Raw genomic sequence first — 54,933 nt, 5'->3', positions numbered from 1 at the left:
GGCTGCGATCTTTTGATTTGCAAGTTCAAGATCAAAAGATCGCAGCCTTCGGCAGCTCCTACAAAAACATCATTGATCGACAGTCATGCCCGGGATGCTGTTGTCGCAGTTCAAGTACGTTCCGCCACGCTTGGCCAGTTCGCCCTGCAAACGCTGGCAACGCTCCCGATCCTGTTGCGCCATACGGTCAATACTCAGGTTGCCGGTGGTTTGTGGCTGCTTGCCGTCACCCAGACGAATCGTCACGAACGGTTGTTCGGGCTGGATCTGAAAGCGGCTTTTCTCTTCAACCGGTTCAACCACCTCGGTTTTCGCCGGGCTCGGCAACTGATCGGTGGTGACGCCATAACGGCTCAGAATCGAGCTTTGAGGCAGATCGGCCCAGGCATTGGCCGCTAACAGCGCCAGCCCCACTACACCAACATACCCCTTGAAACCTTTCACGATTGAATCTCCTGTGCTCAATGGCGGCTAGCTATAGAACGTGTGTGCACGTGCTGGCTTTAGGCCGCATTTCCTGTATTGCACAGGGTTTGAGTCGGAGAGTAGCCGACGAGTCACTTTTGATACCGAGTTATCGTTCAATCGCGGGCAAGCCCGCTCCCACAGGTTTTGCGGCGTACACAAAGCTTGCGAACGACAGATATCCTGTGGGAGCGAGCTTGCCCGCGATGGCGCCCTTACAGACGCCCCATCTACATCAGGCGATCACAATGCCATCGCCACTCAAACTATTGAGCCCAACCCCAACCAATGTCACAGAATCGCCGCCAAACTTCAGCACCGTATCCTGCCCTACAGCCGTGGCATGAGCGCGGAAGTCGTCATTCGGCAACACACCCTGCACACCTAAAAACACCAGTTTGTCATTAGCGGTAAAGCCGACCACCCGATCCTGCCCGAACGCGCCGTTGAACAGGAACGTATCCGCCCCGCCACCCGACTCCATCAGATCATTGCCGGCGCCACCGACAAACACATCGTTGCCCGCGCCGCCAATCAAGTGATCGTTGCCATCGAGTCCAAACAACCAGTCGCCGCTGGCATTAGCCTTGAGCGTGTCAGCGCCGTTGCTGCCCTTCACGCTCGACTCATAGGCCGTGACATTGTTGCCAACCTTCAAGCCGCTGGCCGTGACGCTGTGGGTCACATCATCCTTGAACAACCCCCAGAGAAAACCCGGTTCCTTGGTGACAATGGCGCCGATGTCGCGGGTGATGCTGATCCCGCCACTGGCATCACGGATATATAGATTGCCCGCGCCGTCATTGGCAAAGTCGAAGGTGTTCACCGACTTCTGCAAGTCCAGCGTATTGCTGCCCTGCCCGCCAAGGATCATGTTGTAGCCGCCGCCATCACGGAAGGTGTCGTTGCCGGCGCGGCCTTCCAGATAGTCGTTGCCGCTGCCGCCCTGGATCAGGTCATTGCCGTCGCTGCCGATGACGAAAGTGCTGCCCTTGTGGGTCTCGGCGTTGCGGTTCAGATCCTGCACCCAGGTGTTGGCCCGCGCCGGGTCTGACAGGTTGGCGACGATGATCGTCGAGTCCTTGCTGGTCAGGTCATAGAACTTTGACTCGACGATCCGGTTCATGCCGTCGCCATAAGCCGTCGGCAAGTGCGAGATCCACGTCGGAATATTCAGGATCGAAAACGGCAGCACATTCCATGCGTTCGAAGCGTAGTGATCGTTGAAGCTGACGATGTTGTCGGTGGCCGATTCCTTCGGTGCATCGTGAACGCCGACCGAGGCGCCGGTGAAGGTCGAGCCGTCGAGGGCGCGGAATACCGGATCGTTTTCGTAGCCGACGTTGAGCACCTTGTCGGTGCTGCTCTGGGTTGGCGAGGCGTAGGCGATGTAGTTGGAGTCGGCAAAGAACCCGCCCCACTTGCCGCCGCTCAAGTCCGCCATGCTGTTGACCGCCAACCCGCCGAGGCTGTGGCCGCTGACCAGCACATCTTTACCGGTGAGGCCGTTGGCCTTGGCAAACGCCATCACGTCATTGAGCAGGTTGCCGAACGCTTCACCAACGTAATTCTTGGCGTAGTCCTTGGGGCCGAATGCCGCAAGCAGGTCGTTGATCACGTCGCCAATCGAATCGCCGATGAGGATTTCTCGCGGGCCGCTGGTGCCGCGAAAGGCAATGCCCAGTTCGGTGAGATGGCCCTGGGCGTCGTATTTGCCGAGGATTTCCACCTGAGCGCTGGTGTATCCGGCCTTCTCGCCGAAGAAGGTTCCGCGCGCGTCGGTCTTGCCGTCGTAACCCAATTGCGAGGCAGTGATCGGCGTCCAGCCAGCCTTTTTCACGGCCTCAAGGGCGAGTTTTTCGGAATCGGGATTCCACGGAATGCCGGGGATAACGCCTTGTGAATCGGTGCCACCAATCAGCGCGGTAACCAGCGTGGCCGGCAGGCCCAGGCCGAAGCCGTTGTGCTGATAACCGGCAGCAAAGCCGTTATCGAGGTTGTGGTAGGAATACAGCGTGATGGCCATGGCGTCACTGAACAACGCCTTGGAATCGGCTGTACCGAAGTTTTTGTAGTCATACACACCCATTGCCATTGCCTCTCTTTTGTTGGAATTGTCAGAGATAGCTCACAGCCAGGGCGCCCCTCGCGGGACGCCCCGGAGCATTTCGATACAACACTTCTTAACGCGGACACTGTAGGAGCTGCCGAAGGCTGCGATTTTTTGACTTTGCTCTTTAAAGCAAGATCAAAAGATCGCAGCCTCGTTTCACTCGACAGCTCCTACAGGATTACTGTTCAGGCGAACACAAAACTCGAGTCCGACAGGTTAGCCACTCCAACCCCCACAAGGGTCACGGCAAACTCGCCAATCTTCAGCACTGTATCGCCGCCCGACTGCGAAGCATGCTGCTTGTAGTCGTAGCCCTGCCCCGCGCCTTCGACGCCCATGAACACCAGTTTGTCGCTGCCCTGATAGCCGTTGATGGCATCAAAGCCGAACGCACCGCTGAACAGGAAGGTGTTGTTGCCACCCACCGACGTCATCACATCATTGCCGGCGCCGCCGACGAAGGTCACATGGCCCTTGTCGCTGATCAGCTTGTCGTCGCCGCCCAGCCCGAACAACCAGTCGCCGTCATTGGTGGCGTGCAGCGCATTGCCGTAGCCATCGCCGCTAAGCGAATGGTTGTACTGGGTCAGCTCGCTGCCATTGGTCAAACCCTTGGCCGTGACGCCCCAAGTGATCTCCTTGCTGCCCCACCACGACCCCGACTCCTTGCTCACCAGCGCGCCGATGTCGCGGGTCATGCTGATGCCGCCATAGGCATCTCGCACGTACAGCGTGCCGTCACCGTCGTTGGCGAAGCTGAAGTTCTGCAACGGCTTCTGCAGTTCGAAGGTGTTGTGGCCCTGGCCGCCAAGCAGGATGTTGAAGCCGCCGTCATCACGGAAACGATCATCACCGCCCAAGCCTTCAAGGAAGTCGTTACCCGCACCGCCCTTGAGCCAGTCGTTGCTTTGCGTGCCGATGATGAAAGTGCTGCCGGTGTGCGCCTCGCCGCTGCGCCCCAAGTCTTCGACCCAGGTTTTACCCCGGGACGCTTCCTCAAGGTTGGAAACGATGATGGTCGAGTCCTTGTGGGTCAGGCCGTAGAACCTGGAGTCGATGACTCGGTTCAAGCCGTCGGCATAGCCCAGCGAACTGTGGGCCGACCAGTTCAGCGGATTGACGATGCTGAACGGCACCAGGTTCTGCGCGGTAGACGCGTAGTTGTCGTTGAAGTTGACGATGTTGTCGGTGGTCGAATCATGCGGCTTGTCGTGCTTGCCCATCGACGCAGTGCTGAACGTGGTGCCGTCGAGCACGCGGAACACCGGATCGTTCTCGTAACCGATGTTCAGCACGTTGTTGCCGGTGCTGCTCTGGGTCGGCGAGGCAAAAGACACATAGTTGGCGTCTTTGAAGAAACCACCCCAGTTGCTCGCGCTCAACTCCGCAACGCTGTTAACCCCGAGCCCGCCGAGGCTGTGGCCACTGATCAGCAAGTCTTTGGCGGCGATGCCATGGGCGATGGAAAACGCTGCAACAACCTTGAGCAGATTATCGAAGGCGTTTTTCGCATAGTCAGTCGCGTAGTCAGAAGGCCCGACGGCGGCCAGCAGATTGTTTTTCAAGTCGCCGAAGGTGTCGCTGTAACCCAGCCCGCCGGTGCCACGAAAGGCAATGCCAATACCGATCAACTTGCCGGCAGCGTCGTACTTGCCGAGCACTTCGGCTTCGGCGCTGGTGAAACCGTCCTTCTCGCCGAAGAACGTGCCCTGCGCACCGACCTTGCCTTGGTATCCCAGCGCTGTCGCGCTGACCGGCTTCCAGGCAGTCCCCGGCAAGGCTTGCCCGGTCGGCGTGTAGGCATACAGCGTCAGGGCGATGGCATCACTGTACAACGCTTTGCCATCGGCATTTTTGTAATCAAACAGTCCCATGTCGTGCTCTCTCTTCCATCAAACAAGTGCTGGCAGTCCCCTCTGGAACGGCCAGCACTCCTTTAGAATTGCCAGTCAAGGGTCAGACCCACACCGTGGTCTTTCTCGTTGCTACCGATCAACCCGTTGTAATCAAGGTTCACCCGCACATCGCGATTGAGCGCCAGCCCGGCGCGCACGCCGACCACCGCCGCATCACGATCCAGCGACACGCTCTGCACGTTGAACGCGCTGTTGCCGTTGGCGAATGCCAGATGGTTTTCAGAGTCGACGCTGCTCAGGTTGTGCTGCCAGCCCAGCGTCGCGCCCAGTTCCAGTTGATGCTTGTCCGACAGGGCAAACGTGCGCTTGGCGCGGACACCGAGGGTCGACAACACCGCATCGCGATTGTCTTCACCGCCCTTCAGTGCGGCTGCATCACCCTTCTCGGTGAAACTGTCGCTGTTCAGGTGCACGTAAGCCAGATTGGCGAACGGCTCCAGGTTCATCGGTTGCAGCCCCAGGTCATAGGCCGCTTCGGTGAACAGTTGCGCCGTGGTCGCATCGCGTTTGACCTTCTGCTTGCCGCTGACGTCGCCGAATTGCAGATCACGCTTCACGTCGATGCGATGCCAGCTATAGGCGCCGCCAACGGTCAGACGCAGTGCATCGATTTCATGACCCAGATAGGCACCCAAGTGGTAGCTGTCGACGGATGCCGACGAATGCGTGCCACTGCCCATGCTCAACGAGCTGTCGCTATAACCGGTAACGAAACCGAGGCGAGTATCTTCAGCGATCAAGCCGTCGACACCGGCCAGCAAGCCACCGATGGAACTGTTGGAATCGGCATAGTCATGCCCGCCATCGCTTTTGCCCCAGGCACCGAGCACCTTGACCCAGGCGTTGCTGCGATCGTCAGTCGGCGCATTGGCGTCGAACAGATCACGCTCACGCAAGCGCTCGCCCACAGCATCGCGCAGGTAACGGCTGTCGTTAATCAGCATCGTGCCAATGGCCGGATGAATCTCGCCGGACAACTGCTGGAAGGCTTGCTGCGCCGAAGCGGCATTTGGCGACAACAGCAGGGTTTCGAACAGCGCATTGCCCGCGCCCAAGCGCTCGGCAGCGGCACCGACAGCACGCTGGTTAGGCGTCAGGCCGACGCTGGCGAACGAGGCGTCGTTACGCCCCACCGCCAGCTGGATGCCGCTCGCCGAGTAAGCGAGCGTGCCGCCGAGGAACGCATAATCCGGCAGTACCTGGCCGAAGCGTCCTTCAATGCCGCCGGCCGCTTGCAGGATGTTGTATTGCGTGCCGAGCAAGCTTTTGACTTCGCCGGTGGTCAGCAAGGTCGGGCTGTTTTCCAGCGACATGGTCACTGTGGCGCCTTCGATTACTGCTTTGCCAGTGGCGACGATCTGGTCGCTGCTGGTCGGCGACAGCTCTACCGCGTAGGTCGAACCCGGCGCGAAAGTCACGTCACCCGCCACGTTCAGGGTGCCGATAGAGTTGCCCGGCGCCACGGTGCCGCCGCTGTTGACCGACAACGTACCGATGCGGCCATTGCCGCCAAGAATGCCGCCGTCATTGACGGTGACCGCCGATTGCAGCGAACCGTTGATGGCCAGTCGGCCCTGATTGACCAGGGTCGGGCCGCTGTAGGTGTTGTTGCCAGTCAGCACCAGAGTGCCGATACCTTGTTTGGTCAAACCGCCGTGGCCGGAAATGTCGTTGCGCCAGGTGTCGAGGCCGCAAGTGATGTCGGTGCACACACGCTCGGTGGGTTTGCCCTGATCGATGATCGCGCCGATGCCCGGCAGATCCGCAACGAACTGGCCGGAACCGTACGCCCCCTGAATACGAAACTCTTCAGGAATGTCCTGCTCGGTGACGAACATCGACGGGCCATCAATGCCCTTGCGCAGGTTGATCATGCCCCAGCCGTACAAGGCGTCGATACCCGGTGCGCCGAGGTCGGTCGCGGTGGTACGCAATACTGTGGCGACCTGGTCGCCGGTCATGTACGGGAAGCGCTCCATCAGCACCGCCATGGAGCCGGCCACGTGTGGCGCAGCCATCGAGGTGCCGTTGTAATTTTTGTAGCCGGTGGTCAGGTTGTCGGCGTTGGTGCCTTCGATGATCGCGCTGTAGATTTTCGTACCCGGCGCCGAGACGCAGAAGCTCGCGGTATAACCGCAGCGCGAAGAGAACGTACTCATGATGTACGGATTGGCGCTGGCCAGATCCGGATTCTGTTGTAACGCGGCGACGGTGATCCAGTTCGGTGCGATGTCCGGGACGAAATAGCCGAGGCCGGCGATGGCGTCCGGGTTATTGAGGTTGTAGTCGTTGCCGGCGGCGAAAATCGTCACGATCCCGCTGCGCGCGGCGGCGATGGCGCCGTCATAGGCGCCGCCGGGTTTGGTGCCGAGCAACGTGCGGATCTCGTTGAACTGCACCTGCGCGTCGTTGACGGTGAAGTGCGGGTACGCAGGGTCGCGGCCACCGAGGTCGAAACGGTCGGTGATGCCGATGCCCCAACTGTTGTTGATGATCCGCGCGCCGCTGGCGATCAGCGCGTCCCAACCGGCCTTGTACACCGCGCCATCGTTACCGCGAACGATGCCATCTTCCGGGCCCGGGTCGCCGTTGTCAGCGCTGATGATCTGCGCGCCGAACGCCACGCCGTGCATCGGCCCGCCGTCACGGCTCCCCGCCGCAATGCCGCCGACGTGAGTGCCGTGGGCGCCGAGCTTGCCGTCAGAGCCAACCGAGGGCGAACCGTCATAGCGGAACGCATCCCCGGCTTTCACCGGAATGTACGGGTCGGTGTATTCGCGAATGCCGCTGGTGACCAGGGTGATGACTTTGTTACTGCCGGAAAACTCCGGGTGCGCGGCGTAAACCGGCTGGTCGAAAATGCCCAGTTTTACGCCTTTGCCGGTGTAGCCAGCAGCGTAGGCATGATCGGCACCGATGGCACCCAAACCCCAGTCAGCCTGGAATTCGGCGCTGCGCCAACTCGACGGATCGCCCGTGCGACCACTTTCCACATAGGACGCAGCGTGCGCGGAGCCCATGGTGGTGAGTGCGTACAACACGGCGCAAGTCAGCGTTTTCAGGGCAAAGCGGCCACCCGTTTGCGCGGGGGTATTGTTGTTGTTCATCCAGCGACCTTCCTTAGTGATGTTGCGAAAAATCCGTTTATTCAGAACTGCCAGTTCAGACTCAAGCCAACACCGTGGCTCTTCTCGCGATTGGCCAGTTGCCCGTCGTAATTGAGGTTGACCCGCACGTCCTTGCTCAATGCCAGACTGGCTTGCACGCCGACCAGCGCGGCATCGCGGACCAGCGCCGAACTCTCCACCGAGTACGGCGTGCCACCGCTGGCAAAGCGCAGATGCTGCTCAGAATCGATATCGCTCAGGCTGTGCTGCCAGCCGAGATGGCCGCTGACATCCAGTGTCTGCTGCGCCGACAGGTTGAAGGTCTTGATCGCCCGCACACCGAGGGTGCTGAGCACCGCATCACGCTGATCGCCGGAGCTTTTCAGCGCGGCTGCGTCGCCCTTCTCAGTGAAGCCTTCGGTGTCCAGATGCACGTAAGCGAGATTGGCGAACGGTTCCAGCGCCAACGGTTGCAGGTGCAATCGATAAGCCGCCTCGCCGAACACTTGAGTGGTCGCCGCATCAACCTTGGCTTTCTGTTTGGCGCTGACGTTGCCGTATTGCAGATCGCGCTTCACATCGGCGCGATGCCAGCTGTAGGCCGCGCCAGTGCTCAGACGCCAGGCGCCGATCTCGCGTCCGGCGTAAGCGCCGAGGTGGTAGCTGTCGACTTTGGCTGACGAGTGCGTGCCCGAGCCCATGCTCAACGAACTATCGCTGTAACCGGTGACCAGACCGATGCGGGTCTGTTCGTCCAGTGCGCCGTCAACACCGGCCAACAACCCACCCAGTGAGGTGCTGTAACCCGCCGTGTCATGGTTTGAATCAGTCGAGCCCCACGCCCCAAGTGCCTTGATCCAGCCGTTGTTTTGTTTGGCCGAGGCATCATGCAGGCGTTCGCCCACGGCATCGCGCAGCTGACGGCTGTCGTTGATCAGCATCGTGCCCATCGCTGGGTAGATTTCGCCGCTCAGTTGCTGGAAGGCTTGTTGTGCGGAAGCTGCGTCCGCCGACAGCAGCAGGCTTTCGTAGACTGAGTTGCCCGCGCCCAAACCTTCGACGGCAGCGGCCACCGAACGCTGGTTCGGGGTTTGGCCGACGCTGGCGAAGGACGTCGCGTTGCGTTCGATATCGAGTTGAATGCCGTTGGCCGCGTAATCGAGGCTGCCGCCGATGAACAGGTAATCCGGCAGCACCGCACCGAACTGCCCCTGTATGCCACCGGCTGCTTGCAAGATGTCGTACTGACGGCCGAGCAGGCTTTGCGCCTCGGCGGTGCTGAGCAAGGTAGGGCTGTTTTCCAGTGACAGGCTGACCGTGGCGCCGCTGATATTTGCTGTGCCACCGGCGACGATGCGATCGCTGCTGGTCGGCGACAATTCAACGGCGTAGGTAGAGCCCGGCGCGAAGGTGACGTCACCGGCGACGTTCAAGGTACCGATGGAGTTGCCCGGCGCAACACGGCCGCCGCTGTTGGCGGTCAGCGAGCCGATCTGTCCGGAGCCACCCAGGGTGCCGCCGTCATTGACGGTAACCGCCGAAACCAGCGAGCCATTGACGCTTAACAGGCCGCCGTTGATCGTGGTCGGGCCGCGATAGGTGTTTTCCCCGGTAAGCAGCAAACGCCCTGCTCCGGACTTGATCAGGCTGCCCTGATAAACCCGGGTTGCCGCAGCAGCATCGCGGGCCATACCGACGGCATAATCCGTCTGATCCTGCTGACTGGCACCGGCGGCAACACCGTTCTGCCAACCTTTATCTTGCAAGGTCTGCTGCCAGGCGCTGTGTTCGGCGAGGTCTTCGCTCTGACGCTGGATCAGCGCCTTGTCGGAGATGTCATTGCTCCAGACATCGCTTTGCCCGGCCGCGAGATTGGCGTCAAACGCCCCGAGCAATTGCCCCGGCCCGCGCATCGCCCGGTTCAGGTTGGCCACGCCCCAGCCGACCCGCTCGGTGGGTGCATCGGTCACTGAGCCATCGAGTTGCGTGGCGGTGGTCAGCAGCACTTCGAGTGCCTGCTGATTGCTCATGTACGGGTAACGTTCCATCACCAACGCCAGTGCGCCAGTGGCGTGCGGCGCCGACATCGAGGTGCCGGACTTGATCGCATAACCGCCATCAGGAATCGTGCTGTCGATCTTCGCCCCGGGGGTGGTGATGCACCAGTACTTGGCGATGCCGCACTGGTTGTATTTCTGCTGATTACTCTGATCCAACCCGGAGACCGCCAGCCAGTGGCCTTCAAGATCCGGCTGAAAGTACGGCAGCGCCGAGCGCACGCTGGCGTTCGGATAACCACTGTTGCCGGCGCTGAACACGTTGATCACGCCGCGACGGGAAACATCGGCCGCCGCGTCGAGCCAGGTGCCTTTGTTGAAGTGCTGGGCGTAAGCGGCGTGCAGGTCGGCCAGTGTGCGGTAGCTGACATCCGGCGGCTGGCTGCCCCAACTGTTGTTGATCGCGCGCACGCCGGCATCGGCCAGTGCGTCGTACACCGCTTTGAAATAACGCGGATCGGGGTTGGGGCCAAACAGGAAACTGTCGTTCTTGTTGGTGTTGCCGACGTAGATCTGCGCGTTGTACGCCACGCCGTGCATGCCTGTGCCGTCACGGGACGCGCCCATGGTGCCGACCACGTGAGTGCCGTGGGAATCGTTGTTGGGGTTGAGCGTGCCGTCGACGTTGAACGGTGAGCCATCAACGTAGCTGCCGCTGGCCAGTACCGGGTGATAACGGTCAGTGGCGAACTCGGGATGGGCGGCATCGAAGCCGGAATCGAGAGCGCCGATTTTCACGCCTTTGCCGGTGATGCCCGCCGCGTAAGCCTGATCGGCCTGCATGCGCTGAAGGCCCCAGTCACGCAGGAACTCGGCGCTGCGCCAACTGGCGGGATCGCCGGGTTTACCGGATTCCAGGTATTGAGCCTGGGCCTGGGAAACGGAAACTGCGAGCAACAGGGTGCCGACCGATATCGGCTTGATGCGTACTTCCATGTTCACCACTCACTTTCTTATTGTTGTGTAAGCGCTGGGGCGCAGGCTGCGATCTGTTGATCTTCAATACACAAAGTCAAAAGATCGCAGTCTTCGGCAGTTCCTACAGGGATTTGCGGTGTTATCGGGTTTTCGGGCCTTGTCCGAAGGCCTCATCCACCCGCGCCAGATCCTGTTCGTTCAAGGTGCCGGCGTAGTAATGCAACTTGGTCCAGGCCATCAAATAGTCGTACCGCGCCTGTGCCAGATCGCGGCGGGTGGTGAACAACTGCTGCTCGGCGTTCAACGCATCGAGATTGGTCCGTTCACCGCCGAGAATGCTTTGCTTGGTCGAAACCACCAGCGCTTCCGCCGAGGTCAGGGCTTTCTGGTAAGCGCGTAATTTATTCACTCCGGACAGGCAGGCGCTGAACTGACGACGCAGTTCAATCAGCGTCTCGCGGGTCTTGCCATCCAGTTCGTACTCGGCCTGTTCCATGCTGCGGCTGGCCTGACGCGTCGAGGCCGACACCCCGCCGCCGGCATACAACGGCACGCTGACTTCCAGGCCGATGGTGTTGGTTTCGTAGCGCTGGTTGTAGGTGTTGCCGCTTTCCGATTCGTTCTGCCGCATCGAGGCATAGGCGTTGATTTTCGGCAGATGCCCGGCACGGTTGCGCTCTACCTCGTACCGCGCCACTTCCACGGCCTGACGTTGGGAGGCCAGGTTCGGGTTATTGCTGATCGCCATTTCGTGCCAGGTGTCGAAATTGGCCGGCATCAGCGCGAAGGTCTGGAAATTCTGATCCAGCGGCGCCAGATCGCTGATGTCCACGAAAGGTGCGCCAACCAGTGCGCCCAGTTCACGCAGCGCGGCATCCTGTTCGTTGCGCGCTTCGATCTCCTCGGCGGTCGCCAACTCATAGCGCGACTCGGCTTCGAGAATGTCGGTGCGCGTGCCTTCGCCCTGCTTGAACATGTGCTCGTTCTGCTGGAACTGCTGTTCGTAGGCCTTCTTCTTCGCTTGGGCGATATCGATCTGATCCTGGGCAAACAAGGCTTTGGTGTAGTTATCCAGCACCCGTACCAACAGTTCCTGGCTCTTGCCGCGAAAGTTCTCGTCAGCGAACAACGACTGCGCCACGCCCTTACGATATGCCGCATAGGCTTCGTAATCGAGCAACGGTTGTTGCAGCGTCAGGGCCGAGCCGTAACTGCTGTAATTGCGCTCGTCCGTGCGATTGCGCGCTCGTTCATCGAGGGACGTGGCCTTCGACGTATTGCGGCCCTTGTTATAGGTGTAACCGATTCGCGGCAGCAGCCCGGCGCGGCCAATGGCGCGGTTCTCCAGGCCGGCGTCACGCTCCTTGATCGCACCGAGGAACACCGGATCATTGCGCAACGCCTGTTCGTAGATCTCGAACGGCCCCATAGCCGCCACTGCCGAGTGACTCGCGAGCAGCATCAATGCCGCCCCGAGCATGGAAAGCTTATTCATACAGCCGGACATCCTTATTCTTCGGTCAACGCAGAGCCGGCCCGGTCGAGCAGCGGTTTGAACAGATAGTTGAGGAGTGAACGTTCACCGGTGCGCACAAACATTTCTGCCGGCATGCCGGGCTTGATCACCAGACCATTGAGCTTTTCCATGGCCTGATCGCTGACGCTGCTGCGCAACACGTAGTACGGCACGCCGGTTTTCTCATCGACCATCTGGTCGGCGGAAATCAGGCTGACTTCACCGGGTACACGCGGGGTTTTACTCTGGTTGAACGCGGTAAACAGGATGTCCACCGGCAGGTGCGTGCCAACCTTGTCGATCAGGTTGATCGGCAAATGTCCTTCCACTTCCAGGGTGGTGCCTTGCGGAACGATCTCCAGCAGGGTCTCGCCCTGACGCACCACCGCGCCTTCGGTATGTACGCCCAGATTGACCGCCACGCCATCCGCCGTGGCGACGATTTCGCTGTGTTGCAGATCGAAACCGGCGGAGGTCAATTGTTCGGACAGGGTGACGCTTTTCAACTGCGCGTCGGCCAGTTGCGTGCGGACTTCCTTCTGATATTCCTCGCTGTGCTGTTGCAGTTTCAGGCGCGATTCGAGGATGCCCTGCTCCACGCGACCGCTTTCACCGGTGTTTTCCGCCAGTTGCTGCTGCACTTGCGACAGTTGGCGCTGATATTCCATCAAGCGGTTGCGCGGGATGTAGCCGTTGTCGGCCAGTGGTTGCAGGTTGCTCAATTGTTGTTGCAGCGAGTCCGCCTGGGCATTGAGGTCAGTGCGCGCCCGGCGCATGCCGGCCAGTTGCGCGGTGGCGCCTTCGATACTGGCGCGCAATCCGGCCTGTTCGCGATAGAACGCTTCGCGGCGGCTGCTGAACAACTGACGCTGACCTTCAAGGACCAACGCCAGACGCGGGTCCGGGTCATTGCTCAACTCGGCCGGAAAGGTCACTTGCTTGAGGTTGTCACGCTCGGCCTGCCAGCGCGCCAGACTGGCCCAGGCCATGCGGTATTGCGCTTGAAGCGATTGCACATCGGCGGCGACTTGCGTCTGGTCGAGGCGAAACAGCGGTTGCCCCTGTTTCACGATTTCGCCTTCGCGCACCAGAATCCGGCTGACCACGCCGCTGCTCATCGACTGCACCGCTTTACGTTTGCCCGAGACCACCACGGTACCCTGCACCGGAATACCCTGATCCAGCGGCGCCAGAGCCGCCCAGGTGAAGAAACTGCCGGCGCCGACAATCGCCAGAATCCAGCCCATACGCGCGAAGAACTTCGCATCGCGTTCCGGGCGTTCGGTGATGTACGCGTGTTCCATGCTCGCTTCGTTTTCAGTGTTCATGCTGACGCTGCTCATACACCCGAATTCCTTGTCGTGGGCTGGTACTGCCGACTCATGCTGAGCCCGCCCGGTGCTTGCGCAGTTTTCTCGCGAGGTTGTTCATTGGCGGCGCCAGACAGCGCCTTGAGCACGTCCTGACTGGCGCCAAAGGCTTGCAAACGCCCGTCGTTGAGCACCAGCAGCTTGTCGGCCTGGGCCAGCACCGAAGAACGATGCGCCACCAAAACCACGGTGGTGCCTTGGGCCTTGAGCTGGGCGATGGCGCTGGCCAATGCCGCTTCACCGACGGTGTCGAGGTTGGAGTTGGGTTCATCCAGCACCACCAGACTTGGCGTGCCGTACATGGCGCGAGCCAGTGCCACGCGCTGCTTCTGACCGCCGGACAGGCCGCTGCCGTCCTCACCCAGTTGCGTGTCGTAGCCTTGCGGCAGGCGCAGGATCATTTCGTGGACACCCGCCTGTTGCGCAGCGGCCACGACTTTCTGCGCATCGGCCTCGCTGAAACGCGCAATGTTCTCAGCAATGCTGCCGCTGAACAGTTCGATGTCTTGCGGCAAGTAGCCAATGTACGGACCGAGTTGGTCGCGATTCCAGCGATGGATATCCGCGCCGTCCAGTCGCACCGTGCCACCCAGTGTCGGCCACACGCCGACCAGTACACGGGCCAGCGTCGACTTGCCGGAGCCGGACGCACCCAGTACACCCAGCACTTCACCAGCGCCAAGGTTGAAGTTGACCATATGCAACGTCGCGGCACGCTGCCCCGGCGGGCCGGCGCTGACTTGCTCGAAGGTAATCTGGCCTTTCGGCGCCGGCAGCGCCATCGCGTCATCGCTTGGCGGGAAGGCTTGCAACAACGCGTCGAGACGCCGGTAAGCCAGCTTCGCCCCGCTCCACTGTTTCCACACGGCAATCAATTGGTCGATCGGACTCAGCACGCGGCCCATCAGGATCGAACCTGCGATCATCATCCCGGCAGTCATGTCGCCCTTGATGACCAACAACGCGCCCAATCCAAGCACCAGCGATTGCAGGCATAAACGCAAGGTTTTACTCAGAGAACTGATCACGGCGCCGGTGTCGCTGGCCTGATTCTGCAGACCGAGAAAGCGCGAATGCACCTGGAACCAGCGTTTGCGCAGCGAACCGAGCATGCCCATCGCCTGAATGGTCTCGGCGTTGTGAAGGTGACTGGTGGCCAACTGGCTGGACTTCTGCGAAAAACCGGCGGCTTCGCCCAGCGGCTTTTTGGTCATGTATTCGTTGAGGCAGGCCAATGCGATCAGCAGCAGCGCACCCGCAGTGGCGAGCACACCGAGCCAGACGTTGAACAGGTAAATCACAAACAGGTACACCGGGAACCACGGCGCATCGAAAAACGCGAACAACGCAGGCCCGGTGACGAATTGGCGAATGTGAGTCAGGTCGCCCAGCGACTGGCCGGCGTTGCCTTCGCCCTTGAACAGGTTGCGTTCGAACGCCGCCTGATAGACCCGCAGGTTGAAACGGCGCTCCAATTGGCTGCCGATACGGATCACGATAAAGCTTCGCACCACTTCCAGCAGGCCGATGAAAGCGAAGAAACCGACGACCATCAGCGACAGCATCACCAGAGTGGTTTCGTTCTGCGACGACAACACCCGGTCATAGACCTGGAGCATATAGATGGAGGGCACCAGCATCAGCACGTTAATCAGTGCGGTAAAGCAGCCGACGCTGATCAGAATGCTTTTATAGTCACCCAATGCCTTGAATAAGGGAGCGGTGGCTGGGGCCTTCGCCATCTTCATTGATTCTTCCTGGTCAATATCTCTCGCCAATTCTGGGCGAGACTTGAATTAGTTATCCGCGCGATGCCGGAACTTGCTTTTCAGGTGGCCGCTTACACTTTCATAACAACTTCCGTTATTTATTACGGTGCAGTTGCCATAAAAGAGCCTGCTTATAACCACGCAGCAGGGCCTTATATTAAAACTTTGTCAGCTAGTTGATCATCACGACGATTGCGCAGTGCGCTGAAGTGTAATGACCAGACCTGATTTCAAAGTCGTCAGATAAAGCCCATCACGTTGTCGGCTGAAGAACTGAATTCTTGAGCCCTCCTTGCCGGTAATCGACAAACCGTCAGGATCCGGAAACCAACCGATCGGCACTTCCTCAAGCCATGCACCCAGGCAGTCGGCGCCCTTGCCCAGCGTCTTGTTTGAAGCCAGTTCCACAAGGCAGGTATTCGAAGGCTTGTCTTGCAGTTTTTGCGCTTCGGGGGAGTCGCCCCGAGCCGACAAGGTCGCCTGCCACTGACCGGCGAATACCGAGGGTTCTTCGAGTCTCAGGCTGCTTGCCATGCTTGTTTCTCCAGAAATCATAATCAGCGTTGCCATCAGCCACGCCAGCGTCTTGTAGGTAAAAGCGTTTCGACTCATAGGACATTTCACTCCGATGCCTAGCCTTGCCTACCGGGCAGGACGATGCAAGCGAGAAAGCGGCGCATCACGCGCCGCTCTCCTGTTTCACATCAAGCCGCGATGTCGCTGGTTATTGCCTGGCCAACGGTGCTGACCTGGAAGTCGGCGACGCCGTGCCCGGAGAAATCCACCGAGAGCAGGCTGTTGCCGCCCGACGAAGTCAGAACTGCATCGCCCATCGCGCCGGTGAAGGCACTGACGAAGTGCAGGCCGGCGCCTTTGGTGATACCGGTCAGGTCGAATTTGTCGAGACCGCTGACAAAATCGAGGATCTGATCGATCGCACCCGGCTTGGAGTCCGAGCTGGCCGCGAACACAAACGTGTCCGAACCGGCGCCGCCCAACAGCTTGTCGGCACCGCCAGCGCCCCAGAGGATGTCGTTGCCGGCACCGCCCTTGAGCTCGTTGGCCACGCTGTTGCCGATCAGCAGATCGTTGCCCGAACCGCCGATGGCGTTCTCGATGATCGCGCCCTTGGCGATGGACACGTTGCCCACCAGGCCGCCCACGTCGGAGAACGAAGCGTCATTGAGGTTGATCTTCTGGTTCTGGGTGAAACCCGAGAAGTCCAGAGTGTCCTTGCCGCCCGCATCCCACACCGAGAACACCACTTTGTCACTCGACGACGAAGCGCTGAGGAAATCGCGACCGGTGTTGGAGTTGAAGCCGTAGGTGGTGTCACCGGTACGGGTGGTGGTGTTGGCACCGTAAAGCTTCTGGATCGCAGCGATATCGTCCATCAGCGGGCCGGAGGAATAGGCTTCTACGCCGCCCTTGCTGAAGTTCTGATTGGTGTTGCTCTCGCTCCAGTAACTCATGACGCTGTAGCCGCGGGTGTCTTGCCCGTAGGAAGCGTCGTTGTAAGTCGGGTTGCCATTGCCGGCGTTGTAGTCGCCAGGGTGGGCCAGACCGAGGCTGTGACCGATCTCGTGAGTCAGAGTCTGACGACCGTAGTTGTTCAACTCCGGATTTTTGTTTTGCGTGTAGCCACTGTTGATCAGGTACCACGAGGTGCCGTCGTAGCCGGCGCCGGTGCCTGGCAGATAAGCGAACGCTGCAGCGCCATCCTGACCACCGCTGTAGTTACCGAAGGTCATGTGGCCGTCGCCGCCCGAGGCTTTTTCGGTGAAGGTGACATTGGCCACATCGGCCCAGGATTGCATGGCGAGCTTGGCCTGGGCTTGTTGCTGAACACTGAACTGACTGAACCCGCTGATCCCGTGCTTGTTCATCGTGCTGGACGATGCCGACGTCAGGAACGTGTAGGTAAGTTCAATCTTGCCGCTGCCGTCCTTGTCCTGGTAGGCAGCGCCGTCGCGCAGCAACTGGGTTGCGGCCTGGTCGACGGAGAAGGAGGGTTTGCCATTGACCGTGAGGTTGCCGCCACGATCATATTGATGGCTGAAGCTATTGATCTGATTGTACGCCGAGCTGGCTGCGGCCAGAGGTTGCGGCGCCGCGGACAGCAGAAAAGCCTGTTCGGCAGTATCAATAGCATTCGATTTAACTTTCGACATAAACACACTTCCTTGTTTAGCAATGGAACAGTTTTTGTCAGATAGCGACAATCTCTGGCGAGATCGTCCTATCACTCGCCCAATGAAGGCGTAAGAAACCTGACACAATTCGAAATCTGTCGTAAAGGATTTTTTTGAGATCGAATCTGGCTGTTCCGGGAAACTCCCGTAAACAATGCGCGCGGGGGGCGAAAGAATGTTTTAAAGGGCGGGGCATTGCCTAATTGTCTGACGATTTTCTATTTAAATATTAAATATGGGTAAGTTGCTTTTTGTTGGATACGTCTCACTTTTCTGCACATTATTAGTGCGTGCCAGCGGATTGATATCAATCAATAACAGCCACTTAAAACTCATTGTGGGAGCGAGCAAGCTCGCTCCCACAGGATTTTTGTTGTGTTAGCTACCGGTGCGGATTTTGTTCCATACCCGCGTGCGAATCCGGTCGATATTCAGCGGCATCGCCTCCAGCGCAAACAGCTTGCCCATCATCTCCGGGCTCGGGTAAACCTTGGTGTCGTTCTTGATGGCCGGGTCGATAAGGCTGTCGGATTGTTCGTTGCCATTGGCGTAGTGCACGGAGTTGCTGATGTCCGCCATCACGTCCGGGCGCAGCAGGTAGTTCATGAACGCATAACCGGCCTTCTCGTCCGGTGCGTCGTTGGGCATGGCGACCATGTCGAACCAGATCGCCGCGCCTTCCTTGGGAATTGCGTAGCCGATTTCGATACCGTTCTTCGCTTCTTTGGCGCGGCTCTCGGCTTGCAGGATGTCGCCGGAGAAACCGACGGCCACGCAGATATCGCCGTTGGCCAGGTCACTGGTGTATTTCGAGGAATGGAAGTAGCTCACGTACGGCCGCACCTTCATCAGGAGCGCCTCGGCCTTTTTGTAGTCCTCGGGATTCTTGCTGTGGTGCGGCAGGCCCAGGTAGTTGAGCGCGGCCGGGAGCAGTTCCGGGCCATTGTCGAGGATGGCTACGCCGCACTTCTGCAGTTTTTCCATGTACTCGGGCTTGAAGATCAGATCCCAGGAATCCACCGGTGCGTCGTCGCCCAGCACCGCTTTGATCTTGGCGACGTTGTAACCGATGCCGGTGCTACCCCACAGATACGGAAAACCGTGCTCGTTGCCCGGATCGTTGGTCTGCAAAGCCTTGAGCAGCACCGGATTGAGATTCTTCCAGTTCGGTAACTGGCTCTTGTCGAGCTTCTTCAGCGCCCCACCCTGAATCTGCCGGGCCATGAAGTGGTTGGACGGGAACACCACGTCATAACCTGAGTTGCCGGTCATCAACTTGCCGTCGAGAGTTTCGTTGCTGTCGTACACGTCATAGGTGACGCCGATGCCGGTTTCTTTCTGAAAATTCTTGGTGGTGTCCGGCGCAATGTAGCTGGACCAGTTGTAGACCTTGACCGTGTCGGCGGCGTGACTGATGGAGGCGACCAGCAGCAGCGGCGCCAGGGCGAGGGTTTTCTGGATCATGGGTCGATTCCTGTAGAGGCTATTGTTGTTGGCAGGCAATCAAAGGATCAAACAATCAGAAAATCAGTACGTAGGTCTTGCGCACGGTCTCGTGGATATCCCAGATACCGAGCGTGTTGGCCGGCAACATCAGTGCATCGCCGCCTTGTATATGCAGGGTTTCGCCGCCGTCATCCGGGGTGAACGTGCAGCGCCCGGAGATGAAGTGGCAGAACTCCTGAGCGGTAATCTGCCGGCGCCAACGCCCGGGCGTGCACTCCCAGACGCCGGTTTCGACGCCGTCTTCACGCTCGACGCTGGTGGTCGAGGCAATGGCGATCGGTTCGCCGAGCGGTACGGCCACCGGATTGGATTCTTCCAGTTGGAGCGTGGCGGTGTTTTTGAACTGGGTGATGCTCATGGCGTTACCTGTCTTGGGGCTTTCTTGGTGGCTTTTTTTGGATTGCGTTGACGCTCAGTGCATGAAACCTTCCATGAAACCGGCCACCTGACTGGCGAGCTTGCGCCGCCATGGCGCGGTCGCCGGGTTGGCCAGGGTCTGGTCTTCGTGGACGAAGCTTTTGATGATCGCGTTGTAGCCGAGCCAGCGGCACGGCTCCGGCTCCCACGCACGTAGCGCGTGAATTCCGCCATCCGGCAGCACCCACGGCTGTTTAACCAGTTCTGTGTCGCGTTCCAGAATCAGATCCGCGAGAGTGCGGCCACCGAGATTGCTGGCACCAACGCCCTCCCCGCCATAGCCGCCGGACAGCGCAATGCCGTTGGCCCGATCGCAGAGCATGTGCGGTTTGAAATGCCGGGACATGCCCAGATTGCCGCCCCAGGCGTGGGTGATCTGTACGTTTTTCAGTTGCGGGAACAGTTCACCGAACAAGTAGCGACGCAGTTCGACCTCATCGCGGGTCAGGTCAAAGTTGTGGCGCAGCTTGCCTGCAAACTGATAGCCGCCACGGGCGCCGAAGATCAAACGGTTGTCGGCACTGCGCTGGCCATACGTCACCTGGCGACTGAACTCGCTGAAGGCCTGGCCGCGACTGAGGCCGATCTCGTCCCAGGTCGCGGCGGACAACGGCTCGGTGGCGACGATCAGGCTTTGCACCGGCAACTGATAGCGCCCCAGCGGCGGTAATGTCACCGCATACCCTTCAACTGCCGGCACGATCCAGCGACTGCGCACACTGGCCTTTGCCGTGCGCACGCTACCCGACTGCCAGCGCGTGACAGGGCTGTTTTCGTAAATTTTCACGCCCATGTTCTGCACGGTGCGCGCAAGGCCTCGAACCAGTTTGGCTGGGTGGATGGTCGCCACGTGTGGCGCATAAATGCCGCCGTACGGTTTGGCGATGCGGATCTGCTGCGCCAGTTGCTCGGGGCTGAGCCAGCGGTAGTCGTTGTCGGTCAGGCCTTGGGCGTGCAGGCTGGCGAGGTATTCACGCAGACTGGCTTCCTGCTCCGGGTAACGCGCGGCGCAGTACAAAACGCCGCCCTTGCGGTAATCGCAGTCAATGCCTTCGCGTTCGAGGACAACTTCCACTTCATCGGGGATGCTGTGCAGCAGATCGAACGAGGCGCGACGCTGCTCTGGCGACAACCCGGCCAGCAGACGATCTTCACCGAGCAGATTGCCCATCAGCCAACCGCCGTTACGGCCGGACGCGCCGAACCCGGCGGTTTGCGCCTCAATGATCGCGATGTCCAGGTCCGGGGCCTGTTTCTTCAGGTAGTACGCCGTCCACAGCCCGGTGTAACCGGCGCCGATGATCGCCACGTCGACGTCCAGATCCCGTTCAAGCTCCGGCCGCGCGATCAGCGGCTCATCGAGTTGATCCATCCACAAACTGATAGTGCGCCACGCCGGCATGCAAGACTCCGCCACTGAAAACCTTCGATGGCGTCGATCCTAGTGCGCAAGCTCAGAGGCTGTCTTGCGCGCGTGTCCGCAAAGAAATTTGTTTGGCGTAAGCCTTGGGCGACTGACCGGTGTGCTGCCGGAAACAGCTGTAGAACGCCGATAGCGAGTTGAATCCGGCCGCAAAGGCCAGCTCATCGATACGCACTGGCGCCGTGGCGGCGTCCAGGGATTTGAGCAAATGCTGTAACCGTGCCTGATTGACGTAGCGATAAAAGCTTTGCCCAAGCACTTGATTGAGCAGGTAGGAAATCTGGTTACGGCTGTATCCGCACTCCTTCGCCACCCGTTGCAGATCAAGCTCAGGATCAAGATACGGCTGTTGCCGCTCGAAATATTGCTGCAGATCGTCAGCCATGAAGCTCAGTTGGCGCGGAGAAAGTCCCAATCGACTGACGGCCGGACGCTGGCTCGGCGTTGTCTTGTCACTGGTTTGCCCACGCACCAGTGAGGCGTACTCGTTGACACGCCAGATCAAACCGTCCCTGACCGTGATCGCCTCACTGGAACGGAACGACACCAGACCGTCGCCACCGCGCAAGGTCACTTCGTATTGAATGAACGCTGTGTTGCCGTCGACACGGATCCGGTCGCAATGCTCCAGCGCTTCGTCGAATTCCCGCGGCATGCTGACGCGCACATACTCGCGCAACTCGTCGAGGCCCAGTACGCGGTTCTGGAAAAAATCGTTGTACTGGATATCCGGGTGATACAGCGCCATGACGCTGTCCAGCTCGCGGTGTTTCCAGCTCAGGTGGTAGCGCATGACCGTGGCAGCCGTGGCCTTGGTCTGTTCTGGGCCGTCGTCGTCGGCGTGCATAAGGAGCTCGGCGAAAAAGAACCGAGCTTGCCCAAGTTCGGCACGTGCATCAATGGCTAATCTGCAGTGGCACTGCGGCGATGATCGCGTAGGCCATGACTTACATCAAAAGATGCGAAGCAATCGCAAAATGAACTGAAAACTCCCACAGAAATTTCACATCGAGATGCTACCTTTAATGGCAAGTCACCGGTTGAGCCAATGAAGGCTCTTCCCACCTAACATGAGCAAACGGAAGCGCTCGATGAAGAAGGCGGGCAACATATGAATAAAGGTTCAAGCAAAGTCACATTCCCCAATGCCTGCCAGCTGATGCGCTGGCATTTTCATCCCATGGGTTTCGAGGCGACGATGGATGCGCCGGGCAGCATGATTGCCCGTCTGTTTGATCGCGCCAGCGGCGAAACCATGATCGCCATTGCTGGCATCCCGTGTGCCACAGTGATGAATGCGGCCGATGTCGAGCGAATTATCGAGGCTGTGGAGGATGAGCTTGAGACTTTCATTCCTCCAGAATCTCTCAGGAGTTATGCATAACCTCTTGATTTACAAAAAAGCCCGCACAGTTTGCGGGCTTTTTTTGTGGCTCATGCGGTGGACTTTTCCGTTCGATGATCGAGGAAGAACGGTTTGTCCTTCACCACCCGATCAGACGCCCGGGGCATATTCACCGCTTGCACTTCTTGCGGCTCGACATACCAGTAGCAATGGCTGACTGCCCTCGTAATCCCGACGTAGGCCAGGCGCAGGATTTCATCCTTTTGCGCAGTATCGTATGGCTCGCTGTCGCCATTTTTGCCCAGACCGGCCATGCGATACACCTGATTCTTGTACGGCGAACTGGTCAGGTGCTGGCAGTCTCCGAGCAGAAACACCGCGTCTGCCTGCAAGCCTTTGGCGCTGTGATAAGTCAGCTGTTTGAGTCTTCTGGCTTCGTACGGCAAGCTCGAATCAACATTAACTACCGACTGAATATGTTCTTCAATCAACAACTTATCGCTGCTTTTTCGATAAAGCATCAGGATTGAATGGCCCTGTCGATAGTGGTCGGCAAGGCGTTGCCCCAAGGCTTGATCGTCACGCTCCAGCACGTTGACTGGCTGCAAAACCTTGGGTTCGCCACTGGCCTTGGCTTTCTTGCCGGGGATCGCCGGCGCAGCGCGAACGATGTGTTCAGCCGCATCGATGATGTGCTGATGACTGCGATAGTTGTCGCTGAGCATTACCCGTGTGGTGCTCGGAGACGGGAATTCCTTGTTGAACTCCATGAAATAGCTTGGTGAACTGCCGCGCCAGCCATAAATCGACTGCCAATCATCGCCGACACAGAGCAGCGATGAACGTTGCGCGCCCCGCCCGAAATGCATCGCGGGGCCACGACTGCGGATTTCGTTGAGGCTTGCGCGGATCCAGGAAACGATCTGCGGCGAAACGTCCTGAAATTCATCGATCATCAGGTGCGCCATCGGCCGGAGCAATTCATCGCTGAGCAGCTTGAGGTTCTCTGGCGAGTGCTCACTGAACAGCGCGAACATGCGGTTGTAGGTCATGATCGGCGGCTTCTGGTCGAGCAGATGATCTTCCAGAGCACGCCAGAACAGGCTCAGCGCCTCGAAGAAAAACCGGTCCGGATCGTCCTTGGCGAAACTCATACGTCCGACAGCGTCAGGCACATCCAGTCCCAGGTTCTCGATGAAGCCTGCTGCTGCAACGAAACAGTCGAGCAAAGGCGCGGAGGCCAGTTCGCCTTTGACTTTGTAATCGAAGCCCGGACCGGCGCTGGCATCCGCCGCCAATGTCGCGAGCACACGCTTGGCCGACTCGTAACTATCTATCCAAATCAATGGCTTACGACAGAAAGCTTGAAACAAGGTGCGCTTGACCGCCCACTCTGCGCGAACGGAGAGCTTGGCATTTGGCCGGCTGAGCTGTGGGTTTTCCCGTGGATCGAAACCGAGCACCACCCAGGCGTCGAGGCTTGGGATATAGCCATGGCAATGGAATTTCGCCCCGTTGATTTCGAAAGTCTGACGGTTTGGTTCGATGCCTTTGATGGGCCAGGCACCCGCACGAAACCACAAATCTTCAATGACATCGCAGAGTTCTTCGTCGCGTTTGGCCGCCAGCTCGGTGACAGCCATACGCTTTTGCACATCCGGGTGATCGCGCTCCAGCTCTCTGAGCTGCAAGCCCGTCTTGGCCATAGGCTGAATCAACTGGCGGAAACGCTCGTCCTGGCTGAATAAGCGGTGGTAGCAGGCATTGAGCTGCTGGCGCTGAGCATCGTTGATGCGCAGGTCGAATGGATTGCTGTCGACCTCCTCGTCAGCGCCCTGCGCGCGATGGCTGAGGTTCTCGAATGCCTGCAAGCGTTCGAATCCCGGCAGGCTGCGCACCATCGGCAGAATGCGCGAGTGAAAGGTTCGCACCAGTTCCCGCGCCTGTTTCAAGCTCAATACTTGACCCCAAAGAGCAAAAATCTCGATCAGTTTGTTGATGAAGTCCTTGCGCGACTCGCGGGTGAAGGTCACTACGGTCATCGAATCGATTTCGAAGCCGAGATAGTGGGTCAGCAGCAGAATGCGCAGCACCAGCGTGGTCGACTTGCCTGCTCCGGCACCAGCGACCACGGAAGTTGACGGTGTCTCGCTGAAAATCATCTTCCATTGCGCGGCACTCGGCTGAGCGTGTCCCGGCAACAATCTAGCGACATCGGCCTTGATGCGTTTCTTCAGCTCGGCGGTGAGTGGCAGGCGCCAATCGTCGAACAAGTGATTGTCGACGCTCGGCGGACGATGTTCGGTGCTGCGACTGTCGCGGATCAGCAACACTTGCCGGCCTTCCTCCAGCCCCTCGAGCTTGCCCTCTTTAAAGCCGTACTCGACGCCCGCAGTGTGACCGCTGCGAAAGCCGTCAGCCTGGCCGTGCAGCCATGACGCACGGTGCTGAGCCCGCAACCGAGTCAAACCATGACCAAAGAAACGTGCGGCCAGGCGCTTGAACCAAGGCATCTCAGCCAGCGGACGGAGTTCAGGAGGAAGATCGGGGGTGTGTTGCGCCACGCTAATGGGCTCCAGTGGGTAAGGCTGTTGCGGCTATGGTGTCTTTATTTACCGCTGAGTTCTAGCGAAATGCTTACGCGTCATTGGTTTAGGCGATGAATTGAAGGTGAGATGAAACGGTTTCGACGCCCTCTTCTATCAATTTATCCGATGATAATGCCGCATTTTTTACGCTTTTTATCGATGATTGACTGATAGATGATCGTCGTCATAAACCACCGGTCTTGCGCCGGGTGCGGCTCTCTCGCCCCGCGACAAACCTTTTGAGGAGACGATCATGCTTGAACTCAGACCTTTCAGCTCGCTGGGCGGCGCCCATCATGGCTGGCTGGATGCCCATCACCATTTTTCGTTCGCCGAATACTACGATCCGCAACGCATGAGCTGGGGCAATCTGCGGGTGTGGAATGACGACGTGATTGCCGCAGGCACCGGTTTCCCGCAGCACCCGCATCGCGACATGGAAATCATCACCTATGTACGTGAAGGTGCGATCACCCACCAGGACAATCTGGGCAACAAGGGCCGCACCGAGGCTGGCGACGTGCAAGTGATGAGTGCCGGCACCGGCATCGCGCACAGTGAATACAATCTGGAAGCCGCAGACACGAAAATCTTCCAGATCTGGATTCTGCCCACCGAAACCGGCGCGCCGCCGTCATGGGGCGCGAAACCCTTCCCGAAAGGTCAGCGTGAAGGCTTTGTAACGCTTGCCAGCGGTAAGGATGGCGATGATCAAAGCCTGCGAATTCGTGCCGATGCACGCTTGGTCGCGGCGAACATCAAGGCTGGGGAAACAGCTGAATATCGCCTCGACGAAGGGCGCCGGGCTTATCTGGTGCCGGCCACTGGCGTAATTGAAGTCAACGGCCTGCGTGCGCAAGCTCGCGATGGTGTGGCGGTGGCGCATGAACAGGTGCTGACGGTTACGGCGATTGAAGACAGTGAGATCGTGTTGGTGGATCTGGCTTGAGTGCTTGAATTGCAGACGTAAAAAAGGGCAACCGCGAGGGTTGCCCTTTTTTATGCTGCGATTTCAAGGAGCATCACTTGCTGGAAATAGCACCATCCACCAAGGTCTGCGCCTCGGCCACCAATTGCTTGAGGTGGTCGTCGCCGATGAAGCTTTCGGCGTAGATTTTGTAAATGTCTTCGGTGCCAGACGGACGTGCGGCGAACCAGCCGTTTTCGGTCATTACCTTCAAGCCGCCAATGGCCTGATCGTTGCCCGGCGCGTGGCTGAGAATGCTCTGAATCTTCTCGCCTGCCAGTTCTGTCGAGGTCACCTGCGTTGGCGACAGCTTGCTCAGCAGTGCTTTCTGCTCCGGATTGGCCTTGGCGTCGACGCGCACCGAGAACGGCTCGCCCAGTTCTTCGGTCAACGCGCGATAAGCCTGGCTTGGATCGCGGCCGGTACGAGCAGTCATTTCTGCAGCAAGCAATGCCGGAATCAGACCGTCCTTGTCGGTACTCCATACGCCGCCGTCCTTGCGCAGGAACGAGGCGCCGGCACTTTCTTCGCCACCAAAACCCAGCGAACCGTCGAAGAGGCCGTCAGCGAACCATTTGAAACCGACCGGTACTTCATACAGACGACGCCCCAGACGCTTGGCGACGCGGTCGATCAAACCGCTGCTGACCACGGTTTTACCCACGCCAGCATCGGCACGCCATTGCGGACGGTTCTGGAACAGGTAATCGATGGACACCGCCAGATAGTTGTTTGGCGCAAGCAGGCCACCCGAAGGCGTGACGATGCCGTGGCGGTCGTGATCCGGGTCGCAGGCAAACGCCACGTCAAAACGCTCTTTCAGACCGATCAGGCCTTGCATCGCGTGGCTGGACGACGGGTCCATTCGAATCTGGCCGTCCCAGTCAACGGTCATGAAACGGAAGGTCGAATCGACTTGCTTGTTCACTACGTCCAGATCGAGACGGTAGTGCTCGGCGATGGCCGACCAGTAGCGCACCCCTGCTCCGCCCAAAGGATCGACACCCAGATGCAGTTTGGCATCACGAATGGCGTCGAAATCGATCACGTTGATCAGATCGGCAACGTAGGTATTCACGTAGTCGTGGCGATGGGTAGTGCTGGCCTTCAGCGCCTGCTCGTAGCTGATGCGTTTCACGCCAGCCAGTTTGTTGACCAGCAATTCATTGGCCTTGGCTTCGATCCACTTGGTGATGTGGGTGTCGGCCGGGCCGCCGTTTGTTGGATTGTATTTGTAGCCACCGCTTTGTGGCGGGTTGTGCGAGGGCGTGATGACGATGCCGTCGGCCAGGCCCGAGGTACGGCCGCGGTTGTAGCAGAGAATGGCGTGGGATATGGCAGGCGTCGGCGTATATTCGTCGCCTTCGGCGATCATCACGGTGACACCGTTGGCTGCCAAAACCTCCAGCGCACTGGCCCCGGCCGGGGTCGACAGTGCATGAGTGTCGATGCCGACAAACAATGGGCCGGTAATCCCTTGGGCTTCTCGGTACAGGCAGATTGCCTGGCTGATGGCCAGAACGTGCCATTCGTTGAAACTCAAGTCGAAGGAACTGCCGCGGTGACCGGAGGTGCCGAACGCCACACGCTGGGTGGAAATGGAAGCGTCAGGTTGGCCGGTGTAATAAGCCGTTACCAGTCGCGGGATGTCGACCAACAATTCTGCCGGTGCCGGTTTGCCCGCAAAAGGACTGATAGTCATGCATGACCTCTGAAATAGAGTGGTTCAGGAATAGAGCGCAGTTTACTGGCAGTTTGACCGCTATGCGAAGGGATCTATCCGGAACTCTTCCGATGTTTTTTAACGTTACTCATCCGGTGCCAACCGCAATGCGTCGCCCAGCAGCCCGACGACGCTGACCAGATCGTGATCGCCATGAGTCAATGGGCTCAAGCGCAGATGGTGCGCATGCAAACCCTGCAGGCTGAACAACTCCCCGGGCGCAATGATGATCTGCTGCTTAAGCAGGCGATGGAACACGTTGCCCATGTCCACCGGGCGTAGCGAGCGCGCCCACACCGTCGCCCCGCCCTGCGGCTCGATAATCTGCAACGCATCGCCCAGGCGCTCACGCAATAACTGAATCAATTGCGTACGGCGCTCCTTGAGCATCCGCCGCAGTATGCACAAATGCTGATCCAGCCGGCCGCCGGCCAACAGCCTGGCGATCGCTTTCTGGCGGATCGGTGATAAACGGAATGCGCGCAACAGGAAATGGCGCTGCAGCTCACTGCGCCAATGGTGCGACAGGACAAATCCGAAAGGCGCTTCTGCACCGATGAATTTCTCGAACGTGGAAAACACCAGCAAACGATCAGGGTCGAGCCAGTCGCGCAGATGCCGAGAGTCGCCACCTTCATCATCGAGTTCGCTGTAGCAGTCGTTTTCCAGAACCCAGGTGCCATGACACCCGAGCAAATGGGCGATGGCCTGACGATTGGCATGGGGCAACAGGCTGCCCTGAGGCATGCTCAACGCTGAAGACAACAGGATCAACCGCACAGGTTCGCTCTTGAGCAACGACTCCAGCCGTTGGGGATCGATCACTCCACCCGCCAGTAGCGGCAATTCGATAACCCGTACTTCGGCGGCTTCCAGCAGGCGCAAGATTACCCAGTCACACGGCGATTCAACCACCACGGTGGCGCGCCGCAATTGGAGTACAGAAATCAGTATTTCCAACACCCCGCGCAGGTCTGCGCCGATATAAACGTCATCCGCATGCCAGAAATTCACCGTTGACGAGGTATAGCGCGCAGCCAGTACGGTGCGCAACTCCAGTTCGCCGCAGGGCTGCACCGCCAATTGTGGCTGGCGCGGGTATTGGCGAAGCAGCTCCCGTTCTAGCATCAACAATGGGCTGTCGAGCGGTTGCAGTGAAGCCGGCTCGTCGTTACTCAACACACACATGCCCGGTCGCCTGGCGTTGACGTAGACGGTTTCGAGCAGATCAGTGCCATCACCGGGCAGTTGCATGCTGGGTAGCGCTTGCGCGTAATATCCGGACTTGGCTATCGAATAGACGCGTCCTTCCTTTTCCAGCAGCGAATAAGCGTACTGGACGGTCGAGATGGACACATTCAACCGCTCTGCCAGTTGCCGCAATGAGGGCAAACGCGCCGCCGAGCTGCTTCCCGCTTCGTCGATCAGTAATGTCAGATAACGGTAAACCGCCTGATAAATGAAGTCGTTTTCGCGCAACGCTTTCACGAACCCACATCCCTGGATACCGATTCATTTTCCGGCAAATAACTCACAATCAGCCTTCCGCCGACCGATCGGCTGCCGATCCGGAAACCGCCTTGTCCAGACTTCCGTCCTGCGAGACCAAGTCGCTGGATGCGATGATGCGAATCGGCCCCATTGCGTAGAGACGGACGATCAAACTGACGGGCAATCCGCTGACGTCCGTCATCCATTTGAGTACCTGTTCCGGAGCATGCAAGCCCTGCATCGCCCGATGCAAATCTGGCAGTGCCACCAACATGCCGGGATGGCAACTGCGTAAAAACCGTTCAAGACCGGCGCCGCTGTCAATGAACGGCGCAAACAACAGGCAGGTCAGCTGAATTTCGTTCAGATCGAAGTTGGCCATCAGGCAGCTCTCTGCCTGCTGTCGCAACTGTTCAGGTTCTTGCGGATTGCCGAAACTGCATAGCAGTTGTTCACACACCGGCTCAGGCACTTGCTTGCGGCGCATCGCATTCAAGCTGCTTTGAAGGTAGTCACTGATTCCAGACTCGTAAGTGCGATCCTCGATGAATTGCGCCTGCATACCTTGCAGATGCGCTGCCACCAAGGGGTCCGCGTATTCATCGTCACCCTGATAAAGCGTCAGCTCATCCGTCTGAAACCCCAGGAAGTCGCTGAGTAAGGGCCAACGCTCTTCGAGTTTGCCGACAATCATGTCATTGATGTTAATGAAACCGGTGCGCCGGCAGGTTTCAAATTGACCTTCGGGCCGCCACGCTACACGCTCCTCCTCCGTATAAAATTCGCGGTAATAATCCCCGCCCAGACCGTCAAGCAATGGGAACAAAATCTCAAAGCCTGAACCACCGACAATCGGTCCGGCAATTGCCGCTTTCTGCACTGCGCGACTCAATCCGTCGAGAAAGTGCTTTTGACGACGCGCAGACTCACTGCCGATCATTGCATCAACGCCATTGTTCCATCGGGCGATCTGACCGTAGAACTCGGCCGTGGCCAGATAAGCGTCATCCCACAATTCGAGCACTTCACTGAAGGTTCTACGATGGCCGATCAGCAGCAGGTTGACGCGGTTGGCTTCACGCCCCTCTTCGCAGATGGGTGCCTGATGATCGAAGGGCAAGACCTGGCGATGATCCACCATCAACAGTTCGACCCGAGGATCGTCATAAAGGAAGAGCGCGCTGTAGCTGCGGTGCATATTCTGCAGTGCCGTATGACTGTTGCCACTCCAGCGCAGGGTCGCCACCCGCAGTTGAAAAGTCGCGGGCGCACGCCCCGCAATACTCAGTTGCGCCGCCCGTAACAAGGCCAGCGTGTAACAGCTGTCGCGTGATCCGGACTGGTTTACCAGCACCTTGAAATGACCGATGTTCTCCATGCCGCCAGCCGCCACGACGAGTCGCTGGATCAACAACTGCAATGCCGTGCGTTCGGCGCGAGAGAAGAAACTCAGCAAACGTTGCAATACTTGCTGGTAGACATAATTCATTGCCTGATCATGGATCGTGCTCATCGGTATTTACCCGGTATCAAAAGTTTCATGCCGCGCAAACCGAAACATCAGTCGCATGACAATTCATCAATAAGTAATAGACATTCAGATGCTAACACTTACAAATCTGTAGTCACTTGAAACACTTAAGCTATAAAAAAACCGCCAAATGCAGGATTGGCGCTTCAAGCGACTGTAATCATTGATGTTTTTCTTTTATTTTGGATTCCTAGGAAACTTCCCACAACGTCCCACGACAAATGAGTACAAGAAAAAGAGAAGCAGTTTCCGAATAAACCTACAACAATTAAACAGTATTGGGCGCGACCAACAGAGTGGGCCGATTTATTGCGCGCAGGGCAAATTGAATGCACAGCCATGACTCATTCCTTGAGATGAAAGTAATCATTCAATTATCAGGGCTTATATTGCGATTAGAAGATACAGATCGAGAGTAAAAACCAGTTCAGTTGGTGAACTGATACCCGGTACAGCACCGGGCGTTTTGTTCTTCAGGGGGGGGAATGAACACACAAGAGTCCGTGGGGCCACGGACTCTGATTGCTGGCTTTACGCTGGTTCGACTTGAAGAGCGACCCGTTCGCGGCAAGGGCATTCGTCCATGTAACGATGTGCCTCGACGAACTCATTGAACGGGAACACACGGGTCTTGAGTGGCAGCAAAACACGATCAGCGGTCAACTGGTTGATGTCACGCAAGGCACGTTGCAAGGCGACGTGGTCCTGGGTGATGCCTAACTCCGGCTTACCGGTGAAGTTGCCGATGCAGTGCACGAAGAACTGGATGTTCTTCTGGAACGCTGCGCACGCCGGGAACGGCGTCTGGTTGCCACCCTGCAGGCCGTAAAGAACCAGGCTGCCACGCGGCGCCAGAACATCGCCAAGCAGCGACATCTGCGGACCACCGAGACCATCGAAAACCACGTCCACGCCACGGTTTTCGGTGATCTTGTTGATTCGCATCAACAGATCTTCCTCTTCGGTGACAATCACCTTTTCTGCACCGAGTGAGAGCAGGTATTCGCGCTCTTCCGCCTCTTTGGTGGCAGCAATCACCCGCACACCCATCGCCTTGCCCAGTTGAACAAACGAAGGGCCGGCGCAATGGCTGGCGTCAGTAACCAGGGCAAATTGCCCGGGTTTGACCCGCGCCAGATCGGCGTAAGCGAAATAGGCGATCAGCAGCGGTGTGTAATGCACACTGGCTTCGATCGGGCTGAGCACATCCGGATAACGGGTCAGCGCGGTACGCGGGAGTACAATCGACTCACCGTAGACCGGATAGTCGTTCGGACTCTCGGCCGGAAAACTGGCGACCTTGTCACCGACGGACAGATCTTCGACATCAGCACCAACCGCCGTAACCACGCCAGCCATTTCATGGCCAAGCCCGGAGGGCAGGCGTGCCTGGGAAGACGCCAGATTCTGACGCCACAGCGTGTCATACCAGCTGATGCCGATAGCCTCGACACGCACCTGCACTTCGCCAGGACCTGGCTGAGCGGCCGCATGCTCTTCGCATTTGAGCACCTCGGCCGGACCAAACTTGTGAAAACGGATCGTGCGGGACATCGCAAACCTCGTCAAAGTAACCTCTAATGCCCTGAACTCTATCTGGGCTTTTGACCCAAGACTATCAGTGGCTATTAATAGTCGACATGCCTGTCATTGATTCCGCAGTATGGGCGGCATTCGCAAAATCCTTGAAAAAACTGCTCACACCGTCGCAGTAAAGCTGAATTTTCCGGTGCAGAGTACCAGTCTTTCCCCGTAAGATTCATGCCGGCCATTGTTCTCATATGGTCGCCCTCGTCAAGCTTGATGACTCTGCCAGGACTCCAGATGAATCGTAATGACCTGCGTCGTGTCGACCTGAACCTGTTGATCGTATTCGAAACATTGATGCACGAACGCAGTGTGACCCGTGCCGCCGAGAAATTGTTCCTCGGTCAGCCGGCGATCAGTGCGGCGCTTTCGCGCCTGCGCGGCCTGTTCGATGATCCTTTGTTCGTCCGCACCGGCCGGAGCATGGAACCGTCCGCCCGTGCCGTGGAAATCTTCGCCCTGCTCTCGCCCGCCCTCGACTCGATTTCGACAGCGGTCAGCCGTGCGGCGGAATTTGACCCGGCCACCAGTACTTCGGTATTTCGGATCGGTTTGTCAGATGACGTTGAATTCGCGCTGCTGCCAATGCTGCTCAAACGTCTGCGAGCCGAATCGCCTGGGATTGTGCTGGTAGTGCGTCGGGTCAATTACATTCTGATGCCGGGTTTGCTGGCATCCGGCGAAATCTCCATCGGCGTCAGCTACACCACCGACTTGCCGGCCAACGCCAAGCGCAAAGTCTTGCGACGCAGTGCGCCAAAGCTGCTGCGCGCCGACACCGTACCCGGCCCGCTCAGCCTCGACGATTACTGCGCCCGCCCGCATGCGCTGGTGTCGTTCGCTGGCGACCTCAGCGGCTTTGTTGATGAGGAACTGGAGAAACTCGGCCGCAAACGACACGTAGTGCTAGCCGTGCCGCAGTTCAATGGTTTGAGTACATTGCTCGCGGGCACTGACATTGTCGCCACCGTGCCGGACTACACCGCTGATGCACTGACGGCTGCTGGCGGTGTTCGCGCGGAAGATCCGCCGCTGCCGACGCGTACGTTTGAACTGCACATGGCCTGGCGCGGGTCGCAGGATAACGATCCGGGTGAGCGCTGGTTGAGGTCGAGGATTCAGATGTTTTTTGGGGATCCGGATAGTCTTTGAAAAATCTTAGCGGAGCAGAGTGGTGTTACCCGTTAACGCCACTCTGCTCAAGCGTTCATCTTATTCAAACAACCCCAGCTCAAGCAGACCGAGTAAAGCGGTAGATCGACAGGCAGTAGAACAACAGCGCCGACGCCGCCAGCATGCCACCCACTATCCCTATGTAAGCAAACCCTAACTGGCCGCCTACCCAACTACCCAGCAGTGCGCCGCCGCCGATCCCGACGTTGTAGATCCCTGAAAACATCGCCATCGCCACATCGGTGGCGTCCGAAGCCAGCACCAGAACCTTCGACTGCAACGCCAGCCCAAATCCCATGATCGCCATTCCCCAGAACAGACTCAGCAGGCCAAGGTACGACACCTCACCGCTCAAAGGCAGCAACAACATGAGGCACAACGCGATCACCACCACGGTGACGATCAGGAAGCGCTGCGGGTTATAGCTGTGCAGCCAACTGAACAGCAGCGATCCGAAAATACCTGCACCGCCGAATAACAGCAGGATGAGCGTTACTGCATCGCCACTCAAACCCGCCACTCCTTCAACGAACGGCTCGATATAGCTGTAAGCGGTGAACTGGGCAGTCACTACCATTGCCGTCAGGATGTACACCGCCACCAGCGCAGGCCGTTTGAACAACAAAGGCAGGCTTCTCAGGGAGCCTGAGTTTTGACTCGGCAGCAACGGTAGAACCTTGGCGAGGCACAACACCAGCATGGCCGCCAAACCAGCGATCACCATGAAGGTCGTGCGCCAGCCCATGGCTTCGCCCAACAAACGACCGAGGGGTATGCCCAGCACCATCGCCAGCGAAGTACCGGTTGCCAGCAAACCCAAGGCTTGAACTTGCTTGCCCGGTGGCGCCAGACGCACGGCCAGCGAAGCGGTGATCGACCAGAACAGCGCATGTGCCAACGCCACACCGATACGGCTGACCAACAGGACAGCGAAGCTTGTCGCGAAACTCGACAACACGTGACTGACGATGAACATCCCAAACAGCACGATCAACAGTTTGCGCCTCTCGATGTTACGCGTGAGCAGCATGATCGGCAGCGATGTCAGCGACACTACCCACGCATAGATCGTCAGCATCAAACCGACCTGCGCCGACGACATATCGAAGCTGCTGCCGATCGAACTCAACAGGCCAACAGGCACAAACTCAGTGGTGTTGAACACAAACGCTGCCAGTGCCAACGCAATCACCGCGTACCAATTACCATTAGTTGTAGCCGTTGAATTGCTCATTGAAGGGCGTATTACTCACTCGAAAATCGCGAACGTTTATGCTTACCCGTCGGCCAAAACCTCAGGCGACCGGTAGTTCGCTGGGGACCGCACTATAAAGAAAAAGTGAATCGATCGTCGACGACCAGCGTCCGTTGCTGGCCGGAAAAGAGTTCGATGGCTGAGCCAGAACCACTTTCGTTTCTGCGTCGCTTTTGCATTTCTGTGCGACAAATCCCGTTTCAGGGCTCCCGCGATGCTCTACAGCAGTGTTAGTTTGTAAGTGTATGTGTCTCATCGTTGAGACACTCCCAACTCACTGCCCTGCAAAGGAATGCCCTTCGTAATGAATTTCCCTTTCAAAAAACTCGCCGCAGCGACCTTGATGCTGGCGGGGCTGTCAGCTTTCACCGCACCGGCTCAGGCCAATATCACTCCACAGCAAAGCGCTGAAATCCTCAAAACCTTCAAGGCCGAATCGACCACCGATTTCCGCCAGTTCCTCGGCCGCCTGGCCAAAAGCGATCTGGTCAAGACTGCTGATATCGGTCCGGCCATTGGCGCTTTCCTCGACAACAAAACGCTGACGGCTGAACAGCAGAACGAGATATATCGCCTGCTCGGCATCTATACACGCGTGAAATACAGCGCGGCTGCAACCGAGACTCTGCGCGAACTGGTCGAGATCCCGACCTATCGCAAGGACGGCGTTGCTCAGCACGAAAATCCGGAGTTCATCAAGATCGGCGAGAAGATCAAAAGCCTGGCTAAGTCTTTCAATCTGAATTTCCGCAACATCGACAACCGCGTCTATGAGATCTCTCTCGAAGGCACGGGCGATGAAGTGGTCGGCATTCATGCACACGCCGACGTAGTTCCGGTAACGCCGGAAAACTGGGTCCTGAAGGACGGCACCCGCCTCGACCCGTTCAAGATCACCCTGATCGGTGATCGCATGTATGGCCGCGGCACCGAAGATGACAAAAACGGCATCGTGGTGACGATGTATGCCATGAAGGTAATCAAGGACGAAAAACTGCCACTGGCGCGCAATTTCAAGCTATTGGTGGACACCACTGAAGAAACCACCGGCGACGCGATCCCCTACTACTTCGAGCGCAATCCGACGCCAAACTACAACCTGGCGCTGGACGGTGGCTACCCGGTGGTGATTGCCGAGAAGGGCTATGGCACGGTCATGGCCAACTTCGCCAAACGCAAGGGCGAAGGCAAAGGTGCAGAAATCATTTCGATGACCGGTGGCCTGGCGACCAACCAGATTCCTTCCGTATCGGTCGCCACACTGCTAACCGACAAGCCTGCCGAACTGGCTGCCAGCCTGCAAAAGGCCGGCGCTGATTACGCCAAGCGCAACGGTGGCAATTTTGAAGTAGCGGCGAAGGTCAACGGCAAAGATGTCAAGTTGACGGTGACCGGTGTGTCCGCGCACTCCTCCGAACCCGAGTCCGGGGTCAATCCCGTGGCGCGAATGCTCGACTTCATCAATAGCCTTGATGGCGTAGTCGCGCTCAAGCACAACCACATTACCGATGCTGCGCGCTACGCCGCTGACAATTGGGGCCTGGATTACCTTGGCAATAAACTGAAGGTCGGTTTCTCCGATGCCTTCATGGGGCCGCTGACCACGTCGCTGACCTACGTCGGGATGGATGAAAAGACCTTCAAACTTGCAGTCAACCTGCGCGTTCCGAAGGGCAAATCGCCTGAGAAGCTCAAGGCAGAAATCGCCGAAAAACTGGCGGTCTGGAGTAAGAAGAGCCATGTGGCCGTGGCTTTCGACTATTCGATTGCCGAGCCGATGTACCGCAATCCTGAGGGTGAGTGGGTCAAGGCGTTGCTGGCGGTTGCCACGGAAAACCTGGGCATGAAACATGAGTTCGGCACTTCCGCCGGTGCTACCTCGGTGCATGAACTACCCAACGGTGTGCAATTCGGGCTGGCCCGGCCAGAGGTCAAGTACACCGGCCACACTGATGGTGAATTCAAGACCGTGGATCAGTTCCAGCTCGATCTGCAGATCGTGACGGAGATGATTGCGCGGATCGGCCAGTTGCCGAAACTCTGATCATGAAATTCGAACCCGCCGCACTGGCGGGTTCTTCTTTTTAATCGCCACATAATCCCCTTCTCTCAACCTCAGCCCTGATCGTTGCAAAGCAGACAACACAGCATTGCCATCGACGAGATTGATAGCCACCTAACGAAAGGTGCATGCTAGAGGGCTCGCTCGAGTCTTATATCATTCCGAATGATAGTTACCTTTGCTTCATTCGATTCGTGCCATACCACCCCGCCGAGCATCATCCGCCCATCTTCAATACATTGGCGGATGCATCCATGGAACAGTCACTCAAACATTTGCGCTTCCCGTTGGCCATGTTGGCCGTACTGGTGATGAGCGCCTGCGGCAAGACTCCGGAGACTGCCGCCACCCTGCCCGCTGCCAAAGTCAGCGTGGCCAAAGTGCTGGAACAACCGGTCAACGAGTGGGACGAATTCACCGGGCGCCTCGAAGCGCCGGAAACCGTTGAAATCCGTCCACGGGTCTCCGGCCAGATCGACGATGTCGCTTTCACTGAAGGCGCACTGGTCAAGAAAGGCGACCTGCTGTTCCAGATCGACCCCCGCCCGTTCCAGGCTGAAGTTCGCCGCCTCGAAGCCCTGGTTGCCCAGTCCCGTGCCAACGCCACCCGCAGTGAAAACGAAGCCGGACGCGGTGAACGTCTGCGCGCCAGCAACGCCATCTCCGCTGAACTGGCCGACTCGCGCACCAGCGCTGCACAAGAAGCCCGCGCCGCCGTCGGTGCACTGCAAGCGCAACTGGATCTGGCCAAACTGAACCTGAGCTTTACCCGCGTCACTTCGCCGATCAGCGGCCGCGTCAGCCGTGCCGAAATCACCGCCGGTAACCTGGTGACCGCCGACACTACTCCGCTGACCAGCGTTGTTTCCACCGACAAGGTCTACGCCTACTTCGACGCCGACGAGCGTGTGTTCCTCAAATACACCCAACTCGCCCGTAAGGGTCAGCGCGGTGCCACCACACCGGTTTACATGGGCCTGTCGAATGAAGACGGCAACCCACACCTGGGCCAGATGAACTTTGTGGACAACCAGGTCAATCCGAAAACCGGCACCATCCGTGGCCGCGCGGTGTTCGACAACAGCGACGGCAACTACACCCCTGGCCTGTATGCACGCCTGAAACTGGTCGGCAGCGGCACCTACAACGCCATGCTGATCAACGACGAAGCCGTCGGTACCGATCTGGGCAAGAAGTTCGTGCTGGTGATGGATGCGGACAACAAAACCGCCTACCGCCCAGTTGAACTCGGTCCGAAGATCGAAGGCATGCGCATCGTCCGTACCGGCCTGAACAAGGACGACACGATCATCGTCAAGGGTCTGCAACGGGTTCGTCCTGGCTCACCGGTTACCCCTGAAGTGGTGCCGATGGCCAGCGAGCAAACCCTCGCGGCACTCGCTCAACAACGTCAAGCGCTGGAAGCCAGCAACCTGCCAAAAGTCGCCCCTGCCAAAGGCGCGTCCGGTTCGGTTGTGAAGCTGGCTGCTACGACCCCACGCGGTTAAGGGACGATAACTCCGATGAATTTTTCCCAATTCTTCATTTCACGGCCGATCTTCGCAGCGGTGTTGTCGCTGTTGATCCTGATCGCCGGTGCGATCTCGCTATTCCAGTTGCCGATCAGCGAATACCCGGAAGTCGTGCCGCCAACCGTGGTAGTACGTGCCAACTTCCCGGGCGCCAACCCCAAAGTCATCGGTGAGACCGTGGCCGCTCCGCTGGAGCAAGCCATCACCGGCGTCGAAAACATGCTGTACATGTCCTCGCAGTCCACTGCTGACGGCAAGATCACGCTGACCATCACCTTCGCCCTGGGCACTGACCTGGACAATGCGCAGGTGCAGGTGCAAAACCGCGTGACCCGTACCGAACCGAAGCTTCCCGAGGAAGTGACGCGCATCGGTATCACCGTCGACAAGGCATCACCCGACCTGACCATGGTTGTGCACTTGACCTCGCCGGACAAGCGCTACGACATGCTCTACCTGTCCAACTACGCAATCCTGAACATCAAGGATGAGCTCGCGCGTCTGGGCGGTGTCGGTGATGTGCAGTTGTTCGGCATGGGCGATTACTCGCTACGTGTGTGGCTCGATCCAAACAAGACCGCTTCGCGTAACCTGACTGCAACCGATGTAGTCACCGCAATTCGCGAACAGAACCGTCAGGTAGCTGCCGGCCAACTGGGCGCGCCCCCTGCCCCGACTGCGCAAAGCTTCCAGCTGTCGGTCAACACTCAGGGCCGTCTGGTAACTGAGGAAGAGTTCGAGAACATCATCATTCGCGCAGGCGACAACGGTGAAATCACTCGGCTCAAAGACATTGCTCGCGTCGAACTGGGCTCCAGCCAATACGCCCTGCGTTCGTTGCTGAACAACCAACCAGCCGTGGCCATCCCGATCTTCCAGCGTCCAGGCTCCAACGCCATCGACATCTCGAACGACGTTCGGGCGAAGATGGACGAGTTGAAGAAAGGTTTCCCGCAGGGCATGGATTACAGCATCGTTTATGACCCGACGATCTTCGTGCGCGGCTCGATCGAAGCGGTGGTTCATACCCTCTTCGAAGCGCTGATCCTCGTGGTGCTGGTGGTGATTCTGTTCCTGCAAACATGGCGCGCCTCGATCATTCCGTTGGTGGCGGTGCCGGTATCGTTGATCGGTACGTTTGCGGTGATGCACCTGTTTGGTTTCTCGCTCAACGCGCTGTCACTGTTCGGCCTGGTACTGGCCATCGGTATCGTGGTGGACGATGCCATCGTGGTGGTAGAGAACGTCGAACGGAACATCGAACTTGGCTTGACCCCGGTAGAAGCCACAAAACGCGCCATGCGTGAGGTGACCGGCCCGATCATTGCGACGGCACTGGTGCTATGTGCGGTGTTTGTTCCGGCGGCTTTCATCTCCGGCCTCACGGGTCAGTTCTATAAGCAGTTCGCTCTGACCATTGCCATTTCGACAGTGATCTCGGCATTCAACTCGCTGACCCTGTCGCCAGCGCTGGCCGCTGTGTTGCTGAAAAGTCACGACGCGCCGAAAGACCGCTTCTCCAAGGTTCTCGACAAGATCTTCGGTGGCTGGTTGTTCCGTCCGTTCAACCGTTTCTTCGACCGTGCCAGCCATGGCTACGTCGGCACCGTGCGCCGGGTTATCCGCGGCAGCGGCATCGCCCTGTTGCTGTACGCAGGCCTGATGGTGCTGACCTTCTTCGGTTTCTCCAGCACCCCGACCGGATTCGTACCTGGCCAGGACAAACAATACCTGGTGGCCTTCGCACAGTTGCCGGACGCCTCGAGCCTGGATCGCACCGAAGACGTGATCAAGCGCATGTCCGACCTGGCGCTGAAACAGCCAGGCGTGGAAAGCGCCGTAGCGTTCCCTGGGCTGTCGATCAACGGTTTCACCAATAGCCCGAACGCCGGCATCGTGTTCGTCACCCTGAAACCGTTCGACGAGCGTAAAGATCCGAGCATGTCCGCCGGTGCGATTGCCGGTGCCTTGAACGGCCAGTACGCGAACATTCAAGAGGCGTACATGGCGATCTTCCCGCCACCGCCGGTACAAGGTCTGGGCACCATTGGTGGTTTCCGCCTGCAAATCGAAGACCGGGGCAACCTGGGCTACGACGAGCTGTACAAAGAAACCATGAACATCATCAACAAGAGTCACAGCGTGCCGGAACTGGCAGGCCTGTTCACCAGTTACACCGTGAACGTGCCGCAGGTCGATGCAGCCATCGACCGTGAAAAAGCCAAGACCCATGGCGTTGCGGTCAGCGACATCTTCGACACCCTGCAGATCTATCTGGGTTCGCTGTATGCCAACGACTTCAACCGTTTCGGCCGCACTTATCAGGTCAACGTCCAGGCCGAGCAACAGTTCCGCCTCGAATCCGATCAGATCGGTCAGTTGAAAGTGCGCAACAACAAAGGCGAAATGATCCCGCTGGCGACCTTCATCAAGGTCAGCGACACCTCGGGGCCGGATCGCGTGATGCACTACAACGGCTTCATCACCGCGGAAATCAACGGTGCGGCAGCCCCCGGCTACAGCTCCGGCCAGGCGGAAAAAGCCATCGAGAAACTGCTCAAGGATGAACTTCCGAACGGCATGACCTACGAATGGACCGACCTGACCTACCAGCAGATTCTGTCCGGCAACACCGCGCTGTTCGTGTTCCCGCTCTGCGTACTGCTGGCGTTCCTGGTACTTGCTGCTCAGTACGAAAGCTGGAGCCTGCCACTGGCGGTGATCCTGATCGTACCGATGACCCTGCTGTCGGCCATCACCGGTGTGATCATCTCTGGCGGTGACAACAACATCTTCACCCAGATCGGTTTGATCGTACTGGTGGGACTTGCGTGTAAGAACGCGATTCTGATCGTCGAATTTGCCAAGGATAAACAGGAAGAAGGCCTCGACCCGCTCGCTGCGGTACTGGAAGCCTGCCGTCTGCGTCTGCGGCCGATCCTGATGACTTCCTTCGCATTCATCATGGGTGTGGTGCCACTCGTGCTCTCCAGCGGTGCCGGTGCCGAGATGCGTCACGCCATGGGTGTGGCGGTGTTCTCCGGGATGCTCGGGGTGACCTTCTTCGGTCTGTTGCTGACACCCGTGTTCTACGTATTGATCCGTAACTTTGTCGAACGCAGCGAGCAGCGCAAAGCGGCGAAGGCGCACAATCTTCAAAAGCAACCGGAGGCGCAACAATGAGTCTGAAAGTCTTCTTGCCGAGTCTGCTGGTGCTGGCTCTCAGCGCCTGCGCCGTCGGCCCCGACTACAAGACCCCGGCGACGGAGGCGGCCAACATCACGACCGCCACCGACGGCGCCAACGGTCAGAAGAACTTTGACCGTTCGAAGTTCGAAGGCATCTGGTGGCAGCAGTTCGACGATCCGACCCTCAACCAGTTGGTGACGCAATCGCTGCAAGGCAACCGTGAACTGCGTGTGGCGTTCGCTCGCTGGAAAGCTGCCCGGGCGATCCGCGACGACGCCAGCAACGACGCCATGCCGACCATCACCAGCCGCGCCTCCAGCGATCTGGCCAAGGGACAAATCCCCGGCCAGACCACCAATCGGGTCAACAGCGAACGCTATGATCTGGGTCTGGACATGGCCTGGGAGCTGGACTTGTTCGGTCGTATCCAGCGCAATCTGGAAGCCAGCGATGCCGACCAGCAGGCCGCCGAAGCCGACTTGTATCAACTGCAAGTCACCATGATTGCCGAACTGGTGGACGCTTACGGTCAACTGCGTGGCGCGCAACTGCGGGAAAAGATCGCCGTGGCCAACCTGAACAACCAGCAGGAGTCGCGCAAGATCACCATCAGCCTGCGTGACGCTGGTGTTGGCGATCAGCTCGACGTGGAACGTGCCGATGCGCGCCTGGGGTCGGTCGAAGCCAGTGTGCCGCAACTCCAGGCGGAACAGGTTCGCCAGAAAAACCGCATCGCCACTCTGCTGGGTGAACGCCCGGACAAGCTCACAGTGGACTTGAGCCCTAAAGACATGCCGGCGATTGCCAAGGCATTGCCGATTGGCAACCCGGGCGAGCTGCTGCAACGTCGTCCGGACATCCTAAGCGCTGAACGCCAACTGGCCTCGGCCACGGCGCGCATTGGCGTGGCAAAAGCCGACCTGTTCCCACGGGTGAGCCTCAGCGGTTTCCTGGGCTGGACGGCCGGGCGCGGTTCGCAGATCGGTTCCTCGGCGGCCAACGCCTGGGCACTGGGCCCGAGCATCACCTGGGCAGCATTCGACCTTGGCAGTGTGCGGGCCCGTTTGCGCGGTGCCGACGCGGATGCTGAAGGCGCGCTGGCGACCTACGAGCAACAAGTGTTGTTGGCACTGGAAGAGTCGGAAAACGCCTTCAGCGACTACGGCAAACGTCAGCAGCGCCTGATCTCGCTGATCCGCCAGAGTGAATCGAGCCGAAAGGCTGCCGATCTCGCGGAGATCCGCTATCGCGAAGGCACCACTGACTTCCTTGTGCTGCTCGATGCGCAGCGTGAACGTCTGAATGCCGAAGACAGCCAGGCTCAGGCCGAAGTCGATCTGTACCGCGGCATTGTCGCGATCTACAAAGCCCTTGGCGGTGGCTGGCAACCAGAGACGGTCGCCAGTAAGTAAACGTTGTTAAAGAGCTCCTTTGGTTGGCCGCAACCAACCAATTTTTTTGCCCCGCGTATCATTCGGTCGCGGGGCTTTTTTTGCCTGATCCTTTTTGCTTTCAAGCACATTGACAGTGGATGTTGTGCCCGCCCGCAAGCGACACCTGCAAGCGTAGACACTGCATCGAAAATTTGACGGCCAACGGAGTCGACAGAACTTGTAGGCCGATTCGCTCGCGCGGGGTTTGACTCACAGCCCGAGCTGACCGAAGCTTGCCCCTCTGCTCAAGTACGCCAGTTTTCGGAAACCTGCATGCCTCAGTCCCGCCGCTACCTGCTTATCAGCCTTGGCCTTGTGCTTGTTGTCGTCGTCGCATGGCTGTTCCTGCGCAGCACCGCCCCAGTCATTCCGGACGCGATCAAGCATGGCTATAGCGAGGCGCTGGGTGCCGCCCGCACCGGTGAGCCCGGCGCGGCGCGCCAGTTGTATCAGCAATTGGGGCGGCCGGATTTGTCGGTCAAGCGGCGCGTCTGGCTGCATGGCGAACTGGCTAACTATCCCAGTCCACAGGCGCTGAAACTCGCCGACGCGGACTTGCAGAACGAAGCCCCCCAGGTGCGGCTGGCAGCGATCAAAAGTGTGGTTGGACTGGTGCCGGGCGGGCAACGCAGCCTGTTGCTGGGGCCGATGCTCGATGATGAAGATCAGACGGTTCGCTTTGCCGCGATCAACGCTTTGCTCGGCCTGACCCCGGATGAACTGGGCCTGTATTTCGCCCCGCTGCAGCAGGCCATCGATGGCTGGGAAGAAGCGCTCAAAGGAGAACCGGAAAGCGCCGCGGCTTACGCGCAACTGGCGCGACTTTATATCCATAACTCCGAACTGAAACAGGCGCAGCTTGCACTCGACAATACGCTTCGTCTGGAGCCCGGCAACCTTGCGGCCCTGGTGATGCAGATCGATGTGCTCGACCGCCAGGGCCAGAGCGACGCCGCCCGGCAGTTGCTCGCCCAACAGCTTAAAGCCCAACCTGACTCCGCTTATCTGCAACATGCCCTCGGCCTGTGGCTGCTGCACCACGGTCAACGTGAGTACGCCCTTCTCGGCTTGTCCAAGGCGGTCGAGCTGGAACCTGACAACAAGGATTACCGCTACGACCTCGCTACCACTCTGCACAGTGCGGAGGAGCTGGAAGCGGCACAGAACCAGCTACAGGAAATCGTCCAGCGCCACCCCGCCGACCGCAAGGCGCGGGTTCTGCTGATCAACTACTGGAAAGAAAGTGGCCAGTTGCAAAACGTGCAGATCCTGTTGGCTCAACTCGAGCAGCTCAATCCGGATGACCCTGCTTTGCAGCAAGGGCTTTAAGCGCTATCGGCAGCCTTCCTGACACATTGTGGGAGAAAAAGCGGAACCGCCATCAACGCGTGGGGTCAAGTAATTCAGGTCGCCGAACTCAGTCGGCGGCCTCGACCCCCGTAGTCATGAGAGGGCATTTTTTGTCTACATCTAACGAGTTGATCAGTGCGAAAGCCGCCACCGGCATTGTGGGCCTGGATGACATCCTCGCCGGTGGTTTGTCTCGCGGTCATGTGTTTTTGCTGGAGGGCGAGCCCGGTACCGGCAAAACCACAGTCGCCTTGCATTTTCTTATGGCCGGCGCAAAAGCCGGCGAACGCTCGTTATACATCACGCTCTCGGAAACCGAGCGTGAATTGCGCCAAGGGGCGCTGTCCCACGGCTGGGAGCTGAATGAAAACATCGAAATCTTCGAGCTGACGCCGCCGGAAAGCCTGCTCAATGCCGAACACCAGCAGAGCCTGCTGTACTCCTCCGATCTGGAATTGGGTGAGGCGACGAAACAGATTTTCGAAGTGGTCGAGCGCTTCAAGCCGACCCGCGTAGTGCTCGACAGCCTGTCGGAGATTCGTTTGCTGGCGCAGAGCTCTTTGCGATATCGCCGGCAGATTCTGGCGATCAAGCACTACTTCGTGCGTTACGACGCCACGGTTCTGCTGCTAGATGACCTGACCACCGAGTCCCTCGATAAAACCGTGCACAGTGTGGCCCACGGCGTGATCCGCCTTGAAGAGCTGACGCCTAATTACGGCGCCGAGCGGCGGCGGATCCGCGTGATCAAGTATCGCGGGCAAAAGTACCGCGGCGGTTTTCACGACTTCACCATCATGGGGGACGGCGTGCATGTGTTCCCGCGCCTGGTGGCGGCCGAACACCGTGGTAATTACCCGCGTTTGCAGTTGACCAGTGGCATTCCAGAAATGGACGCCTTGCTCGGCGGCGGCGTGGAAACCGGTTCCAGCACACTGATTCTTGGTCCGGCAGGTACCGGCAAGTCGCTGATCACGATGATCTTTGCGGCGGAAGCGGTCGCTCGCGGTGAAAAAGCGGCACTGTTTATCTTCGATGAAGAACTCGGCCTGCTGTTCGAGCGCATGAACAACATCGGCATTGATCTCAAAGCCCTGCAAGCCACCGGCAATCTGCTGATCGAGCAGGTGGATGCCGCTGAGCTGTCACCGGGCGAGTTCTCTCACCGGGTGCGTCGATGCGTCGATGAAGGCCAGATCAAGACGGTGGTCATCGACAGTATCAACGGCTACCAGGCGGCAATGCCTGAAGAGAACGCCCTCGTGCTGCATATGCACGAACTGCTGCTGTACCTCAATCGCAAAGGCGCCGCGACCTTTATGACCGTTGCCCAGCATGGTCTGGTCGGCGACATGCAGGCACCGGTCGACATCACTTATCTGGCCGACACGGTGATTCTGTTGCGATACTTCGAAGCGCTCGGCAAAGTCCGCCGCGCGATTTCCATCATCAAGAAACGCACCGGCAGCCACGAATCGACGATTCGCGAATACCGCATTTCTACGCAGGGCATGACCATCGGTGAGCCGCTGGAAGCCTTCCAGGGCGTGCTGCGCGGCGTACCGACCTACCTCGGCGCGAGCAATCCACTGCTTCGGGAAGAGGCTTCGTGACGGTTTCGGTAACACTGGCCGAACGGGCGCTGATTCTGGCGCCTGTGGGTCGCGACAGCCAAATTGCGCTGATGATACTCAACGAGGCCGGTTACGAAGGGCTGGTGACGCCGAATCTCGGTTCGCTGTGCACTGAGCTTGAGCCCGGGGCCGGTCTTCTGTTGATCGCCGCAGAAGCGTTGCGCGGGCCGGAAATGGAAGCCTTGTTCCTGTACCTGGAACAGCAACCGGCATGGTCGGATCTCCCCATTGTTCTGCTCACCCATCACGGTGGACAAGAGCAAGGCCCCTCCTCGCACCTGAGCAGCCTGTTAGGCAACGTCACGTTCCTCGAGCGCCCGTTTCATCCCGCGACGCTGATCAGCCTGGTGTCTGCCGCCCTGCGCGGCCGACGAAGGCAGTACGAAGCCCGCGACCGTCTGATCGATCTGAGTGAAAGCGAACGACGTCTGCAATCGACATTGGAAACCCTTGAGCAACAGGTCGAGGAACGCACCGCGCAACTGCGCCACAACGAAGAGGCGTTGCGTCAGTCGCAGAAGATGGAAGCGGTCGGCCAGCTTACTGGCGGTATCGCTCACGACTTCAACAACATGCTGACCGGCATTATAGGCAGCCTCGAATTGCTGCGCCGGCGCCTGGCCCGTGGGCGCACCGAAGACCTCGACAGTCTCATCGATCTGGGTGTGACGTCTGCCAATCGCGCGGCCGGCCTGACCCATCGTCTGTTGGCGTTTTCCCGTCGCCAGTCGCTCGATTCCAAGGCGGTGCAGATGAACACCCTCGTCCTGTCCATGGGCGAGCTGTTGCAGCGCAGCCTCAACGAAAGCATTCAGTTGGACATGCGTCTGAACGAAAAACTGTGGGTGGCCGAGGCGGACCCCAATCAACTGGAAAGCGCCCTGCTCAATCTGGTCATCAATGCCCGCGACGCCATGCCCGAGGGCGGCAAACTAGTGGTCGAGACCAGCAACCAGGTGTTGCACAGTGAATTCACCGAGGCTTACAGCATTCTCGAACCCGGTGATTACGTCATGTTGAGTGTCACCGACAACGGTAGCGGCATGCCGCAGAGCGTGATCAACCGTGCGTTCGACCCGTTTTTCACCACCAAGCCGATTGGTCAGGGCACCGGTCTGGGCCTGTCGATGATCTACGGTTTCAGCAAACAATCGCGCGGTCATGTCTCAATCGACAGCGAAATCGATGAGGGCACCACGGTCAACCTTTACCTGCCGCGTTTTCGCGGTGAAGAACTGGAGCAGCCTGCTCGCGACATCCTGCAAACCCCGCACGCGATGGATGGCGAAACCGTGCTGATCGTCGAAGACGATCCGGCCGTACGTGTGCTGGTCAGTGCGGTACTCAGTGAGTTGGGGTATGCGTTCGTGGAGGCCGGGGATGCCGACGGCGCCGTGCCTATTCTCAACTCCGCGCAGCGCATCGATCTGCTGATCAGTGACGTCGGGCTGCCGGGCATGAACGGCCGCCAGCTGGCGGAAATCGGTCGGCAATATCGACCGGGGCTCAAGGTCTTGTTCATCACTGGATACGCCGAGCATGCGGCGGTACGTGGCGGATTTCTCGACTCGGGGATGCAGATGATCACCAAGCCGTTCACTTTTGATCTGCTGACGGCCAAGGTGCGGGAGATGATCAAAAACTGACAGAACAAACGAATGGAGCTGCCGAAGGCTGCGATCTTTTGATTTTGTTTTTCAGATCAAAATCAAAAGATCGCAGCCTTCGGCAGAGCTCGTGCATTTCGCGGTCAGGCCAGCAGCTCCTGAATCTTTTCCTGCAACACGTCCAGATCGAACGGCTTTTCCAGAATGGGTGCCTTGAGCGTGATGGGGCTGCCGGTCTCGCGGATTTCCTGCGGGTAACCGCTGATGAAAATCACCTTCAAGTCAGGTCGCAGCTTCACGGCGGGCTCGGCGATCTGTACGCCGGAGATGCCGCCAGGCAAGCGGAAGTCGGTGATCAACAGATCCAAATGTGGCTTGCTCGCGAGGATTTCGAACGCCTGCTCGCCGTTTTCGGCCTCGAGCACGCGATACCCTTGATCCTTCAGATAAATCGAAAGAATCATCAAGATACTCGGTTCGTCTTCGACGATAAGTACTACATCTTGTGCATCTACGCTCATGGGAAGCCTTTGTTCGGTCAATAGCTGCTGATACGACCGTGTGGTCACTCAGAGGTTGCGTCGGATTTGCCGTTTTCCTCTATCGGCAGACAAACGCGAAACAGGGCGCCCTCGTTGATTTCACTCTCGACGACGATTGAGCCGCCATGGGCGGCGACGATCTGCTCGGAAATGAACAGACCCAACCCGAGCCCGGCGACTACCGTCTTGGCGGAAACCCGTTCGAATTGTTGGAAAATACGCTTTTGGTTCTCTTCGCTGATGCCGATCCCGTGATCCTGAACCTCGACCCGAGCTTCGTTGCCTTGGCGGTAGACCCGCACCTGAATCGGGCTTCTGCCGCCATAACGCAGCGCATTGGTCAGCAGATTGGAAATGACCTGCTCGATGCGGAACTCATCCCAGCAACCTTCCAGCGGCCTATCCGCTTCAAAGCTGACCGACGTTTCCGCTGCTTCCATCTGCTGCGCAAAGTTTTGCAGCAGATTGCCCACCAACTGCACCAGATCGAAACGGTTAGGCCGGATCGACAACTTGCCGGTACGTATCCGGGAGACGTCGAGCATGTCTTCGATCAGCCGGATGAGGCTTTTGATCTGACGCTCGTCGCGATCGACCATCGCGTGCATCTTGTCGAGGGTGAACGCCGCTGCGTTATCCCGCGCCAAGTGCATCTTGCGCAATTGGGTTTCGAGTATCAGGCCATTGAGGGGGGTGCGCACTTCGTGGGCGACGATTGACATGAAGTCATCGCGCATCCGCACCGCTTGCTCAAGTTCCAGCTGGGTGCTCTGCAATTGCTGCAACAACGCTTCCTGCTCCCGGCGAGCCTGTTCCAGCGCTTCGACCTGTTGCTTCATGGCCTTGCTCTGTCGGTACAGATCGACGAAAACGTTGACCTTGCTCTTGACCGCGTGGATATCCAGCGGCTTGTGCAGAAAGTCCACCGCCCCGCTCTCATAGCCCTTGAACGCATAGTTGAGTTCGCGACCGGCAGCGCTGACAAAAATGATCGGGATGTTCTTGGTCTTCTCGGTGCCGCGCATCAACTCGGCCAGTTCGAAGCCGTTCATGCCCGGCATCTGCACGTCGAGAATGGCCATGGCGAATTCGTGTTGCAGCAGCAGCGACAGAGCTTCGTCCGCCGACAGCGCCTTGTAGACGGTGCGGTCTTCGCGTTTGATCAGCGCTTCGAGCGCCAGCAGGTTCTCGGGCAGATCGTCGACGATCAGCAGTTTTGCCTGGATATTACTCAGCATGCGATTCGTTCCAGCTCGACTAGCAGACGGCCGATGCCGTGAATGGGTAAGACATGATCCGGCTGCTGGGTTTTCAGCGCAGCCAGAGGCATGGTGGCGACCTGGGCGTCGTCAGGGTCCTGCACGATGGTCAGACCACCGTGGCGCTTGACCTGCGCCAGTCCGCGCGCGCCATCGTGATTGGCGCCTGTCAGCAGCACAGCGGCCAGCTTCGGGCCATAGACGTCGGCGGCAGATTCGAAGAGGTAGTCAATTGATGGCCGGGAATGATGGATGCGATCCTCAAGACTCAAGGACAGGCTGCGATCCAGTTCCACCGACAGGTGATAACCGGGCGTGGCGAAATACACCGTGCCCGCCTCGATGTCCCGCTTGTCCGTGGCCTCCTCCACTGGCAACGCCAGACGCCGGGAGAACACCTCGGCCAACTGGCTGCGGCGCTCTTCCGGCAGGTGCAGCACGATGATGATCGGCAGTGCAAAACCTTTGCGCAGCGGCCCAAGCAGGGTTAACAAGGCTTCAACGCCACCGGCGGAAGCCCCGACCACAATAGCCTCGATTCGAGGCAGATCCGCAATGTCGTTCATGATTTGCGGTAGATCCGTTCTTGTTTCACCAGCGGTTCGAACTGGTTTGCATAGCTGGAAAAATCCAGCGTCTCTTTGCTGCCGAGCACCAGGAAACCGCGATGACACAGGGATTCATGGAACAGCCCGAACGCTCGATCCTGCAGCTTCTTGTTGAAATAGATCAACACGTTACGGCAGGAAATCAATTGGGTTTCGGAGAACACGCTGTCGGTGGCCAGACTGTGGTCGGCAAACGTCACGTTCTCGCACAGACTCTTGTCGAAAATCGCGTAGCCATAGGCCGCGGTGTAATAGTCGGCAAATGATCGCTGCCCACCGGCCTGTTGATAGTTGGCGGTGTAGGCACGGACGTTTTCCATCGAAAATATCCCCTGCTTGGCCTTGTCCAGCGAGCGCGGATTGATGTCGGTGGCGTAAATGATCGTGCGATCGAGCAGGCCCTCTTCGCGCAGCAGAATCGCCATCGAATAGACCTCCTCACCCGTGCTGCACCCGGCGATCCAGATCTTGATCGAAGGATAGGTTCTGAGCAGCGGCACCACTTCCTTGCGAATGGCCAGGAAATGCGACGGATCGCGAAACATCTCGCTGACCGGAATCGTCAACAACTGCAACAACTGCATAAACGCCGTCGGGTCGTGCAGGACTTTTTCCTGCAACGCCGAAATCGTCGCGCACTCGAATTGACCCAACGCGTGTTGGACCCGGCGCTTGATCGAAGCGCCGGAGTAATCGCGAAAATCGTAGCTGTACTTGAGGTAGATCGCCTCGATCAACAGCCGTAATTCGATTTCACTGTTTCGTTCCGCTGGATGATTGCGTTCCACTAAATGCGTTCCATCTTCGGTAACCACACGCGAATCAGCGAGAACAGGCGATCCAGATCAATGGGCTTGGCCAGATAATCGTTGGCGCCCGCCTGCAGGCAGCGCTCCTGATCGTCCTTCATGGCCTTGGCCGTCACCGCAATAATGGGCAGTTTGCGCCAGCGCGGGTCCTTGCGGATTTCGATGGTGGCTTCGAAACCATCCATCTCCGGCATCATCACGTCCATCAACACCAGATCGATGTCCTCGACTTCATTCAGTTTTTCAATCGCTTCACGGCCATTACGCCCGATCACCACGACTGCGCCTTTGGTCTCCAGGGCACTGGTCAGGGCGAAGATGTTGCGCACATCGTCGTCCACCAGCAGCACTTTGCGACCCTCGAAAACCTTGTCGCGGCTGCGCGCGGTCTTCAGCATCTTCTGCCGCTCATGGGACAACTGCGATTCGACTTTGTGCAGAAAGAGTGTGACCTCATCGAGCAGACGCTCCGGTGAGCGTGCGCCCTTGATGATGATCGAGCGCGAGTACTTGCGCAGGTCGGCCTCTTCATCGCGCGTCAGGTTACGACCGGTATAAACGATGACCGGCGGGAACGAGCAGATATCTTCGGTGGACATGCGCTTGAGCAGCTCATTACCAAGCATGTCTGGCAGCTTCAGGTCTATGACCATGCAGTCATAGATCGTTGTGCGCAGCTTCTCCAGCGCGTCCTGCGCCAGACCGACAGCCGTGATCTCGATGTCGTCATCGCCGATCAGTCGAGCGATGCTCTCGCGCTGCAGATCGTCGTCTTCAACCAGCAACACGCGTTTGACCTTCTGGGTCAGCTTGGCTTCGAGACGGGCGAACACGTCCTTGAGCTCTTCGCGGGTGGTCGGTTTGACTGCATAGCCAATGGCGCCCATGTGCATCGCCGCTTCGACCCGATCCTCGACCGAAATCACGTGAACGGGGATGTGGCGGGTTTCGGCGTGTTCTTTCAAACGCTGCAACACAGTCAATCCGGAGTGATCCGGCAGACGCATGTCGAGCAGAATGGCATCCGGCACGAACTCGCGGGCCAGGTCATAACCTTCGTCCGCGCCATGGGCAACCAGGCACTGATAACCCAGTTCGTGCGCCAGATCGTAGAGGATATGCGCAAAGTTCGGCTCATCTTCCACTACCAGAATGCAACGGGTGGCGAACGGGGCCTTGTCGCGGTCGTCGGCAAAGCGCGGGATGTGAACCGGCGCCAGAGGCGAAACCACCACCGCAGGCGCTACGGTCGCCGTCACGGTTTGGACTGGCGGAGTGAAGGTCAACGGCGCTTTCGATACATCAGTGGACTCGTTGTATTGCTGCGGCAATACCAGCGTGAACACACTGCCCTGCCCCGGTGCGCTGCTGACGCTGATCGAGCCGCCCAGCAAGGTCGCCAGATCCCGCGAGATCGAAAGGCCCAGCCCGGTACCGCCGTATTTGCGGTTGGTGGTGCCATCGGCCTGACGGAACGCTTCAAAGATGCTTTCCTGCTGATCCGCGGCAATGCCGATGCCCGAATCGCGCACGATGAACGCAATGCGATCATTCGGCTGGCCGCTGATGGTCAGGCGCACCGTGCCCTGCTCGGTAAATTTCACGGCGTTGGACAGCAGGTTTTTGATCACTTGTTCCAGACGTTGACGGTCGGTAAACAGTGTCACCGGCGCATCCGGGAGCAAATCCACGCTGAAGGTCAGTCGTTTGTCGGCCGCCAGCGGTTCGAACACGCTGCGCAGGCCATCGGCCAGACGCGCGACGCTGGTGATTTCCGGGATCACTTCAAGCTTGCCGGCCTCGACCTTGGAAATATCGAGAATGTCGTTGATCAGGTTGAGCAGATCGTTGCCGGCGGAGTAGATCGACTCGGCAAACTTGACTTGTTCAGCACTGAGATTGTCCTGCGGGTTTTCCGCCAGCAACTTGGCCAGGATCAGCGAACTGTTCAGCGGCGTGCGCAGTTCGTGGGACATATTGGCGAGGAACTCGGACTTGTACTTGCTTGAGCGCTGCAACTCTTCGGCGCGCTCTTCGAGTTGCACCTGCGCCTGATTCAGTTCGGTGTTCTTCAGATCCATGGCATCGCGCTGCTCGGCCAAGGTCTGCGCCTGTTCGGCGAGTTGTTCGTTGGTCTGCTCCAGCTCGACTTGCTGGGTTTCCAAGTGCGCTTGCGATTCCTTGAGGATCCGCGACTGCTCCTCCAGTTCTTCGTTGGCAGTCTTCAACTCTTCCTGTTGCACCTGCAACTCTTCGTTGAGCTGCTGGGTTTCGGCCAGCACTTCCTGCAAGCGCTGACGATAACGCGCCGCTTCGATGGAAGTGCCGACGTTGCCGGCAATCAATTCAAGCAGTTCGATGTCGCGGTCGTTGAGCGGACGCAGGAAACCCAGTTCGATCACGCCGTTGACCCGTTCGTCATCGCTGGTCGGCACGACCACCACGCTGCGCGGCAGGCCTTCGCCGAGTCCGGAGCTGACCTTGAAGTAATCCGACGGTACCGAATCGAGACGAATAAGCCGCGCCTGCTGCGCGACCTGACCGACAATACCTTCGCCGCTGTAGATCGACTGGTCCTGATCTTCCTGTTCGCGAGAAAACCCATAAGTCGCTACACGCTTGAGGCCACCGTGCTCTTCGCGCACGTACAACGCCGCTACGGCCGTGCCAAGGTATTGCGCGCAGAACTGCAGAATGTTGCGGCCGAGCAGATTGAGCGTCAGTTGTCCCAGCACCTGCTCAGCCAACTCGGTCTGCCCGTTGCGCAGCCACGCTTGCTGTTCCAGACGCTCGGCACTGGCCTGCTGCGCCGCCAATGTGGCGCCGTAGCTTTCGGACAGATTGACCAGGTCTCGCCGACCGATGTACGCCAGCAACCCACTGATGCCAGCCACAAACAGCAGATAAAGGGTGATGCTCCAGATCGTCGTGCGGCGCACTTCTTCGTTACGCGTGGTGCGTAACTGCTGCTCCATGTCGATCACGTCTTCGAACTGCTTGCGAATCTCGTCGGTCAGGCGCTTGCCACGTCCAGCCTTTACGGCACCGCGATAATCCCCGCTGCTGCGCTGCAAATCGATCATCGATTGTGCATAGGTCGCCCACTCGGTCTGTAATGCCTGGAGGCGGCGCAAACGGTCGGTCTGCACAGGATTGTCGGCGGTCAGCTCAAGCAAGGTATTGAGCGCCACATTGATACGCGGCTTGGCCGTTTCATAAGGATCAAGGAAGTGCTCGTCGCCGCTGAGCAGAAACCCGCGCATGCCGGTTTCCAGATCCACAGTGAGCTTCACCGCTTCGTTGGCGTTATTGATCACCCGGTCGGTGTGTTCAACCCACTGGATGACCGACAGCAGATACGTGATCAGCGAAACGAAGAACACGGCACTGAGCACACCAACACCCAGCGGCAGGCTGATGTTGCGACTCAGGAGTTTGCGAAACCGTTGCTCATCAACCGAAGACGGAGAGGACATGGGGCAGCCTTGTCGAACTGTTGAAAACCCGAGAGTTTGCCCCAAAACGGCACGATGGATCCATTTTTCTCACAGCTTTGGCAGCAAATTCCTACATTTGCTCGCGTCTAGAGCCACGCCAACAGTTATCCTTGCCTGTCCATTTGCAGTGAATGTTTTTTGTATCAAGCCGGGAACTTGTGGCCATGCGCCACTTACTCATGCATGAGCCCGGCAGATTCGACCGGCCGATACCCCTGAATTTCTATCTTTGAGAGCCTCTATTATGTCCACCCCAGCGTCCATCATCCTTGTAGTAGAAGACGATGCCATTGTGCGCATGCTGATCGTCGATGTGCTGGAGGAGCTGGAGTACAAGGTGCTGGAGGCTGACGGCAGCGAGAAGGCGCTGGAGTTTCTCAATGATGAGGAACAGAAAATTGATCTGATGATGACTGATGTAGGTTTGCCAGTTATGGATGGTCGTGAACTGGCCACGCAAGCACGTCTGTTACGCCCCGCCCTGCCAATCCTGTTTGCCAGTGGTTATGCTGAAAGTATTGATGTACCTCCGGACATGCAGGTTATTGGCAAACCTTTTTCGATTGACCAATTACGTGACAAAGTAAAAAGCAGCATTCAATAATTAACTCAACGGACTGCCGCTTTAAAACAACTTCAAGGGGCAGTCCGGCCTCATATTTTTGCGAACAAAACATAAGCTGGCGAGCTGTTGAAAAACACACTCACATAATGCTTCTTGATAAACACACTCCAACAAAAGAGGATCACTCAAACATACAAACCAAAATAAACGAATTTATTATGACCCTAAAACATTCAAACTTCCTGAATCAACGTTACTTATCCCGACCTGCCCCTTCTTCTAACCTCCACCGTGAATACGTTGCAAGCGATAACCGCGAACGAGAGGAAGTGATATATAAACTCAAGCAGCGCTCAGCGCATCTTGCCCCTGCGCAAACAATTACGCTGGAGGGCGCGACCCTATCCCTGGAGGCGG

General features: G+C 58.4%; 37 protein-coding genes (1 of these 37 cut by a window edge). 12 read left to right on the top strand and 25 right to left on the bottom strand.

Annotation, left to right across the window (positions count from 1 at the left end):
• Window positions 1-69: 69 nt before the first annotated feature.
• The 14 genes from IAI51_RS13860 to IAI51_RS13795 form a co-directional block, all read right to left on the bottom strand.
• The gene (locus tag IAI51_RS13860) at window positions 70-444 is read right to left on the bottom strand and encodes a hypothetical protein (RefSeq protein ID WP_187679001.1); all 375 of its coding nucleotides are present in this window, start codon (window positions 442-444) and stop codon (window positions 70-72) included.
• Between the two features lie 256 nt (window positions 445-700).
• Complete coding sequence (locus IAI51_RS13855) at window positions 701-2,554, bottom strand: polyurethanase (protein WP_187679006.1); 1,854 nt, start codon at window positions 2,552-2,554, stop codon at window positions 701-703.
• Between the two features lie 209 nt (window positions 2,555-2,763).
• Window positions 2,764-4,452 (bottom strand): polyurethanase, encoded by a 1,689-nt coding sequence (locus tag IAI51_RS13850; RefSeq protein ID WP_187679000.1) that lies wholly within the window; start codon window positions 4,450-4,452, stop codon window positions 2,764-2,766.
• A 62-nt stretch (window positions 4,453-4,514) separates the two neighbouring features.
• Entirely contained in the window at window positions 4,515-7,601 is a 3,087-nt protein-coding gene (locus IAI51_RS13845; RefSeq protein ID WP_187678999.1) for an autotransporter serine protease, read from the bottom strand.
• Between the two features lie 41 nt (window positions 7,602-7,642).
• Window positions 7,643-10,594, bottom strand: coding sequence for an autotransporter serine protease (locus IAI51_RS13840; RefSeq protein ID WP_187678998.1), 2,952 nt, complete (start codon window positions 10,592-10,594; stop codon window positions 7,643-7,645).
• A 121-nt stretch (window positions 10,595-10,715) separates the two neighbouring features.
• Window positions 10,716-12,083 (bottom strand): TolC family outer membrane protein, encoded by a 1,368-nt coding sequence (locus IAI51_RS13835; protein WP_187678997.1) that lies wholly within the window; start codon window positions 12,081-12,083, stop codon window positions 10,716-10,718.
• 2 nt (window positions 12,084-12,085) lie between these two features.
• Window positions 12,086-13,435: an HlyD family type I secretion periplasmic adaptor subunit gene (locus IAI51_RS13830; RefSeq protein ID WP_187678996.1), complete on the bottom strand. Its 1,350-nt coding sequence runs from the start codon at window positions 13,433-13,435 to the stop codon at window positions 12,086-12,088.
• Window positions 13,432-15,210: a type I secretion system permease/ATPase gene (locus IAI51_RS13825; RefSeq protein ID WP_187678995.1), complete on the bottom strand. Its 1,779-nt coding sequence runs from the start codon at window positions 15,208-15,210 to the stop codon at window positions 13,432-13,434. Before IAI51_RS13825 ends, IAI51_RS13830 begins: the two co-directional genes overlap by 4 nt.
• Before the next feature lie 204 nt (window positions 15,211-15,414).
• On the bottom strand, window positions 15,415-15,843 hold the full coding sequence (locus IAI51_RS13820) for an AprI/Inh family metalloprotease inhibitor (protein WP_187678994.1): 429 nt from the start codon (window positions 15,841-15,843) through the stop codon (window positions 15,415-15,417).
• 92 nt (window positions 15,844-15,935) lie between these two features.
• Window positions 15,936-17,402, bottom strand: coding sequence for a serralysin family metalloprotease (locus tag IAI51_RS13815; protein ID WP_187678993.1), 1,467 nt, complete (start codon window positions 17,400-17,402; stop codon window positions 15,936-15,938).
• A gap of 399 nt (window positions 17,403-17,801) precedes the next feature.
• Entirely contained in the window at window positions 17,802-18,887 is a 1,086-nt protein-coding gene (locus tag IAI51_RS13810) for a polyamine ABC transporter substrate-binding protein (RefSeq protein ID WP_187678992.1), read from the bottom strand.
• Between the two features lie 55 nt (window positions 18,888-18,942).
• Entirely contained in the window at window positions 18,943-19,287 is a 345-nt protein-coding gene (locus IAI51_RS13805) for a cupin domain-containing protein (RefSeq protein WP_187678991.1), read from the bottom strand.
• A 54-nt stretch (window positions 19,288-19,341) separates the two neighbouring features.
• Window positions 19,342-20,748 carry an NAD(P)/FAD-dependent oxidoreductase gene (locus IAI51_RS13800; protein ID WP_187678990.1) on the bottom strand — a complete coding sequence of 469 codons (1,407 nt, stop codon included), beginning with the start codon at window positions 20,746-20,748 and terminating at the stop codon, window positions 19,342-19,344.
• A gap of 52 nt (window positions 20,749-20,800) precedes the next feature.
• Complete coding sequence (locus IAI51_RS13795) at window positions 20,801-21,616, bottom strand: helix-turn-helix domain-containing protein (RefSeq protein WP_187678989.1); 816 nt, start codon at window positions 21,614-21,616, stop codon at window positions 20,801-20,803.
• A gap of 264 nt (window positions 21,617-21,880) precedes the next feature.
• Here IAI51_RS13795 and IAI51_RS13790 point away from each other — a divergent pair, with 264 nt between their 5' ends.
• Window positions 21,881-22,153: a DUF1652 domain-containing protein gene (locus tag IAI51_RS13790; protein WP_187678988.1), complete on the top strand. Its 273-nt coding sequence runs from the start codon at window positions 21,881-21,883 to the stop codon at window positions 22,151-22,153.
• A 50-nt stretch (window positions 22,154-22,203) separates the two neighbouring features.
• Here the strand turns inward: IAI51_RS13790 and IAI51_RS13785 are convergent, their stop codons facing one another.
• On the bottom strand, window positions 22,204-24,678 hold the full coding sequence (locus IAI51_RS13785; protein WP_187678987.1) for a UvrD-helicase domain-containing protein: 2,475 nt from the start codon (window positions 24,676-24,678) through the stop codon (window positions 22,204-22,206).
• Between the two features lie 277 nt (window positions 24,679-24,955).
• Here IAI51_RS13785 and IAI51_RS13780 point away from each other — a divergent pair, with 277 nt between their 5' ends.
• Window positions 24,956-25,651 (top strand): pirin family protein, encoded by a 696-nt coding sequence (locus IAI51_RS13780; protein ID WP_187678986.1) that lies wholly within the window; start codon window positions 24,956-24,958, stop codon window positions 25,649-25,651.
• A 73-nt stretch (window positions 25,652-25,724) separates the two neighbouring features.
• On the opposite strand, the gene pgm is transcribed toward IAI51_RS13780, so the two are convergent.
• The 4 genes from pgm to IAI51_RS13760 all read right to left on the bottom strand — a co-directional run bounded on the left by pgm (window position 25,725) and on the right by IAI51_RS13760 (window position 31,968).
• Window positions 25,725-27,371, bottom strand: coding sequence for a phosphoglucomutase (alpha-D-glucose-1,6-bisphosphate-dependent) (gene pgm / locus IAI51_RS13775; protein WP_187678985.1), 1,647 nt, complete (start codon window positions 27,369-27,371; stop codon window positions 25,725-25,727).
• Between the two features lie 105 nt (window positions 27,372-27,476).
• Window positions 27,477-28,880, bottom strand: a complete 1,404-nt coding sequence (locus IAI51_RS13770; RefSeq protein WP_187678984.1) for a PLP-dependent aminotransferase family protein — start codon at window positions 28,878-28,880, stop codon at window positions 27,477-27,479.
• Window positions 28,881-28,929: 49 nt separating this feature from the next.
• The gene (locus tag IAI51_RS13765) at window positions 28,930-30,396 is read right to left on the bottom strand and encodes a hypothetical protein (protein ID WP_187678983.1); all 1,467 of its coding nucleotides are present in this window, start codon (window positions 30,394-30,396) and stop codon (window positions 28,930-28,932) included.
• Window positions 30,397-30,945: 549 nt separating this feature from the next.
• Window positions 30,946-31,968, bottom strand: a complete 1,023-nt coding sequence (locus IAI51_RS13760) for a zinc-dependent alcohol dehydrogenase family protein (protein WP_187678982.1) — start codon at window positions 31,966-31,968, stop codon at window positions 30,946-30,948.
• 270 nt (window positions 31,969-32,238) lie between these two features.
• Here IAI51_RS13760 and IAI51_RS13755 point away from each other — a divergent pair, with 270 nt between their 5' ends.
• Entirely contained in the window at window positions 32,239-33,153 is a 915-nt protein-coding gene (locus tag IAI51_RS13755) for a LysR family transcriptional regulator (protein WP_262410342.1), read from the top strand.
• 79 nt (window positions 33,154-33,232) lie between these two features.
• Here the strand turns inward: IAI51_RS13755 and IAI51_RS13750 are convergent, their stop codons facing one another.
• Window positions 33,233-34,408: a sugar transporter gene (locus IAI51_RS13750; RefSeq protein WP_187678981.1), complete on the bottom strand. Its 1,176-nt coding sequence runs from the start codon at window positions 34,406-34,408 to the stop codon at window positions 33,233-33,235.
• 325 nt (window positions 34,409-34,733) lie between these two features.
• On the opposite strand from IAI51_RS13750, the gene IAI51_RS13745 reads away from it, so the two are divergent.
• From IAI51_RS13745 to IAI51_RS13715, 7 genes are all read left to right on the top strand, one after another.
• Window positions 34,734-36,473, top strand: a complete 1,740-nt coding sequence (locus IAI51_RS13745) for a dipeptidase (RefSeq protein WP_187678980.1) — start codon at window positions 34,734-34,736, stop codon at window positions 36,471-36,473.
• 272 nt (window positions 36,474-36,745) lie between these two features.
• Complete coding sequence (gene mexE, locus IAI51_RS13740) at window positions 36,746-37,999, top strand: multidrug efflux RND transporter periplasmic adaptor subunit MexE (protein ID WP_187678979.1); 1,254 nt, start codon at window positions 36,746-36,748, stop codon at window positions 37,997-37,999.
• Window positions 38,000-38,014: 15 nt separating this feature from the next.
• Entirely contained in the window at window positions 38,015-41,206 is a 3,192-nt protein-coding gene (locus IAI51_RS13735; protein ID WP_187678978.1) for an efflux RND transporter permease subunit, read from the top strand.
• Complete coding sequence (locus IAI51_RS13730; RefSeq protein WP_187678977.1) at window positions 41,203-42,624, top strand: efflux transporter outer membrane subunit; 1,422 nt, start codon at window positions 41,203-41,205, stop codon at window positions 42,622-42,624. The genes IAI51_RS13735 and IAI51_RS13730 overlap by 4 nt, the downstream gene beginning before the upstream one ends.
• A 294-nt stretch (window positions 42,625-42,918) precedes the next feature.
• A complete protein-coding gene (locus IAI51_RS13725; protein ID WP_187678976.1) occupies window positions 42,919-43,974 on the top strand; it encodes a tetratricopeptide repeat protein in 1,056 nt (351 codons plus the stop codon).
• A gap of 131 nt (window positions 43,975-44,105) precedes the next feature.
• The gene (locus IAI51_RS13720; protein ID WP_187678975.1) at window positions 44,106-45,608 is read left to right on the top strand and encodes an ATPase domain-containing protein; all 1,503 of its coding nucleotides are present in this window, start codon (window positions 44,106-44,108) and stop codon (window positions 45,606-45,608) included.
• Window positions 45,605-47,275, top strand: coding sequence for an ATP-binding protein (locus IAI51_RS13715; RefSeq protein ID WP_187678974.1), 1,671 nt, complete (start codon window positions 45,605-45,607; stop codon window positions 47,273-47,275). The genes IAI51_RS13720 and IAI51_RS13715 overlap by 4 nt, the downstream gene beginning before the upstream one ends.
• A gap of 104 nt (window positions 47,276-47,379) precedes the next feature.
• Here IAI51_RS13715 and IAI51_RS13710 read toward each other — a convergent pair whose 3' ends face one another.
• The 5 genes from IAI51_RS13710 to IAI51_RS13690 are packed head-to-tail and all read right to left on the bottom strand — an operon-like array spanning window position 47,380 to window position 53,930.
• Window positions 47,380-47,757, bottom strand: a complete 378-nt coding sequence (locus IAI51_RS13710) for a response regulator (protein WP_187678973.1) — start codon at window positions 47,755-47,757, stop codon at window positions 47,380-47,382.
• A 44-nt stretch (window positions 47,758-47,801) separates the two neighbouring features.
• On the bottom strand, window positions 47,802-49,016 hold the full coding sequence (locus IAI51_RS13705; protein WP_187678972.1) for a hybrid sensor histidine kinase/response regulator: 1,215 nt from the start codon (window positions 49,014-49,016) through the stop codon (window positions 47,802-47,804).
• Window positions 49,010-49,603, bottom strand: a complete 594-nt coding sequence (locus IAI51_RS13700) for a chemotaxis protein CheB (protein WP_187678971.1) — start codon at window positions 49,601-49,603, stop codon at window positions 49,010-49,012. The genes IAI51_RS13705 and IAI51_RS13700 overlap by 7 nt, the downstream gene beginning before the upstream one ends.
• A complete protein-coding gene (locus tag IAI51_RS13695; RefSeq protein ID WP_187678970.1) occupies window positions 49,600-50,433 on the bottom strand; it encodes a CheR family methyltransferase in 834 nt (277 codons plus the stop codon). The genes IAI51_RS13700 and IAI51_RS13695 overlap by 4 nt, the downstream gene beginning before the upstream one ends.
• On the bottom strand, window positions 50,433-53,930 hold the full coding sequence (locus tag IAI51_RS13690) for a response regulator (RefSeq protein WP_187678969.1): 3,498 nt from the start codon (window positions 53,928-53,930) through the stop codon (window positions 50,433-50,435). The genes IAI51_RS13695 and IAI51_RS13690 overlap by 1 nt, the downstream gene beginning before the upstream one ends.
• Window positions 53,931-54,195: 265 nt before the next feature.
• On the opposite strand from IAI51_RS13690, the gene IAI51_RS13685 reads away from it, so the two are divergent.
• The gene (locus IAI51_RS13685; RefSeq protein ID WP_187678968.1) at window positions 54,196-54,555 is read left to right on the top strand and encodes a response regulator; all 360 of its coding nucleotides are present in this window, start codon (window positions 54,196-54,198) and stop codon (window positions 54,553-54,555) included.
• Between the two features lie 179 nt (window positions 54,556-54,734).
• Window positions 54,735-54,933, top strand: partial view of a hypothetical protein gene (locus tag IAI51_RS13680; protein ID WP_262410341.1) — the beginning only. 3,644 nt of this gene lie beyond the right edge of the window; 199 of the gene's 3,843 nt are visible here — the first part of the coding sequence; its start codon is at window positions 54,735-54,737; its stop codon lies off the right edge, out of view.

Origin of the sequence: Pseudomonas sp. N40(2020), assembly GCF_014472415.1 — a bacterium.
GTDB lineage: Bacteria > Pseudomonadota > Gammaproteobacteria > Pseudomonadales > Pseudomonadaceae > Aquipseudomonas.
The sequence above is the reverse complement of the archived record's forward strand: the minus strand, read 5'-3'. Positions and strand labels throughout refer to the sequence as shown.

What these genes read in the sequence shown, in the direction of transcription:
- IAI51_RS13855 (WP_187679006.1), bottom strand. Translation starts at nt 2,554, where the DNA reads ATGGGTGTGTATGACTACAAAAACTTCGGTACAGCCGATTCCAAGGCG.
- IAI51_RS13850 (WP_187679000.1), bottom strand. Translation starts at nt 4,452, where the DNA reads ATGGGACTGTTTGATTACAAAAATGCCGATGGCAAAGCGTTGTACAGT.
- IAI51_RS13845 (WP_187678999.1), bottom strand. Translation starts at nt 7,601, where the DNA reads ATGAACAACAACAATACCCCCGCGCAAACGGGTGGCCGCTTTGCCCTG.
- IAI51_RS13840 (WP_187678998.1), bottom strand. Translation starts at nt 10,594, where the DNA reads ATGGAAGTACGCATCAAGCCGATATCGGTCGGCACCCTGTTGCTCGCA.
- IAI51_RS13835 (WP_187678997.1), bottom strand. Translation starts at nt 12,083, where the DNA reads ATGTCCGGCTGTATGAATAAGCTTTCCATGCTCGGGGCGGCATTGATG.
- IAI51_RS13830 (WP_187678996.1), bottom strand. Translation starts at nt 13,435, where the DNA reads ATGAGCAGCGTCAGCATGAACACTGAAAACGAAGCGAGCATGGAACAC.
- IAI51_RS13825 (WP_187678995.1), bottom strand. Translation starts at nt 15,210, where the DNA reads ATGAAGATGGCGAAGGCCCCAGCCACCGCTCCCTTATTCAAGGCATTG.
- IAI51_RS13820 (WP_187678994.1), bottom strand. Translation starts at nt 15,843, where the DNA reads ATGAGTCGAAACGCTTTTACCTACAAGACGCTGGCGTGGCTGATGGCA.
- IAI51_RS13815 (WP_187678993.1), bottom strand. Translation starts at nt 17,402, where the DNA reads ATGTCGAAAGTTAAATCGAATGCTATTGATACTGCCGAACAGGCTTTT.
- IAI51_RS13810 (WP_187678992.1), bottom strand. Translation starts at nt 18,887, where the DNA reads ATGATCCAGAAAACCCTCGCCCTGGCGCCGCTGCTGCTGGTCGCCTCC.
- IAI51_RS13805 (WP_187678991.1), bottom strand. Translation starts at nt 19,287, where the DNA reads ATGAGCATCACCCAGTTCAAAAACACCGCCACGCTCCAACTGGAAGAA.
- IAI51_RS13800 (WP_187678990.1), bottom strand. Translation starts at nt 20,748, where the DNA reads ATGCCGGCGTGGCGCACTATCAGTTTGTGGATGGATCAACTCGATGAG.
- IAI51_RS13795 (WP_187678989.1), bottom strand. Translation starts at nt 21,616, where the DNA reads ATGCACGCCGACGACGACGGCCCAGAACAGACCAAGGCCACGGCTGCC.
- IAI51_RS13790 (WP_187678988.1), top strand. Translation starts at nt 21,881, where the DNA reads ATGAATAAAGGTTCAAGCAAAGTCACATTCCCCAATGCCTGCCAGCTG.
- IAI51_RS13780 (WP_187678986.1), top strand. Translation starts at nt 24,956, where the DNA reads ATGCTTGAACTCAGACCTTTCAGCTCGCTGGGCGGCGCCCATCATGGC.
- pgm (WP_187678985.1), bottom strand. Translation starts at nt 27,371, where the DNA reads ATGACTATCAGTCCTTTTGCGGGCAAACCGGCACCGGCAGAATTGTTG.
- IAI51_RS13765 (WP_187678983.1), bottom strand. Translation starts at nt 30,396, where the DNA reads ATGAGCACGATCCATGATCAGGCAATGAATTATGTCTACCAGCAAGTA.
- IAI51_RS13760 (WP_187678982.1), bottom strand. Translation starts at nt 31,968, where the DNA reads ATGTCCCGCACGATCCGTTTTCACAAGTTTGGTCCGGCCGAGGTGCTC.
- IAI51_RS13755 (WP_262410342.1), top strand. Translation starts at nt 32,239, where the DNA reads ATGAATCGTAATGACCTGCGTCGTGTCGACCTGAACCTGTTGATCGTA.
- IAI51_RS13750 (WP_187678981.1), bottom strand. Translation starts at nt 34,408, where the DNA reads ATGAGCAATTCAACGGCTACAACTAATGGTAATTGGTACGCGGTGATT.
- IAI51_RS13745 (WP_187678980.1), top strand. Translation starts at nt 34,734, where the DNA reads ATGAATTTCCCTTTCAAAAAACTCGCCGCAGCGACCTTGATGCTGGCG.
- mexE (WP_187678979.1), top strand. Translation starts at nt 36,746, where the DNA reads ATGGAACAGTCACTCAAACATTTGCGCTTCCCGTTGGCCATGTTGGCC.
- IAI51_RS13735 (WP_187678978.1), top strand. Translation starts at nt 38,015, where the DNA reads ATGAATTTTTCCCAATTCTTCATTTCACGGCCGATCTTCGCAGCGGTG.
- IAI51_RS13730 (WP_187678977.1), top strand. Translation starts at nt 41,203, where the DNA reads ATGAGTCTGAAAGTCTTCTTGCCGAGTCTGCTGGTGCTGGCTCTCAGC.
- IAI51_RS13725 (WP_187678976.1), top strand. Translation starts at nt 42,919, where the DNA reads ATGCCTCAGTCCCGCCGCTACCTGCTTATCAGCCTTGGCCTTGTGCTT.
- IAI51_RS13710 (WP_187678973.1), bottom strand. Translation starts at nt 47,757, where the DNA reads ATGAGCGTAGATGCACAAGATGTAGTACTTATCGTCGAAGACGAACCG.
- IAI51_RS13705 (WP_187678972.1), bottom strand. Translation starts at nt 49,016, where the DNA reads ATGCTGAGTAATATCCAGGCAAAACTGCTGATCGTCGACGATCTGCCC.
- IAI51_RS13700 (WP_187678971.1), bottom strand. Translation starts at nt 49,603, where the DNA reads ATGAACGACATTGCGGATCTGCCTCGAATCGAGGCTATTGTGGTCGGG.
- IAI51_RS13690 (WP_187678969.1), bottom strand. Translation starts at nt 53,930, where the DNA reads ATGTCCTCTCCGTCTTCGGTTGATGAGCAACGGTTTCGCAAACTCCTG.
- IAI51_RS13685 (WP_187678968.1), top strand. Translation starts at nt 54,196, where the DNA reads ATGTCCACCCCAGCGTCCATCATCCTTGTAGTAGAAGACGATGCCATT.